49 protein-coding genes and 1 pseudogene (1 of these 50 cut by a window edge) are annotated in these 57,671 nt (G+C 55.4%); 20 read left to right on the top strand and 30 right to left on the bottom strand.

Annotated features, from left to right (window positions below; genetic code table 11):
• Positions 1–421, top strand: partial view of a transcriptional repressor LexA gene (gene lexA / locus ACM6I0_RS21090; protein ID WP_090182100.1) — the 3' portion only. Its footprint begins 188 nt before the window's first position; 421 of the gene's 609 nt are visible here — the last part of the coding sequence; the start codon falls outside the window, past its left edge; the stop codon is at positions 419–421.
• Positions 422–431: 10 nt separating this feature from the next.
• Complete coding sequence (sulA, locus tag ACM6I0_RS21085; protein ID WP_285435758.1) at positions 432–905, top strand: SOS-induced cell division inhibitor SulA; 474 nt, start codon at positions 432–434, stop codon at positions 903–905.
• 90 nt (positions 906–995) lie between these two features.
• On the opposite strand, the gene ACM6I0_RS21080 is transcribed toward sulA, so the two are convergent.
• The 7 genes from ACM6I0_RS21080 to ACM6I0_RS21050 all read right to left on the bottom strand — a co-directional run bounded on the left by ACM6I0_RS21080 (position 996) and on the right by ACM6I0_RS21050 (position 9,447).
• Entirely contained in the window at positions 996–1,229 is a 234-nt protein-coding gene (locus ACM6I0_RS21080) for a hypothetical protein (protein WP_285435759.1), read from the bottom strand.
• A gap of 139 nt (positions 1,230–1,368) precedes the next feature.
• Entirely contained in the window at positions 1,369–1,893 is a 525-nt protein-coding gene (locus tag ACM6I0_RS21075) for a DUF6586 family protein (protein WP_285435760.1), read from the bottom strand.
• Positions 1,894–2,035: 142 nt separating this feature from the next.
• Complete coding sequence (topA, locus tag ACM6I0_RS21070) at positions 2,036–4,663, bottom strand: type I DNA topoisomerase (RefSeq protein WP_285435761.1); 2,628 nt, start codon at positions 4,661–4,663, stop codon at positions 2,036–2,038.
• A 114-nt stretch (positions 4,664–4,777) separates the two neighbouring features.
• Positions 4,778–5,014: a DUF1653 domain-containing protein gene (locus ACM6I0_RS21065; RefSeq protein ID WP_285435762.1), complete on the bottom strand. Its 237-nt coding sequence runs from the start codon at positions 5,012–5,014 to the stop codon at positions 4,778–4,780.
• Positions 5,015–5,114: 100 nt separating this feature from the next.
• Positions 5,115–6,290, bottom strand: a complete 1,176-nt coding sequence (fadA, locus tag ACM6I0_RS21060) for an acetyl-CoA C-acyltransferase FadA (RefSeq protein WP_090182092.1) — start codon at positions 6,288–6,290, stop codon at positions 5,115–5,117.
• Positions 6,291–6,322: 32 nt separating this feature from the next.
• Positions 6,323–8,470: a fatty acid oxidation complex subunit alpha FadB gene (fadB, locus tag ACM6I0_RS21055; protein WP_222585457.1), complete on the bottom strand. Its 2,148-nt coding sequence runs from the start codon at positions 8,468–8,470 to the stop codon at positions 6,323–6,325.
• 539 nt (positions 8,471–9,009) lie between these two features.
• Positions 9,010–9,447, bottom strand: coding sequence for a hypothetical protein (locus ACM6I0_RS21050; protein ID WP_285435763.1), 438 nt, complete (start codon positions 9,445–9,447; stop codon positions 9,010–9,012).
• Between the two features lie 104 nt (positions 9,448–9,551).
• On the opposite strand from ACM6I0_RS21050, the gene ACM6I0_RS21045 reads away from it, so the two are divergent.
• Positions 9,552–9,989, top strand: coding sequence for a universal stress protein (locus ACM6I0_RS21045; RefSeq protein WP_285435764.1), 438 nt, complete (start codon positions 9,552–9,554; stop codon positions 9,987–9,989).
• Positions 9,990–10,088: 99 nt separating this feature from the next.
• On the opposite strand, the gene ACM6I0_RS21040 is transcribed toward ACM6I0_RS21045, so the two are convergent.
• The gene (locus ACM6I0_RS21040; RefSeq protein ID WP_222585455.1) at positions 10,089–12,008 is read right to left on the bottom strand and encodes an ATP-binding cassette domain-containing protein; all 1,920 of its coding nucleotides are present in this window, start codon (positions 12,006–12,008) and stop codon (positions 10,089–10,091) included.
• Positions 12,009–12,222: 214 nt separating this feature from the next.
• Between ACM6I0_RS21040 and ACM6I0_RS21035 the strand changes: the two genes are divergently transcribed.
• The gene (locus ACM6I0_RS21035; RefSeq protein ID WP_285435765.1) at positions 12,223–14,151 is read left to right on the top strand and encodes a transglycosylase SLT domain-containing protein; all 1,929 of its coding nucleotides are present in this window, start codon (positions 12,223–12,225) and stop codon (positions 14,149–14,151) included.
• Between the two features lie 75 nt (positions 14,152–14,226).
• On the opposite strand, the gene ACM6I0_RS21030 is transcribed toward ACM6I0_RS21035, so the two are convergent.
• Positions 14,227–16,032, bottom strand: coding sequence for an ABC transporter transmembrane domain-containing protein (locus ACM6I0_RS21030; RefSeq protein ID WP_414923160.1), 1,806 nt, complete (start codon positions 16,030–16,032; stop codon positions 14,227–14,229).
• 239 nt (positions 16,033–16,271) lie between these two features.
• Here ACM6I0_RS21030 and ACM6I0_RS21025 point away from each other — a divergent pair, with 239 nt between their 5' ends.
• Positions 16,272–16,451, top strand: a complete 180-nt coding sequence (locus tag ACM6I0_RS21025) for a PA1571 family protein (protein WP_414923159.1) — start codon at positions 16,272–16,274, stop codon at positions 16,449–16,451.
• Positions 16,452–16,634: 183 nt separating this feature from the next.
• Here ACM6I0_RS21025 and pdxB read toward each other — a convergent pair whose 3' ends face one another.
• Positions 16,635–17,777 carry a 4-phosphoerythronate dehydrogenase PdxB gene (gene pdxB / locus ACM6I0_RS21020; protein ID WP_414923158.1) on the bottom strand — a complete coding sequence of 381 codons (1,143 nt, stop codon included), beginning with the start codon at positions 17,775–17,777 and terminating at the stop codon, positions 16,635–16,637.
• A 175-nt stretch (positions 17,778–17,952) separates the two neighbouring features.
• On the opposite strand from pdxB, the gene ACM6I0_RS21015 reads away from it, so the two are divergent.
• Positions 17,953–19,362 carry an MATE family efflux transporter gene (locus ACM6I0_RS21015; RefSeq protein ID WP_285435769.1) on the top strand — a complete coding sequence of 470 codons (1,410 nt, stop codon included), beginning with the start codon at positions 17,953–17,955 and terminating at the stop codon, positions 19,360–19,362.
• Here ACM6I0_RS21015 and tusA read toward each other — a convergent pair.
• Both tusA and rlmM read right to left on the bottom strand, forming a co-directional pair.
• Positions 19,359–19,610: a sulfurtransferase TusA gene (gene tusA / locus ACM6I0_RS21010; RefSeq protein ID WP_007945068.1), complete on the bottom strand. Its 252-nt coding sequence runs from the start codon at positions 19,608–19,610 to the stop codon at positions 19,359–19,361. The two genes, ACM6I0_RS21015 and tusA, sit on opposite strands and share 4 nt — an antisense overlap.
• A gap of 209 nt (positions 19,611–19,819) precedes the next feature.
• The gene (rlmM, locus tag ACM6I0_RS21005; protein WP_285435770.1) at positions 19,820–20,893 is read right to left on the bottom strand and encodes a 23S rRNA (cytidine(2498)-2'-O)-methyltransferase RlmM; all 1,074 of its coding nucleotides are present in this window, start codon (positions 20,891–20,893) and stop codon (positions 19,820–19,822) included.
• Between the two features lie 222 nt (positions 20,894–21,115).
• Between rlmM and acnA the strand changes: the two genes are divergently transcribed.
• On the top strand, positions 21,116–23,857 hold the full coding sequence (gene acnA, locus ACM6I0_RS21000) for an aconitate hydratase AcnA (RefSeq protein WP_414923157.1): 2,742 nt from the start codon (positions 21,116–21,118) through the stop codon (positions 23,855–23,857).
• Between the two features lie 115 nt (positions 23,858–23,972).
• Here acnA and ACM6I0_RS20995 read toward each other — a convergent pair whose 3' ends face one another.
• Positions 23,973–25,361 (bottom strand): FAD/NAD(P)-binding protein, encoded by a 1,389-nt coding sequence (locus tag ACM6I0_RS20995; RefSeq protein WP_414923156.1) that lies wholly within the window; start codon positions 25,359–25,361, stop codon positions 23,973–23,975.
• A gap of 741 nt (positions 25,362–26,102) precedes the next feature.
• On the opposite strand from ACM6I0_RS20995, the gene cysD reads away from it, so the two are divergent.
• On the top strand, positions 26,103–27,023 hold the full coding sequence (gene cysD / locus ACM6I0_RS20990; RefSeq protein WP_414923336.1) for a sulfate adenylyltransferase subunit CysD: 921 nt from the start codon (positions 26,103–26,105) through the stop codon (positions 27,021–27,023).
• Positions 27,023–28,915 carry a sulfate adenylyltransferase subunit CysN gene (gene cysN, locus ACM6I0_RS20985; protein WP_414923155.1) on the top strand — a complete coding sequence of 631 codons (1,893 nt, stop codon included), beginning with the start codon at positions 27,023–27,025 and terminating at the stop codon, positions 28,913–28,915. Before cysD ends, cysN begins: the two co-directional genes overlap by 1 nt.
• 144 nt (positions 28,916–29,059) lie before the next feature.
• On the opposite strand, the gene ACM6I0_RS20980 is transcribed toward cysN, so the two are convergent.
• From ACM6I0_RS20980 to ACM6I0_RS20915, 14 genes and pseudogenes are all read right to left on the bottom strand, one after another.
• Positions 29,060–29,503 carry a hypothetical protein gene (locus ACM6I0_RS20980; RefSeq protein ID WP_285435775.1) on the bottom strand — a complete coding sequence of 148 codons (444 nt, stop codon included), beginning with the start codon at positions 29,501–29,503 and terminating at the stop codon, positions 29,060–29,062.
• 26 nt (positions 29,504–29,529) lie between these two features.
• The gene (locus tag ACM6I0_RS20975; protein ID WP_285435776.1) at positions 29,530–30,612 is read right to left on the bottom strand and encodes a glycosyltransferase; all 1,083 of its coding nucleotides are present in this window, start codon (positions 30,610–30,612) and stop codon (positions 29,530–29,532) included.
• The gene (locus ACM6I0_RS20970) at positions 30,612–31,568 is read right to left on the bottom strand and encodes a glycosyltransferase (protein ID WP_285435777.1); all 957 of its coding nucleotides are present in this window, start codon (positions 31,566–31,568) and stop codon (positions 30,612–30,614) included. The genes ACM6I0_RS20975 and ACM6I0_RS20970 overlap by 1 nt, the downstream gene beginning before the upstream one ends.
• Positions 31,568–32,224, bottom strand: a complete 657-nt coding sequence (locus tag ACM6I0_RS20965) for an acetyltransferase (RefSeq protein WP_285435778.1) — start codon at positions 32,222–32,224, stop codon at positions 31,568–31,570. Before ACM6I0_RS20965 ends, ACM6I0_RS20970 begins: the two co-directional genes overlap by 1 nt.
• Positions 32,225–32,340: 116 nt before the next feature.
• On the bottom strand, positions 32,341–33,525 hold the full coding sequence (locus tag ACM6I0_RS20960) for a glycosyltransferase (protein ID WP_285435779.1): 1,185 nt from the start codon (positions 33,523–33,525) through the stop codon (positions 32,341–32,343).
• Positions 33,512–36,241: a glycosyltransferase gene (locus ACM6I0_RS20955; protein WP_414923154.1), complete on the bottom strand. Its 2,730-nt coding sequence runs from the start codon at positions 36,239–36,241 to the stop codon at positions 33,512–33,514. Before ACM6I0_RS20955 ends, ACM6I0_RS20960 begins: the two co-directional genes overlap by 14 nt.
• Complete coding sequence (locus ACM6I0_RS20950; RefSeq protein ID WP_285435781.1) at positions 36,234–37,319, bottom strand: DegT/DnrJ/EryC1/StrS family aminotransferase; 1,086 nt, start codon at positions 37,317–37,319, stop codon at positions 36,234–36,236. Before ACM6I0_RS20950 ends, ACM6I0_RS20955 begins: the two co-directional genes overlap by 8 nt.
• A 30-nt stretch (positions 37,320–37,349) precedes the next feature.
• Positions 37,350–39,485, bottom strand: coding sequence for a sulfotransferase (locus tag ACM6I0_RS20945; protein ID WP_285435782.1), 2,136 nt, complete (start codon positions 39,483–39,485; stop codon positions 37,350–37,352).
• Entirely contained in the window at positions 39,482–40,360 is an 879-nt protein-coding gene (locus ACM6I0_RS20940; RefSeq protein WP_414923153.1) for a sulfotransferase domain-containing protein, read from the bottom strand. Before ACM6I0_RS20940 ends, ACM6I0_RS20945 begins: the two co-directional genes overlap by 4 nt.
• Position 40,361: 1 nt before the next feature.
• On the bottom strand, positions 40,362–41,693 hold the full coding sequence (locus ACM6I0_RS20935) for an ABC transporter ATP-binding protein (RefSeq protein ID WP_414923152.1): 1,332 nt from the start codon (positions 41,691–41,693) through the stop codon (positions 40,362–40,364).
• A complete protein-coding gene (locus tag ACM6I0_RS20930; RefSeq protein ID WP_285435785.1) occupies positions 41,683–42,501 on the bottom strand; it encodes an ABC transporter permease in 819 nt (272 codons plus the stop codon). Before ACM6I0_RS20930 ends, ACM6I0_RS20935 begins: the two co-directional genes overlap by 11 nt.
• On the bottom strand, positions 42,501–43,046 hold the full coding sequence (gene rfbC / locus ACM6I0_RS20925; protein WP_285435787.1) for a dTDP-4-dehydrorhamnose 3,5-epimerase: 546 nt from the start codon (positions 43,044–43,046) through the stop codon (positions 42,501–42,503). The genes ACM6I0_RS20930 and rfbC overlap by 1 nt, the downstream gene beginning before the upstream one ends.
• A pseudogene (locus ACM6I0_RS20920) lies at positions 43,046–43,351 on the bottom strand (sugar phosphate nucleotidyltransferase); the annotation flags it as partial. The pseudogene ACM6I0_RS20920 and the gene rfbC, both read right to left, overlap by 1 nt.
• Positions 43,352–43,418: 67 nt before the next feature.
• Positions 43,419–44,402, bottom strand: coding sequence for a glycosyltransferase family 2 protein (locus tag ACM6I0_RS20915; RefSeq protein WP_414923151.1), 984 nt, complete (start codon positions 44,400–44,402; stop codon positions 43,419–43,421).
• A gap of 391 nt (positions 44,403–44,793) precedes the next feature.
• On the opposite strand from ACM6I0_RS20915, the gene ACM6I0_RS20910 reads away from it, so the two are divergent.
• The 3 genes from ACM6I0_RS20910 (at position 44,794) to ACM6I0_RS20900 (ending at position 47,141) form a co-directional block, all read left to right on the top strand.
• Positions 44,794–46,359 carry a methyl-accepting chemotaxis protein gene (locus ACM6I0_RS20910; RefSeq protein ID WP_285435790.1) on the top strand — a complete coding sequence of 522 codons (1,566 nt, stop codon included), beginning with the start codon at positions 44,794–44,796 and terminating at the stop codon, positions 46,357–46,359.
• An 86-nt stretch (positions 46,360–46,445) separates the two neighbouring features.
• Positions 46,446–46,715 carry a hypothetical protein gene (locus tag ACM6I0_RS20905; protein ID WP_414923150.1) on the top strand — a complete coding sequence of 90 codons (270 nt, stop codon included), beginning with the start codon at positions 46,446–46,448 and terminating at the stop codon, positions 46,713–46,715.
• 6 nt (positions 46,716–46,721) lie between these two features.
• On the top strand, positions 46,722–47,141 hold the full coding sequence (locus ACM6I0_RS20900; protein ID WP_414923149.1) for a type II toxin-antitoxin system YafO family toxin: 420 nt from the start codon (positions 46,722–46,724) through the stop codon (positions 47,139–47,141).
• Between the two features lie 126 nt (positions 47,142–47,267).
• Here the strand turns inward: ACM6I0_RS20900 and ACM6I0_RS20895 are convergent, their stop codons facing one another.
• From ACM6I0_RS20895 to ACM6I0_RS20885, 3 genes are all read right to left on the bottom strand, one after another.
• Entirely contained in the window at positions 47,268–47,627 is a 360-nt protein-coding gene (locus ACM6I0_RS20895) for a DUF6124 family protein (protein WP_285435794.1), read from the bottom strand.
• Between the two features lie 291 nt (positions 47,628–47,918).
• Positions 47,919–48,941 (bottom strand): IS110 family transposase, encoded by a 1,023-nt coding sequence (locus ACM6I0_RS20890; protein ID WP_414923148.1) that lies wholly within the window; start codon positions 48,939–48,941, stop codon positions 47,919–47,921.
• A gap of 1,032 nt (positions 48,942–49,973) precedes the next feature.
• Positions 49,974–50,651 carry an alpha/beta family hydrolase gene (locus ACM6I0_RS20885; protein ID WP_414923147.1) on the bottom strand — a complete coding sequence of 226 codons (678 nt, stop codon included), beginning with the start codon at positions 50,649–50,651 and terminating at the stop codon, positions 49,974–49,976.
• 85 nt (positions 50,652–50,736) lie between these two features.
• Here ACM6I0_RS20885 and ccoN (ACM6I0_RS20880) point away from each other — a divergent pair, with 85 nt between their 5' ends.
• From ccoN (ACM6I0_RS20880) to ccoP (ACM6I0_RS20845), 8 genes are all read left to right on the top strand, one after another.
• Positions 50,737–52,161, top strand: a complete 1,425-nt coding sequence (ccoN, locus tag ACM6I0_RS20880) for a cytochrome-c oxidase, cbb3-type subunit I (RefSeq protein WP_090182066.1) — start codon at positions 50,737–50,739, stop codon at positions 52,159–52,161.
• A gap of 10 nt (positions 52,162–52,171) precedes the next feature.
• Positions 52,172–52,780, top strand: coding sequence for a cytochrome-c oxidase, cbb3-type subunit II (gene ccoO, locus ACM6I0_RS20875; RefSeq protein WP_222585443.1), 609 nt, complete (start codon positions 52,172–52,174; stop codon positions 52,778–52,780).
• 3 nt (positions 52,781–52,783) lie between these two features.
• Positions 52,784–52,984: a cbb3-type cytochrome oxidase subunit 3 gene (locus tag ACM6I0_RS20870; protein ID WP_285432102.1), complete on the top strand. Its 201-nt coding sequence runs from the start codon at positions 52,784–52,786 to the stop codon at positions 52,982–52,984.
• Positions 52,981–53,934, top strand: coding sequence for a cytochrome-c oxidase, cbb3-type subunit III (gene ccoP / locus ACM6I0_RS20865; RefSeq protein ID WP_414923146.1), 954 nt, complete (start codon positions 52,981–52,983; stop codon positions 53,932–53,934). Before ACM6I0_RS20870 ends, ccoP (ACM6I0_RS20865) begins: the two co-directional genes overlap by 4 nt.
• Before the next feature lie 483 nt (positions 53,935–54,417).
• Positions 54,418–55,860 (top strand): cytochrome-c oxidase, cbb3-type subunit I, encoded by a 1,443-nt coding sequence (ccoN, locus tag ACM6I0_RS20860; RefSeq protein ID WP_090182059.1) that lies wholly within the window; start codon positions 54,418–54,420, stop codon positions 55,858–55,860.
• Positions 55,860–56,468 carry a cytochrome-c oxidase, cbb3-type subunit II gene (gene ccoO / locus ACM6I0_RS20855; RefSeq protein ID WP_054054085.1) on the top strand — a complete coding sequence of 203 codons (609 nt, stop codon included), beginning with the start codon at positions 55,860–55,862 and terminating at the stop codon, positions 56,466–56,468. The genes ccoN (ACM6I0_RS20860) and ccoO (ACM6I0_RS20855) overlap by 1 nt, the downstream gene beginning before the upstream one ends.
• A 5-nt stretch (positions 56,469–56,473) precedes the next feature.
• On the top strand, positions 56,474–56,659 hold the full coding sequence (locus ACM6I0_RS20850; RefSeq protein ID WP_003175465.1) for a CcoQ/FixQ family Cbb3-type cytochrome c oxidase assembly chaperone: 186 nt from the start codon (positions 56,474–56,476) through the stop codon (positions 56,657–56,659).
• On the top strand, positions 56,656–57,639 hold the full coding sequence (gene ccoP, locus ACM6I0_RS20845) for a cytochrome-c oxidase, cbb3-type subunit III (RefSeq protein ID WP_222585440.1): 984 nt from the start codon (positions 56,656–56,658) through the stop codon (positions 57,637–57,639). Before ACM6I0_RS20850 ends, ccoP (ACM6I0_RS20845) begins: the two co-directional genes overlap by 4 nt.
• The last annotated feature ends 32 nt before the right edge of the window (positions 57,640–57,671 follow it).

Genomic DNA, 57,671 nt, shown 5'->3' with positions numbered 1-57,671 from the left:
CCGCGGCATTCGCATCCCTGGCTTCGAAGCCAAGGCCGACGAATCCACACTGCCGATCATCGGCCGAGTGGCCGCCGGCGCGCCGATACTGGCCCAGCAGCACATCGAAGAGTCCTGCAACATCAACCCTGCCTTCTTCCATCCGCGTGCCGACTACCTGCTACGCGTTCATGGCATGAGCATGAAAGACGTCGGTATTTTCGACGGCGACTTGCTGGCCGTCCACACCACCCGTGAAGCCCGCAACGGCCAGATCGTCGTGGCACGGATCGGTGATGAAGTGACCGTCAAGCGTTTCAAGCGCGATGGCAGCAAGGTCTGGTTACTTGCCGAAAACCCTGAATTCGCCCCTATCGAAGTGAACCTGAAAGATCAGGAACTGGTGATCGAAGGCTTGAGTGTTGGCGTCATTCGCCGCTAAAGGAGGCTCTATGCAGTTCCCACACACACCACAGCAAGCCCAACTGCCATTGTTCGAGGCATTTATGGCGCAGCCATTGGCACCGATCCTGAAAGACGTGGTCGAGTCGCCTTGGAGCGCAGAACCCGAAGTCTTCAGCGAGCTGTCATTGCGTGGTGCGGCGGGGAACTGCCTGAACCTTCTGGCGCCCATTCTACGGGAGCTGAGTCAGGATCAGGACGCACGCTGGCTGACACTGATTGCTCCGCCCGCCAGCCTGACTCAAGTGTGGCTGCGCGAAGCTGGCCTCAACCGCGAACGTATCCTGCTGCTGCAACCGCGCGGCACTCAGAGTGCCCAGCAGCTGACTTGCGAAGCCTTGCGCCTGGGCCGCAGCCACACGGTTGTCAGCTGGCTCAACCCGCTGAACACAAACTCACGGCAACAACTGATCAGCGCAGCCCGTATCGGGGATGCCCAAAGCCTGAATATTCGATTGGGTTAACGTGTATCAACGCGCCATGCATAGCGCAGGGCTTCTCAACGGACAGAGAAGCCGGACTGGAGCGGTATCAGCAGAAAGCGACGAACGGGATCAATGAAGGACCCGCGAACCCTCATCCGTATTGAATTCACCTTCAACCAGGCGCCCTGCCATCTGCACGCCGACGCTCAACATCGCCTTGGCGACTTCCACGTGCTGACCTTGCAGGAACACTTTGGCATCCTCGGAGAAATCCAAAGTAACCAGAGAACCTTCGTCCTCGGCCCTGCGCAGCTCGATTCGGCCGTCTGGCAACTCGACAATTTCTAGAAAGGACGTTGGCATAAAGGTCTGTTCTCCACGAAAGGCGGGGATTATATAGGCATCGGCCAGGCTTCGCTCAGTAACTTGACCAGATGTCATCGCGAAGCAGAATCTACCAGCGCTCATCCCTGAGCAGACGACCCATCGGGTCATCCTTCCCTTAACACTCGTTCAAACCTTCGCGAAACCGAATCGCCAACCCTTTCAGGTTCTGACGCCAGCTCTCCAGCTCTTCCCGGCTCAGCTCCTCTGGCGCGTCTTCATCATCCAGATTAACGGCCAGGATGAGTGGTTGCGTCACATCACCTTTAGGCTTGTGCGGAGCGCGAGGTGGTTGAAACAACGCTGCGTGAGCCGCCAGCAGTTTGGCCAGCCAGGTTTCAGGGTTTTGCGCCAACTCGACCATCTCGGCCATTTCGGGAATGGCGATGGTGTCCAGCATCTCGCGAGTCAGCAGTAACTCGGCACGAGGCGCGCTGGCCTGAGGCAGGCGATAGAAGCCGGCGATTTCATGGCACAAGCCCAGCAACGCACCGTACAGGTGGAACAACGCCGATTCACGTCCTGCCTGAATCAACGCCAGGGAGTTCATTGCCCGCCCCTCTTCGGCTTTAGCGAGCGCTTCCAGCGACAGGCCGGCGAAATAAATCTTCTGGTTGGTGCGGGTATAGAGTTCGTGGGCCATGACGGCAGTCTCCACAACGAAATAATTGCTTCACGCAGGTCAGACAGTGTCGTGGATGACCTCCGCCTCCCGCAAGTACAAAACAAAAAGGCCGCATGAAAACCCGAAGGTTTGCATGCGGCCTTTTGTGTATCGCGCCTGATTAAGCCTTGGCTGCCGGGCGCTTGTCTTCAACGGTCCACTTGCCGCCGTCGTAATACGCCTTCCAGCCAGTCGGCTTGCCGTCGACTTCAGTCTGCACGTATTGCTCTTTGGTCTTGCGGCTGTAACGGATCACGGCAGGCAGGCCGTCCGGATCCTTTTTAGGTGCTTCGCAGAGGAAATGGTACTTCGGATCGATTTCATCCTTGTGCGGCACAATTTCCATGACCAGCGGAGCACGCGTCTCGCGGTTTTTCGGGAATTGGCTGGCTGCCAGGAACAGACCCGAAGCACCGTCACGCAAGATATAGGTGTCGTTGACCTTCTCGCATTTCAGCTCAGGCATCTTCACCGGGTCCATCTTCGGCGGTGCCGCGTCACCACTTTTCAGCAGTTTGCGGGTGTTCTTGCACGTTGCATTGGTGCACCCGAAGAACTTGCCGAAACGGCCGGTCTTGAGCTGCATCTCACTGCCGCACTTGTCGCATTCCAGGCTCGGACCTTCATAGCCCTTGATGCGGTAGTTACCCTCTTCGATTTCGTAGCCGTCGCAATCAGGGTTGTTACCGCAGATGTGCAGCTTGCGCTTTTCATCCAGAAGGTACGCATCCATCGCCGTGCTGCAAATCGGGCAACGGTGTTTGCCGCGCAGGACCAGCGATTCCGATTCACCCTCGTCATCCGCAGCGATTTCATCGCCCGGCACCAGGTTGACGGTGGCCTTGCAGCGTTCCTTCGGTGGCAGGCTGTAGCCCGAGCAACCCAGGAACACACCAGTGGACGCGGTACGAATCTGCATTGGACGACCGCACAACACGCACGGAATGTCAGTCATTACCGGCTGGTTGGCGCGCATGCCGCCTTCGGCGCTTTCGGCTACTTCGAGCTTCTTCTTGAAGTCGCCATAGAACTCGTCGAGCACGTTTTTCCAGTCCCGTTCGCCTTGGGCCACGTCATCGAGGTTCTCTTCCATGCCGGCGGTGAAGCCGTAGTCCATGAGATTGGAGAAGCTCTCGGCCAGACGTTCAGTGACGATATCGCCCATCTTTTCCGAGTAGAAACGACGGTTGTGCAGCGCGACGTAGCCACGGTCCTGAATGGTCGAAATGATCGCCGCATAGGTCGAAGGACGACCGATGCCGCGTTTTTCCATTTCTTTAACCAGGCTCGCTTCCGAGTAACGCGCCGGCGGCTTGGTGAAGTGCTGGGTCGGATCAAGCTTGATCAGCTTCATCGCGTCGCCCTGGGCCATGTCCGGCAGCACATCGTCATCGCCTGGCTTGGCGATTTGCGGCATGACGCGGGTGTAACCGTCGAACTTCAGGATACGGCCCTTGGCGCGCAGCTCGAAATCACCGGCGCCGACAGTAACAGTGGTCGACAGGTATTGAGCCGGCAGCATCTGGCAAGCGAGGAACTGGCGCCAGATCAGCTCGTAGAGCCGCTCTGCGTCACGTTCCATGCCCGACAGCTTGCTTGGCTCGGTATTGGCGTCGGACGGACGAATCGCTTCGTGAGCCTCTTGTGCGCCTTCCTTGCTGCTGTAGACGTTCGGGGTTTCCGGCAGGTACTTCTTGCCGAACTCGCCTTCGATATAAGTGCGCGCCATCGTCACGGCATCGGCCGAGAGGTTGGTGGAGTCGGTACGCATATAAGTGATGTAGCCCGCTTCGTACAAACGCTGGGCCATCATCATGGTTTTCTTCACACCGAAGCCCAGGCGGTTACTCGCAGCCTGTTGCAGGGTGGACGTGATGAACGGTGCCGACGGCTTGCTGCTGGTCGGTTTGTCTTCGCGCTTGACGATGCTGTAGCTGGAAGCCTTGAGCTTCTCCAGCGCAGCCATGGCCTGGGCTTCGTTGAGCGGCTTGAAGGCCTCGCCTTTCTCGCGGGCCACATCAAAGCGCACGGTCGCGCCCTTGGCGGTGCCCAGGTCAGCGTGAACTTCCCAGTACTCTTCCGGGTTGAACGCGCGAATTTCACGCTCACGCTCAACGACCAGCTTCACCGCCACCGACTGCACACGACCGGCAGACAGGCCACGGGCAACCTTGGCCCACAGCAGCGGAGAAACCATGTAACCCACGACACGATCGAGGAAACGACGTGCTTGCTGTGCGTTTACACGATCAATGTCCAGCTCGCCCGGCTTGGAGAAGGCTTCCTGGATCGCTTTCTTGGTGATTTCGTTGAACACCACGCGCTTGTAGCGGCTGTCGTCACCACCGATGGCTTCGCGCAGGTGCCAGGCAATGGCTTCCCCCTCGCGATCCAAGTCGGTTGCGAGATAGATGGTGTCAGCATCCTTGGCGAGCCGGCGCAGCTCTTCGATGACCTTTTCCTTGCCAGGGAGGATCTCGTACTTGGCTTTCCAGCCATGATCGGGATCGACACCCATGCGCGAGACCAGCTGCTTGCGCGCTTTCTCTTTCGGCGTGAGCACCGGACCTTCACCCGCGGCGGCCTTGCCGCGCTTGGCGGCTGGCTCTTTGCTGGCGCTAGCCGAACCGCTGGTGGGCAGGTCTCGGATATGGCCGATACTCGACTTCACCACGTATTGGTTACCCAGATACTTGTTGATGGTCTTGGCCTTAGCCGGGGATTCCACAATGACCAGCGATTTGCCCATGGATCAGAAAATTCCTGAATTCTAGAAGTGAAAGGCGGTTGGCGCCTGACGCGGCACCGCTATATATAGTGGCTACAAGGTGAGGTCAAGCGCAGGGTTTTGCGCGCACTCAGCTTATGGCGTCGAAAAAAGGCTCGGTTCGGCTTGCACCAAAGCAAAGCGTGGCACCTGTTCGCCGTCAACTTCGACCGACTCCAGGAACATGCTCAAGGGACGCACCCAAAAGCCGTAATCGCCATACAGGGCTTGATAGAAGACCACTTCTTCTTCGGTTTCCGAGTGCCGCGCAATGCTGAATACGCGGTACTGCGGACCTTTGTAATGCTGGTAGAGCCCAGGTTGTATCGGCATGGCTTGGCCCTCACTCAAATCTTTTAAAAATAAAAACAAAAAATAAATTCAGAAAAACAAAAACCGGGGCACTTGGCCCCGGCTTCCGTCAACGGAACGCTTAAACGCGTTCGAAGACGGTGGAGATGCCTTGGCCGAGACCAATGCACATGGTGGCTACCCCGAAGGTGCCGCCATTTTGCTTCATCACGTTCAGCAGAGTGCCGGAGATACGAGCACCGGAGCAACCGAACGGGTGACCCAAGGCGATTGCGCCGCCGTGCAGGTTAACCTTCTCGTTCATCTTGTCGAGTACTTTCAGATCTTTCAGCACTGGCAAGGCCTGTGCGGCGAAAGCTTCATTGAGCTCGAAGAAGTCGATATCGTTAATACCAAGGCCCGCACGCTTCAAGGCTTTTTGGGTGGCCGGTACTGGACCATAGCCCATGATCGCCGGGTCCACACCTGCCACTGCCATCGAGCGGATCACCGCCATAGGCTGGATGCCCAGGTCTTGTGCACGCTGCGCCGACATCACGATCATGCACGAAGCACCGTCGGTGATCTGCGACGAAGTACCCGCTGTCACGGTGCCGCCCTTCGGGTTGAAAGCAGGCTTGAGAGCCGCCAGGCTTTCCAGGGTGGTTTCCGGACGAATGGTTTCGTCGTAGTCGAACAGTTTCAGGAAACCGTTCTCGTCGTAGCCCTGCATCGGGATGATTTCGTCTTTGAACTTGCCTTCCACAGTCGCCTTGTGAGCGAGCTGGTGGGAACGCACGCCGAAAGCATCCTGTTGTTCGCGAGTGATGCCGTGCATTTTACCCAGCATTTCAGCGGTCAGGCCCATCATGCCCGAAGCTTTTGCCGCGTACAGCGACATGTGCGGGTTCGGATCGACACCGTGCATCATGCTCACGTGGCCCATGTGCTCGACGCCACCGACCACGAACACGTCACCGTTGCCGGTCATGATCGCTTGTGCGGCAGTGTGCAGAGCGCTCATCGACGAACCACACAGACGGCTGACGGTCTGGCCGGCGGCAGTGTGCGGGATCTGAGTCATCAGCGACGCCATGCGAGCAATGTTCCAGCCCTGCTCCAGGGTCTGGTTTACGCAGCCCCAGATGACGTCTTCGACTTCATTCGGGTCGACCTTGACGTTGCGCTCCAGTAATTTGCTGATCAGGTGCGCCGACATATCTTCGGCGCGGGTGTTGCGGTGCATGCCGCCCTTGGAGCGGCCCATCGGAGTACGACCGAAGTCGACAATCACGACGTCTCTTGGATTCAAGCTCATAAAATTTCACTCTCGCTCAAAAGTTGGGACGCTTAACCGAAGAACCGTTGGCCGGTTTTGGCCATTTCACGCAGTTTTGCGGTCGGGTGGTACAGCGCGCCCAAATCAGCGTACTGGTCAGCCAGGGCAACGAACTCGGCAACACCGATCGAATCGATGTAGCGCAGCGCACCGCCACGGAATGGAGGGAAACCAATACCGTAGACCAGACCCATGTCGGCTTCGGCAGCAGTTTCGACGATGCCGTCTTCCAGGCAACGCACGGTTTCCAGGCACAGCGGGATCATCATCCAGTTGATGATGTCTTCGTCAGTGACTTCGCGCTGCTCGTAAACGATCGGCTTGAGCACTTCCAGCACCGACGGATCGGCCACCTTCTTCTGCTTGCCTTTCTTGTCGGTCTCGTAGGCGTAGAAGCCTTTGCCATTCTTCTGGCCCAGGCGCTTGGCTTCGTAGAGGACGTCCACAGCCGAGCGGCGGTCGTCTTTCATGCGGTCCGGGAAGCCTTCAGCCATCACGTCACGACCGTGGTGACCGGTGTCGATGCCGACCACGTCCATCAGGTAGGCCGGGCCCATCGGCCAGCCGAATTTTTCCATGACCTTGTCGATACGGACGAAGTCCACACCGGCGCTGACCAGTTTGGCGAAACCGCCGAAGTACGGGAACAGCACGCGGTTGACCAGGAAGCCCGGGCAGTCGTTGACGACGATCGGGTTCTTGCCCATTTTCTTGGCGTAGGCAACGGTGGTGGCAACCGCCAGCTCACTGGACTTCTCGCCACGAATCACTTCAACCAGCGGCATCATGTGCACCGGGTTGAAGAAGTGCATGCCGACGAAGTTTTCCGGACGCTTGAGGGCCTTGGCCAGCAAGGTGATGGAAATGGTCGAGGTGTTGGACGCGAGGATGGTGTCCTCTTTGACCTTGTCTTCGACTTCAGCCAGCACGGCTTGTTTGACCTTTGGATTCTCGACGACCGCTTCGACAACCAGATCCACGTGACCGAAATCACCGTAGGACAGGGTCGGACGAATGCCGTTGAGCACTTCAGCCATTTTCGCCGGGGTCATGCGACCTTTATCAACGCGGCCGACCAACAGCTTGGCGGCTTCTGCCAGACCTTGCTCGATGCCGTGCTCGTTGATGTCTTTCATCAGGATCGGAGTGCCTTTGGACGCCGACTGATAAGCGATACCACCGCCCATGATGCCAGCGCCCAATACGGCAGCCTGCTTCACGTCCTTGGCGATTTCATCATAGGCCTTGGCCTTTTTCTTCAGCTCCTGATCGTTCAGGAACAGACCGATCAAACTCTGCGCGGCAGAGGTCTTGGCCAGTTTGACGAAACCGGCCGCTTCGACTTCCAGCGCCTTGTCGCGACCGAAGTTCGCGGCTTTCTGGATGGTCTTGATCGCTTCAACCGGTGCCGGGTAGTTAGGACCCGCTTGCCCGGCAACGAAACCTTTGGCGGTTTCGAAAGCCATCATTTGTTCGATGGCATTCAGCTTGAGCTTTTCCAGCTTCGGCTGACGCTTGGCCTTGTAGTCGAACTCTCCGGAGATGGCGCGCTTGATCAGCTCAAGGGCCGCTTCCTGAAGCTTCTCAGGTGCAACCACTGCATCGACGGCGCTGACTTTCAGTGCGTCTTCAGGACGGTTTTCCTTGCCGGAGGCAATCCACTCGATGGCGTTGTCGGCACCAATCAGGCGCGGCAGGCGCACGGTGCCGCCAAAGCCAGGGTAGATGCCCAGCTTCACTTCCGGCAGACCGATCTTGGCCTTGGTCGACATGACGCGGTAGTCCGCCGCCAGGCACATTTCCAGACCGCCACCCAAGGCGATACCGTTGATAGCGGCGACAGTCGGGACGTTGAGGTCTTCGAAATCGCTGAAAATCTTGTTGGCTTCCAGATTGCCAGCAACAAGCTCGGCATCAGGCAGCTTGAAGTTCTCGACAAATTCGGTGATGTCGGCGCCGACGATGAAGACGTCCTTGCCACTGCTGACGATCACACCCTTGATCGAAGCATCTGCCTTGATGGTGTCTACGGCCTGACGCAGTTCGTTCAGGGTTAGACGGTTGAACTTGTTGACGGACTCACCCTTGAGGTCGAATTTCAATTCGACGATGCCACTTTCAAGAGCCTTAACCGTGATGGCTTTACCTTCGTAAATCATCAACTGATCTCCACGATATGGAAGCTGAACAGTACACGTCGGACGCAGGCAAATGGCTTGGCAGGACGTTTAACGTCGATGCTACGCCAATCCACCCGGCACACCCGCCAACGCGATAGTCGGGATTCTGTAGGAGCGATCTGTAATACAAACGCTCAATTCATACGCCCGTTTGATTTGGGTACGCCACCTTCACGGAATTTCCGACAATTGTCAATCGCCCAAAATACAGGTTGAAACGCGACTTTGCGGTCACTTCCGTACTGCGAAGATCTTCAACACGCAGATGCATGTGTAGCCATTCATAGAATCAATAGTTAGAAAAGTCGCCCTAATTCGCTGCAGCCTTTGTTTAACAAGCTACGCTTGCAGGAACCTGAGAAAAAAATGTCAACGCTGCTGGCGAATGCCCGGCGTAGATTCAGCGACACAAAGAATTACCGGCCTGCCTGGCCAACCCCGGCCCGATGATGATGTCGGGCTTTTTATTGCCTGTCTGTCGGAGGTTTCGCGCCATTGCAGCGCGAAATGTCCACGGGTCATGCCAGCGCTTTCAGCACCGCATCAATGTCCTGCAATACTGTCGCTTCTCCTTTTTCTCCCCAATACAGCGTAATCATTTGCTTGTCCGCCTCAATCTTGTAGACATTGGCTGGCAATTTTTCGAAATGATTGAGCAGCGCTTGATCCTCGCAGACCTCCTGCCACTGATTCACCCACACACCTGGCGACTTTTGCCAGTAGCTCCAGCACGCGGGCTGGCTGCCACGACGCGGCCGATGGTACTGGGCACACGGGCTCGGCGGCTCCTGACTCAGCCAGTGCGGCCACTCTTGCGGTGCCAGTTGCATGGACAGCCCGATGCGTCGCGCCTCCATCCGTAACGCCATTCGTCCACTCTGCCCGCGAGACGGGCGCAACCATGCAAGTGGGCTCAGTACCACCAGCAGGATTGACACCACTATCCAGACCGTCATATCTGTACTCCCGATTCTTGATGGGCGCTTTGAGTCACTTTGAAACCAATGCGCTTGAAACCAGCCATACTTACCAATATTGCAATCCTCAGGAGGAGCACCTCATGCCCTACACCCACATCCTGGTCGCTGTAGACCTAACCGAAGAGTGCGACCCTGTCATCCACCGTGCTCGCGAGCTATCGGTGAGCAGCGGTGCGAAATTATCCCTGGTACACATCGTCGAACCCATGGCCATGGCCTTTGGCGGCGACGTCCCCATGGACCTGTCACAACTGCAACAACAACAGTTTGATCAGGCCAAGGAGCGACTGGACCGGTTGATCGTGAAATACCCGGAACTCTCCAGGGAATACAGTCACCTGACCTACGGCCAGCCACGCCAGGAGATCCACCACTTGGCCAAGGAACAAACCTGCGACCTGATCGTGGTGGGCAGCCATGGTCGACACGGCCTGGCACTGCTGCTGGGCTCGACCGCCAATGACGTGCTGCACGGTGCGCCGTGCGATGTACTCGCGGTTCGCCTGATCAAGAGCTGACCGCTCCCACAGGGCGCCTACTACAGCCTGTAGATCGCAATCGATACAAAAAGCCCGGCGCTCATCACTGAGCGCCGGGCTTTTTTATCGCAGGGTCAATCAGGCATCCAGCTCAGCCCAACGCTCGACCATCACGTCCAGTTCAGCCTGCAACTGTTCCAGCTGAGCGATCACCGCGGCTGTCTCCGTGGCCGGGCGCTGATAGAAAGCCGTATCAGCCATCTGAGCTTCAACGGTTGCGATCTGCTTTTCCATGACTTCGATCTGACCCGGCAACATTTCCAGCTCACGCTGCAATTTGTAGCTGAGCTTTTTCTTCGCCACCGGCGCTTCGACCGCTGCTGCTACTGGTGCCGCTTCGGCAGTCACGACCGCGGAGGCCAGGTCGGCCTTGCCGGATTTGCTCTCGGTCACGCCCAACAGACGCGGCGAACCGCCCTGACGCAACCAGTCCTGATAACCACCGACGTATTCGCGAACCTTGCCTTCACCTTCGAAAACCAGGGTGCTGGTCACCACGTTATCGAGGAATGCCCGGTCGTGGCTGACCATCAGCACGGTGCCGTTGAAGGTCAGCAAGACCTCTTCCAGCAGTTCGAGGGTTTCCACGTCGAGGTCGTTGGTCGGTTCGTCGAGGACCAGCAGGTTGGCCGGCTTGCTGAACAGTTTCGCCAGCAGCAGGCGCGCACGCTCACCACCCGACAGCGCCTTGACCGGCGTGCGGGCACGCTGCGGGCTGAACAGGAAGTCGCCGAGGTAGCTCAGCACGTGACGGCTCTGACCGTCGATATCGATGAAGTCGCGACCTTCGGCGACGTTGTCGATCACGGTCTTTTCCAGGTCCAGCTGATGGCGCAACTGGTCGAAGTAGGCCACGTCGATGCGCGTCCCTTCTTCCACTGTGCCGCTGGTCGGTTGCAGACCGCTGAGCATCAGCTTGAGCAATGTGGTCTTGCCGGTACCGTTGGCGCCGAGCAGACCGATACGGTCGCCGCGCGTCAGGACCATCGAGAAGTCCTTGATCAGGAACGGGCCGCCCGGGTGAGCGAAGCTCACGTTCTCGAGTACCATCACCTGCTTGCCGGATTTGTCAGCGGTGTCCAACTGAATGTTGGCCTTGCCGGTGCGCTCGCGACGCTCGCTACGCTCGACGCGCAGGGCTTTCAAGGCGCGTACACGGCCTTCGTTACGGGTGCGACGCGCCTTGATACCCTGGCGGATCCAGACTTCTTCCTGGGCCAGCTTCTTGTCGAACAGCGCGTTGGCGGTCTCTTCAGCCGCCAGCGAGGCCTCTTTGTGCACGAGGAAACTGGCGTAGTCGCCGTTCCAGTCGATCAGGCCGCCGCGATCCAGTTCCAGAATGCGGGTGGCGAGGTTCTGCAGGAATGAACGGTCGTGCGTAATGAACAGCACGGCGCCCTGGAAATCCTTCAGCGCTTCTTCGAGCCAGGCAATCGCACCGATGTCCAGGTGGTTGGTCGGTTCGTCGAGCAGCAGCAGGTCCGGTTCGGAAACCAGGGCCTGAGCCAGCAGGACGCGACGACGCCAGCCGCCGGACAATTGAGCGAGGGTTTTGTCAGCCGGCAATTGCAGACGACTCAAGGTGCTGTCGACCAGTTGCTGCAGACGCCACCCATCACGGGCTTCGAGGTCGTGCTGGACATGCATCAGCTTGTCCAGGTCGGCATCGGTGACGATGTTCTGGCTCAGGTGGTGATACTGCGCGAGCAGCTCGCCAACACCGTCCAGGCCTTCGGCAACCACGTCGAACACGGTCCGCTCGTCGGCTACCGGCAATTCTTGCGGCAATTCGCCAATCTTGAGGCCTGGCGCACGCCAAACGGAGCCCTCATCGGGCTTCTGGTCGCCCTTGACGAGCTTCATCATGCTGGACTTGCCAGTGCCGTTGCGGCCGATGATGCACACCCGCTCTCCACGGGCGATCTGCCAGGACACCTTGTCCAACAACGGCATAGCGCCGAAAGCAAGGGACACATCGCTGAATTTGAGCAGGGTCATGAGCTTCTCCAAAAACCGGGCGCGTATTCTACCTGACTTGAGGCTTCAGAAGGCCGGCAATTTCACCTTCGTCTCACTCTGCATGACAATTGTTGCGAACTTGTGCCGCAAGGCCGGCAAAGCTTTCGCCCGTTGCTGGCAAAAGGCTAAGCTACAGATTATCCAGTGCGACTTACGTCAGCACTTGTCATGATTTTCTCTGCCCGGACGTCTCATGCGCAGTCGCCTTTTTAGTTTTTTATCTTGTTTGATTCTCTCTGCCGCTGCCGTTCAAACCGCCCAGGCGGTGGACCTGTCTACCCAACGTCAATATTACGATGAGGCCAAGCGTGCCCTGGCCAAGGGCGATACAGGCCCTTATTTCCGTTACAGCCAGGCCCTCAGCGATTATCCGCTGGAGCCGTACCTGGCTTACGATGAACTGACCGCTCGGCTGAAAACCGCCAGCAATGCCGAGATCGAAAAATTCCTTGCCGAACACGGTGACCTGCCGCAAGCCAACTGGATGAAACTGCGCTGGTTGCGCTGGCTGGCCGAGCGCGGTGACTGGGCGACCTTCGTCAAGTATTACGATCCCAAGCTCAATTTCACGGAGCTGGACTGCCTGAACGCGCAGTATCAGATCGGTCACAACCAGAAAACCGAAGGCTACGCCAACGCGAATAAACTCTGGCTGACCGGCAAATCCCAACCTGCCGCGTGCGATGCACTGTTCGGGCAATGGGCCGCCGAAGGCCAACTGACCGAACAGAAACGCTGGGAGCGCACCAAACTCGCCGCCCAGGCACGCAACTATCCGCTGGCCAACAGCCTGATCAGCGGACTGACCACCCTGGCCCCTCGAGGACGCTTGCTGGTTGATGTCGCGCAAAAACCCGAGCTGCTCAACCAGCCTTCGCGCTTCACCCCGGCCGATGAGCCGATGTCCGACGTGGTCAGCCTCGGCTTGCGCCGCCTGGCTCGCGAGGATCCCGACAAGGCCATGAACTTGCTGGATGGCTATGCCAGCAGCATGCATTTCTCCCGTGATGAGAAAGTGGCCATCGCCCGTGAAATCGGCTTGACCCTCGCCCGCCGCTTCGACCCTCGCGCGCTGGACGTCATGACCAAATATGACCCCGAGCTGCGCGACAACACTGTGTCGGAATGGCGCCTGCGCCTATTGCTGCGTCTGGCCCGCTGGGACGATGCCTATCAGTTGACCCGCCGCCTGCCGCAGGATCTGGCGACCACCAATCGCTGGCGCTACTGGCAGGCTCGCAGCCTTGAACTGGCGCAGCCGCAGAACCCGGAAGCGCAAACGCTCTACAAGAATCTCGCCCGTGAGCGCGATTTCTACGGCTTCCTCGCCGCCGACCGTTCGCAGTCTCCCTATTCGCTGGCGAACAAGCCGTTGGTGCTGAGCCAGGCGTTAATGAACAAGGTACGCAACACGCCGGGCATTCGTCGCGCCCTGGAGTTCCACGCTCGCGGGCAGATCGTCGATGGACGCCGTGAGTGGTACCACGTCAGCCGACACTTCAATCGGGATGAAATGGTCGCCCAGGCAAAACTGGCCTACGACCTGAAATGGTATTTCCCGGCGATCCGCACCATCAGTCAGGCGCAATACTGGGACGATCTGGACATCCGCTTCCCGATGGCCCACCGCGAAACCATGGTGCGTGAAGCCAAGGTCCGTGGCCTGCATTCGAGCTGGGTGTTTGCCATCACTCGTCAGGAAAGCGCCTTCATGGACGACGCCCGCTCCGGCGTCGGCGCCAGCGGCCTGATGCAGCTGATGCCGGGCACTGCCAAGGAAACCGCACGTAAATTCAGCATCCCCTTGGCTTCGCCGCAACAAGTGCTCGACCCGGACAAAAACATCCAGCTCGGCGCCGCCTACCTGAGCCAGGTTCACAGTCAGTTCAACGGCAACCGCGTCCTCGCCTCCGCCGCCTACAACGCCGGCCCTGGCCGTGTTCGCCAGTGGTTGCGCGGCGCCGATCACCTGAGCTTCGACGTGTGGGTGGAGAGCATCCCGTTCGACGAAACCCGCCAGTACGTGCAAAACGTACTGTCGTACTCAGTGATCTACGGCCAGAAACTCAACTCGCCACAACCACTGGTTGATTGGCATGAACGGTATTTTGACGATCAGTGAGGAGGGTTTGACCTCCTGAACAAAAATGCCCGCATCGATTGATGCGGGCATTTTTTTTGCGATCTGCTTGGCCGGTTACTCTGTTACCGGGTCAGTCAGAGCGGTGTACCCATCACTGAACTGCAACGCCGCCAGCCGCGCATACAGCGCATTGCTCGCAATCAGCTCCTGATGCGTTCCCACCGCCACCAGTTTTCCTTGATCCATCACCGCGATCCGGTCGGCGTTTTTCACCGTAGCCAAACGATGGGCGATGACCAGTGTGGTGCGGTTCTTCATCAGGCTCGGCAGGGCTTGCTGGATCAGGTGCTCGCTCTGCGCGTCGAGGGCGCTGGTGGCTTCGTCCAGCAGCAGGATCGGTGCATCCACCAGCAGCGCCCGAGCGATGGCCAGACGTTGACGCTGACCGCCGGACAATCCGAGACCGCCGTCACCCAAGTGAGTCTGGTAACCATTGGGCATTTGCTCGATGAACTCATGGGCGTAGGCGATTTTTGCGGCCTCCTGGACCTGGGCCAAAGTCGCCGTCGGATTGCCGTAGCGGATGTTCTCTTCGATGCTGCCAAAGAACAGTGCCGGGGTTTGCGAGACCAGGGCGAAACAGCGGCGCAGGTCGAGGGGATCGAGCTGGGTCAGCGGCACGCCATCCAAAAGAATCTGCCCTGAGGCCGGATCGTAGAAACGCAGCAGCAGGTCATACACCGTTGACTTGCCGGCACCGGACGGACCGACCAACGCGAGGGTTTCCCCGGCATTGATGGTCAGGCTCAAGCCATCGACGGCATAACTCTCCGGGCGTGAAGGATAGGAAAAACGCACGTCTTGCAGCGCCAGATTGCCTTTTACCCGATCAGGCAGGGTCACCAGGCCAGTGGTTGGGGGCTGGATGATGTTTTCCGAACGCAGCAACTCGGCAATACGTTCCGCCGCCCCTGCCGCACGCTGCAGTTCGCCGATCACTTCGCTCAACGTGCCGAAGGCGCTGCCGACAATCAGGCTGTAGAAGACAAATGCCGCCAGTTCACCCGCCGAGATGCGCCCGGCGATCACGTCCATGCCGCCGACCCAGAGCATCACGCCGACGGCGCCCAGCACCAGCACGATCACCAGGGTAATCAGCCAGGCCCTCTGGAAGATGCGCTTGCGAGCGGTGTTGAACGCTTCTTCAACGGTCACGGCAAAACGTTGCTCGTCCTGGACCTGGTGGTTGTAGGCTTGCACGGTTTTGATCTGACCAAGGGTTTCGGAAACATAGCTGCCAATGTCGGCAATCCGGTCCTGACTGAGGCGCGACAAGCTGCGCACTCGGCGGCCGAAGATCAGGATCGGCGCAATCACCAGGGGCAGCGCCACCACCACAATGCTGGTGAGTTTGGGGTTGGTGATGAACAGCAAGACGATCCCGCCGATCACCATCAGCAAATTGCGCAGAAACAGCGACAACGAAGAACCGATCACCGATTGCAGCAACGTCGTGTCGGCGGTCAGGCGCGACTGAATTTCGGAGCTGCGATTGTCTTCGTAGAAACCCGGATGCAGATAAACCAGGTGATTGAACACTTGCCGGCGGATGTCCGCGACAACGCGCTCGCCGATCCAGGACACCAGATAAAAGCGCGCAAAGGTGCCGATTGCCAGCCCCACCACCAACACCATGAACAGGCCGATGGATTGGTTGAGCAGGTGTGGCGATTGAGTCATGAACCCCTGATCCACCAACAGCCGAATCCCCTGCCCCATGGACAAGGTGATGCCGGCGGTGACGATCAACGCGAGCAAAGCGCCGAAGGCTTGCCAGCGATAGGGCGCAAGAAATCGCAGGGTAAGGCGGATCGCACGGCGGTGACGGGCAGAGAGCATCGAGGTTTTCCAGGTACGCATTGGATGGGCTCAGCCTACACCGCTCAACGTGGGCTGAAACGTTGTAAATCACAATGAGTCACTTTAATTATGACCGCAGAGACTAGGCGCTAGACGCTATCGGTCTAAAGTGCGGGTGGCAACGTTCGGGAATTTCTGGTGGAGTGGGGTTGCCGATCTGGAAAGACCGTAGGGAGTTGTCATAGCCCGGTCACCTGGCGGTTTTAAAGTAGGCGCACAATCTGAAGAGGAGACAGGCCATGTCCTTGCAACACAGCAGCGATGACAAGATTCAAGTGATCCGCACACAGCCCGACCAGTCTCTGGGTTGCTCGATTATTGATAAGGATGGGCGCGAAGTACCGATCACTGAAAACATGATCCAGCAAGCCTGCAGCGAACTGGAAAAGCGATTGGTCAAGCCTGCCGAACAAAAGTGATATAGCCACCGTCTTCTTGACCCGGCCCTGATGGCCGGGTTTTTTATGGGTGCTTTTCTGGAAATCGTGGCGCGTCCATCGCGGGCAAGCCACGCTCCCACACATTTAGGGCGTTAGCCAATTAGCTGAACGACGCAAAACCTGTGGGAGCGTGGCTTGCCCGCGATAGGGCCGACTCGGTTCCTAGACCGCGGTCGCACCCAAAGCCGACACAATCTTCAGCAACTCAGGCGAATCCCCATCGATCCGTACCTTGAGCCCATCGATCTCGCGTCGCTGCGGGTAATGCTTGCGCAACGCATCAAACGCCGCACGCTGCTCACTCACATTGCCGACAAGGCTACGACGAAAATCCGCATCGTCGCGACGCGGGTCGTACACACCGCGGCACAGCATCGCCAACGCCCAGGCCGGATCGCTTTCGGCGCTCAGGGTAACCTGCGACAACCACGGTGCCGGCAGCAAATCGCTCAAGCTGACCTGCGGCGCTTGCCCGATAAATTCGCAATACGCCTGGTAGATCTGCGCCGTCCCGCGCTGTTTGCCGTCAAGGCTGTAACCGGCAATGTGCGGTGTCGCCAACACGCAGAGCTCGGCCAGCGCCACGTCGACTTCAGGTTCGCCTTCCCAAACGTCGAGCACCGCTTGCAGGTCTTCACGCTGCATCAACACCTGGCGCAGGGCGGCGTTGTCCACCACCGGGCCTCGACTGGCGTTGATCAACCAGGCGCCGTGCTTGAGCTGGTTCAAGCGGTTTCGCTCGAACAGATGCCAGGTCGACTGGGCGCCGTGTTTCTTCAAAGGGGTGTGCAGGCTGATGACGTCGCACTGTTCAATGATCTGTTCGAGACTGACGTAATCGCCGCCTTCAGCGGCTTGCCTTGGCGGATCGCACACCAGCACGTTCCAGCCCAGGCCACGCAGAACCTTGACCAGGCGGCCACCGACTTCACCGGCACCGATCACGCCGTAAGTGCGTTGGTTCAGGTCGACGCCCTCGATCTCGGCAAGGGTCAACAGACTGCCGAGCACGTAGTCGACCACGCCCCGGGCATTGCAGCCGGGGGCGCTGGACCAGGTGATGCCGGCCTGCTGAAAGTAGTCCAGGTCCAGGTGGTCGGTGCCAATGGTGCAGGTGCCGACAAAACGCACCTTGCTGCCTTCGAGCAGCGCGCGGTTGACGTTGGTCACCGAACGCACCAGCAGCACATCGGCCTGCTCGACAGTGGCGCGGTCGATGGAGCGCCCCGGCACCCGGCGGATTTCACCGAAACGTTCGAAGAAGGCATCGAGCAGCGGGATATTTTCGTCGGCAACAATCAGCATGGCAGGCTCCTTTGGGGGATCGGCAGTTTAGGCGTAGATGAAGGTGATGGGCCACCCGGGATGCATAAAGATCCGCAAACCGCTTACAAATCCCTAACACAGGACTTTTCCTGACCGCTGCGTCAACGCGTAGAATGCGCCGCCTCGCGCCTCAAAATCTTTGGACGTTTCGCCCTTGAATTCCGTGACCGACCGCCCCGCCGCTACTTCCCTAACCCGCCCGGCCCGGGTTCGCCTGGAGCTCAAAACCCTGCTTGCGCTCGCGCTGCCGATCATGATCGCGCAGCTGGCAACCACCGCCATGGGCTTCGTCGATGCGGTGATGGCCGGTCGGGTCGGACCGCGCGACCTGGCGGCGGTGGCGCTCGGCAACTCGATCTGGGTGCCGGTGTTCCTGTTGATGACCGGCACCCTGCTGGCCACCACCCCGAAAGTCGCCCAGCGTTTCGGCGCTGGTACCCACAGCGAGATCGGTCCGATCGTGCGTCAGGCGCTGTGGCTGGCATTGGTCGTGGGCCTGATCGCGACGGCCATGCTGTTCAGCGCCGAACCGATCCTGCACAAAATGAAGGTCGATCCCGAGCTGATCGGCCCGTGCATGCAGTACCTGCACGGCATCGCCAGCGGCCTGCCCGCCGTTGCCATCTACCATGTGTTGCGCTGCTTCAGTGACGGCCTGGGCCGCACACGCCCGGCGATGGTCCTTGGCCTGTGCGGCCTGGCGCTGAACATTCCGTTGAACTACGTCTTCATCTACGGCCACTTCGGTGTGCCCGCCATGGGCGGTGTCGGCTGTGGCTGGGCCACGGCGATCGTGATGTGGGTGATGGCGCTGGGGATGGCCGGCTGGGAGCGCTGGGCACCGGCTTACCAGTCGAGTCAGTTGTTCAGCCGTTTCGACTGGCCACAATGGTCGGTGATCAAACGCCTGCTGGGCATCGGCCTGCCCATCGGCATTGCGGTGTTCGCCGAGTCGAGCATTTTCGCGGTGATCGCCCTGCTGATTGGCAGCCTCGGCGCCACAGTGGTTGCCGGACATCAGATCGCGCTGAACTTCAGCTCGCTGGTGTTCATGATCCCCTACTCCCTGGGCATGGCGGTGACGGTTCGGGTCGGCCAGGCGCTCGGGCGCCAGGAACCGCGAGAGGCTCGCTTCGCTGCCGGGGTCGGCATGGGCACGGCGCTGGCTTACGCCTGTATTTCGGCGAGCATGATGCTGTTGCTGCGCGAACACATCGCAACGATCTATACGGCTGATCCTACGGTGATTCGCGTGGCGTCGATGCTGATTGTGTATTCGGCGCTGTTCCAGTTTTCCGATGCGATCCAGGTGACCGCGGCCGGCGCGTTGCGCGGTTATCAGGACACGCGGGTGACGATGATCCTGACGCTGTTCGCCTATTGGGGGATCGGTTTGCCGGTGGGTTACGCGTTGGGGCTGACCGACTGGTTTGGCACGCCGAGCGGCCCAAGCGGGCTGTGGCAGGGTTTGATCGTGGGCTTGAGCTGCGCGGCGCTGATGCTGTCGATCCGTCTCACGCGCAGTGCACGCAAACGGATCCGCATCAGCCAATCGGCGGGTTAAGCGAGTTTCTTGCGGATCCAGTACAGGTAGGTGCCAGCCTCTTCGTGCTGCGCGACCAGTTCGTGATCGAGAAACACGCAGAATTTGGGAATGTCGCGACGGGTCGAGGGATCGGTCGCGATCACCTTGAGCAGGCCGCCAGGCACCAGGTCACGGATGTGCTGGTGCAGCATCATCACCGGTTCCGGGCAGTTCAGGCCGGTGGCGTCGAGGGTGCCGTCTACCGGCGTATCAAGCATTTCACTCATGATTAACTCCTGAAACTGGCCGGCATTGTCGCGCATTGCCGGGTGTTCGGTCATCTATTGCGTTACGCGTTGATCGTTCCCACGCTCCGCGTGGGAATGCCGCCGGGGACGCTCTGCGTTCCGCCTTTGGATGTGACGCAGAGCGTCACGGGATGCATTCCCACGCGGACGGTTCGACGCCTCGACGTGGGAACGATCAGTGCACAACTTCAGCGGGATTTTGGTTTCTTTGTGTCAAGCCGACGCAGGTGGCAGGTCACTTCTTCGCGGTCGTGATAGAGCTGCTTGCAGCCAATCTCGACCCGAATGCCACGGGCCTTGAAGCCCTCGGCAATCCGCTCCAGCAAACGCTTCACTTCGGCGTAACGCTGTTTCATTGGCAACTTGAGATTGACCACCGCTTCGCGGCAATGCCCCTCGCCAATCCACTCTTCGAGCATCGCAGCGTTACGCGCCGGTTTCTCGACGATGTCGCAGACCATCCAGTCCACCGGCTGCTTGGGCTTGAAGGTGAAACCGTCGGCCATCAAGTGTTGCACCAGGCCGGTGTCCATAAGGCTTTCGGCCATCGGTCCGTTGTCGATGGCGGTTACCAGCATGCCACGATTGACCAGTTGCCAGGTCCAGCCACCGGGTGCGGCGCCGAGGTCGACGCCGGTCATGTCGCTGTGCAAGCGCTCATCCCACTGGTCGCGGGGGATGAAGTGGTGCCAGGCCTCCTCCAGTTTCAGCGTCGAACGGCTCGGCGCTTCACGCGGAAACTTCAGGCGTGGAATGCCCATCGGCCACATCGCCGAGTTGTTCGACTCGGCCAGCCCCATGAATACTTCGCGACCACTTTTGAACGTCAGCAGCAGACGCGGCTTGTGGGCGTCTTCGACCAACTTGCCCGCCGCCATCAGCGCCTTGCGCAGGTGACCTTCGAATTTTTTGCAGAAGTTCGAAAGCTCTTTGCCATCATTGGTGTCGACCATTTCCAGCCACAGGCTGCCGCACAGCGGGAAGTCGGCCATGTGCGCAAGGATCACGCTGATGCGGTCGGTTTCCGGCAGGTCGATGAAGATCCCGCGAGCCCATTGGCGCGGAAAAATCAGCTCGGCGAAACGCTGGCCGCGCATCAAGCGCTCGGCGCCGTCTTCTTCGGTGCAGATGAACTCGGCGCAGGCGCTGGCGGCCTTGGCCTTGGCATAACCGGCCACGTTCAGCCGCGCGGCGTGTTCGGATATCTCGGAACAGACTTCGCCTTCGAAGCCCGGCCGGCAATGCATAAAGAGGGTGTTCATTCTTACTCCTGGGCAGATGGCGAGAAATTCAGCCACTGCGCGATGCCCAGACTTGCGGTGAAGCAAAGCCTGTCACGAAAACCGGCGCATGATAGCCGAGATCGGAACCTTGGACTTATCCATAGAGTCCAGTTATTAGCTTTAACGCTCAAACAGGGCTAGGTTGAATGCTCTGTCCGTCCCCTCAGTCCGTAGCCGTGCGGACTCAAAGGAGTGATCGCAATGCCGTCCCTCGATAGCCTTAAATCCCTTAAAACCCTGCAAGTCGACGACAAGACCTACCATTATTTCAGTCTGCCCGACGCTGCCAAGAGCCTCGGTGATCTCGACAAATTACCGATGTCGTTGAAAGTGCTGTTGGAAAACCTGCTGCGCTGGGAGGACGAAAAAACCGTCACCGGCGCCGACCTGCGAGCGATTGCCGCCTGGCTCAAGGAGCGACGCTCCGATCGCGAAATCCAGTACCGCCCCGCGCGGGTATTGATGCAAGACTTTACCGGCGTGCCCGCCGTGGTCGACCTGGCCGCCATGCGCGCTGCCATGGCCAAGGCCGGCGGCGATCCGCAGCGGATCAACCCGTTGTCGCCAGTGGACCTGGTGATCGACCACTCGGTGATGGTCGACAAGTTCGCCAGCGCCAGCGCCTTCGAGCAGAACGTCGACATCGAAATGCAGCGCAACGGCGAGCGTTACGCCTTCCTGCGCTGGGGCCAGAGCGCCTTCGACAACTTCAGCGTGGTGCCGCCGGGCACCGGCATTTGCCACCAGGTGAACCTTGAATACCTGGGCCGCACCGTCTGGACCAAGGATGAGGGCGGCCGCACCTATGCCTTCCCCGACACCCTGGTCGGCACCGATTCCCACACCACCATGATCAACGGCCTCGGCGTGCTCGGCTGGGGCGTCGGCGGGATTGAAGCGGAAGCGGCGATGCTAGGGCAACCGGTGTCGATGCTGATTCCGGAAGTGATCGGCTTCAAACTCACCGGCAAGCTCAAGGAAGGCATCACCGCCACCGACCTGGTGCTGACCGTCACGCAGATGCTGCGCAAGAAAGGCGTGGTCGGCAAGTTCGTCGAGTTCTACGGCGATGGCCTCGCCGACCTGCCGCTGGCCGACCGCGCGACCATCGCCAACATGGCTCCGGAATACGGCGCCACCTGCGGCTTCTTCCCGGTGGACGACATCACCCTCGAATACTTGCGCCTGTCGGGTCGCCCGCTGGAAACCGTGAAACTGGTCGAGGCCTACAGCAAAGCCCAGGGCCTGTGGCGTTTGCCGGGCCAGGAACCGGTGTTCACCGACACCCTGGCGCTGGACATGGCCAGCGTCGAAGCCAGTCTCGCCGGGCCAAAACGCCCGCAAGACCGCGTCTCGCTGCCGAATGTCGCGCAAGCGTTCAGTGATTTCATCGACCTGCAATTCAAACCCACCAGCAAGGAAGTCGGTCGCCTCGAAAGTGAAGGCGGCGGTGGCGTTGCGGTGGGCAACGCCGATCTGGCCGGTGAAGCCGACTACGAATACGACGGCCAGGTCTACCGGTTGAAAAACGGCGCGGTGGTGATCGCGGCGATCACCTCGTGCACCAACACCTCCAACCCGAGCGTGATGATGGCCGCAGGCCTTGTGGCCAAGAAAGCTGTGGAGAAAGGCCTCAAGCGCAAACCGTGGGTCAAGAGTTCGCTGGCCCCTGGCTCCAAAGTGGTCACCGACTACTACAAGGCTGCAGGCCTGACTCAGTACCTGGATGAGCTGGGTTTTGCCCTGGTCGGCTACGGCTGCACCACCTGCATCGGCAACTCCGGGCCGTTGCCGGAGCCGATTGAAAAAGCCATTCAGGCTGCCGACCTGACCGTCGCCTCGGTGCTGTCGGGCAATCGTAACTTCGAAGGGCGCGTGCACCCGCTGGTGAAAACCAACTGGCTGGCCTCCCCTCCGCTGGTCGTTGCCTACGCTCTGGCGGGCACAGTACGCATCGACATCAGCAGCGAGCCTTTGGGCACCGACAAGGATGGCAACCTGGTTTACCTGCGGGACATCTGGCCGAGCACCAAGGAAATCGCCGATGCGGTGAATCAGGTCAACACCGCCATGTTCCACAAGGAATACGCTGAAGTGTTTGCCGGTGACGAGCAGTGGCAGGCCATTGAAGTGCCGCAAGCGGCGACTTATGTCTGGCAGGACGATTCAACCTACATCCAGCACCCACCGTTCTTCGATGACATCGGCGGGCCACCGCCGGCGGTCAAGGATGTCGCTGCGGCGAGGATTCTCGCGCTGCTCGGCGATTCGGTGACCACCGACCACATCTCGCCCGCCGGCAACATCAAGGCTGACAGTCCCGCCGGCCATTACCTGCGCGAAAAAGGCGTGGAGCCGCGGGACTTCAACTCCTACGGCTCGCGTCGCGGCAACCATGAAGTGATGATGCGCGGCACCTTCGCCAACATCCGTATACGCAACGAAATGCTCGGCGGTGAAGAAGGCGGAAACACGATCTACATCCCCACCGGAGAACGGATGCCGATTTACGACGCCGCCATGCGCTATCAAGCGTCGGGCACGCCGCTGGTGGTGATTGCCGGTCAGGAATACGGCACGGGTTCAAGCCGCGACTGGGCGGCCAAGGGCACCAATCTGCTGGGTGTGAAAGCGGTCATTGCCGAAAGCTTCGAGCGCATCCACCGTTCCAACCTGGTGGGCATGGGCGTGCTGCCGTTGCAGTTCAAGCTGGATCAGAACCGCAAGAGCCTGAACCTCACCGGTAAGGAAACCCTGGATATCCTCGGTTTGACCGGCGTCGAGCTGACGCCGCGAATGAACCTGACCCTGGTGATCACCCGCGAAGATGGCCAGCGCGAGAAAGTCGAGGTGTTGTGCCGGATCGACACGCTCAATGAAGTGGAGTACTTCAAGTCGGGGGGGATTTTGCATTATGTATTGCGACAGTTGATTGCGTCGTGATCCACCGCTGACAAAAACACCGCCTTCGGGCGGTGTTTTTGTTGGTGGCAATCCAGTCAACTCGCTGCCTGACGGGATTTTCAACGCCGGACGAAGTTTCAGACAAGCCTCTTGGTCAGGACTGGGTTGCCAGTCTCCGGCCAAGCTGTTGTGCATGGATGCGAAGTTCTGGAACTGCAATTGCCTCCCAAAAACTCGCCTTGAGCATCGGACCGATGTAATGCAGTCCTTGCAACGAATCACCCTGCGCAGTAATGAGCTGATAGTGCTCATCCACCTCAAGCCCGATTTTTTGCTTATCCTGTTTGATCAGGCCATCACATAGCAACTGATTGAGAATAGGCTGATCCACAGCAGTGATGTCATAGCTGGGGCCGGTTCCATTGATCAGAGCGCCGACCTGGATACTACTCAACCCTTTGAGACCTCTGAGCGCTACCTCGATCTGCACACCTGAACAGGCATGCTCTACCCTCGTTACCTTGCCGGCCAGTCGAACAACCTGCCCCGATTCAATCAGTTGCCTGATGCGGCGTTCGGAAGCGGGTGCCAGGCGGTGGCGGTGGATATCCCAATACGGCAGGACCCTTTGCAGGAATTTCCGCCGCTGCGAGTCTGAAAAGCTTTTCCATATCGTAGCGGTGTGAGGGCGAAGCTCATTGAGCATGTCCCGCCAGTTGCCTCCGTGCGCCTCACGAGCCTTTGCTTCCTCCCGCGCAGCACGGGTATACGCGCGTATGGTCACGGGAATGGACGCTAGCCAGGACGGGAATCCGCTAGTCCGCGGCGGCTGGGGATTGAAGCGATGACCAAAAGGCAAAAGACCCCGCCGCGAAATCATATAGACCTTGCGGTCCGGGTTACAGCTGGTCAGCCTGAACACCGCATCGATAGCGGTATGGCCCATACCGAGGACCGCTACTGGAGCATTTCGGTCAAGGGCGTCGATAGCGGCGAAGTCCAAGGCATTGACGACCTGACTGCTCACTGTGAGCTGGATTCCTGCTGGCAGTTTTGGTGCAAAGTGACCTAGCGCCAATACAACCTTGTCAGCCATTACATCTTCTGCGCCTTCCAGTTGAAGCCTGTAAGACTTGCAGTCAGTTGACCGCTGCACAGCATTCACTTGCGCATTCACAATTGAAATGACACCCGGGTACTGGTCCATGGCGTCCTTTAACTTCTGCTCCAGATACTCCCCATACAACCGACGCGAAATAAATGACTTGGTGTTGAACGCTGGATCCAGTTCCTCACAAAACGCGACGAAGTCGTTGGGCTCATCTGCGAGAGCACTCATATTGCCTGCGGGAACATTGAGCAGCAGATTATCGTCATCGTATCGATAGGCAAGACCACGACAAGTCTGCCTGGTTTTCTCGATGAGCAGAATACGCAGCCCCTCTGCCGAGTTGGCCTTGAGCGTGTTGATTGCTGTGAGGGTCCCACTGAATCCAGCGCCGATAATCGCGATGCAGCGTGCAGGAGGGGGAAAAGCGGTCATAAGTATTGGGACATCCAAGTGGGCGAAACCAGCAGAGGGGACCGCCAGCGTGCGGGCTTCCTCAATCATCCTGACGTAAAGCTGTCACGTGGAAGCTTTCCGAAGAAACCATGTCGCAGATTGTGATTTAATACAAAAAATAATCAAGCCAAATGATCAAGACAGTGTTTTTTCATATAAACCAGCATAAATTGCGTATTGCGACAAAAGGAGCTGTCCGTGTTAAACCCTGATTTTCTTGGATTGGACGCGCCATTGGTTTGGGATACGCAGCTGGCGTTTCTCCACCTGAGCCAACGTAATCAAGCCGATACCAAGCGCACAGCCGAACGGCGACTTCACGAACTGGGACTGCTTCCTCCCGAGCTGACCGCACAAAACCTGAATGATGAGACAGGACGACAGCCGACACCCCTGGTCCTCGCTTCGGACATGGAAAGGGCACGCACCAAACGTAAACTGGTGCTGTTCGCCCAGTTGCACCGCCCCTCTGACGGTGCTGATTTTTTGCACGCCAACGACGCCCGGGGCGCTCGCTACTGGGTGCCACTTGGCACTCATCCCGTTGACGCACAACAGCTCTCTGATGCGCTGCAACGCCTGCAAGCGCATATCGCCAAGCCCATTACCCTCTTCCCAAGCGGTCGACTGGTTGCCGTGTGCAGACACACCCGTGCACCCGAGAACGTTGAACTGGGACTATTAAGTTATCCGGCTGCTCAGTCCGAAAGCGATTGCTGCATGCCTGTCGATTCGTTGAAGGTGCGTACCCCACACCTCAAGCGTCTTGAAGCTGAAAGCCTGCAGATTATTCGCGAGGCTGTCGCTGAAGCCGAGAACCCAGTCATGCTCTATTCCATGGGCAAGGACAGTGCGGTGATGTTGCATCTGGCCCGCAAAGCGTTCTACCCGTCGCCGCCGCCCTTCCCGCTCCTGCATGTCGACACGCGCTGGAAGTTTCAAGAGATGTACAGGTTTCGCGATTGCATCGCTCAGAAAAGCGGTATGGATCTGCTCGTACACGTAAACCCGGACGCCATCAGCAAAGACATCAACCCTTTCGATCATGGCTCGGCACTACATACCGATATCACCAAGACCAAAGGGCTCAAGCAAGCGCTGGATCATTACAAGTTTGACGTCGTGTTTGGTGGCGCGCGCCGAGATGAAGAAAAATCCCGGGCAAAGGAACGCATTTTTTCGTTCCGCACCCAAAGCCATCAATGGGATCCGAAACAACAACGGCCCGAACTGTGGAATATCTACAACACACGCAAAAACCAGGGCGAGAACATTCGTGTCTTCCCACTCTCCAATTGGACAGAAGTCGATATCTGGCAATACATCTACCAGGAAAACATCCCGGTGGTGCCCCTGTACTTCGCCAAGGAGAGACCCGTTGTCGTGCGCAACGGCATGACAATCATGGTCGACGATGAACGCATGCCCTTACTGCCTGGAGAAAAGATTGAAGCCAGACACGTGCGCTTTCGTACCCTTGGCTGCTATCCCCTGACTGGAGCCGTGGAATCGAATGCCACCACTGTCGCCGAGATTCTGCTGGAGCTGCTCGGTTCCGGCAGCTCCGAGCGACAGGGGCGAACCATAGACAGTGATACTTCGGCGAGCATGGAAAAGAAAAAAAAAGAGGGTTATTTCTGATGGCACTTAAAGCGCAAACAACAGCCACCGACATGCCCTTGTCCATTGAGACTTACCTTGAACAGCAACAAGACCAGGACCTGCTGCGTTTTATAACTTGCGGCAGCGTGGACGATGGTAAAAGCACGCTGATCGGACGCCTGCTATGGGACGCCCAGCACCTGACCGACGATCAACTGGCAGTCCTCAAAAACGAATCAAAAAAATTCGGCACCCAAGGATCCGAAATCGACTTCGCCTTGCTGGTCGACGGTCTGTCAGCGGAACGCGAACAGGGCATCACCATCGACGTGGCTTATCGATATTTCGCCACCGCCAAGCGCAGGTTCATCGTTGCCGACACCCCGGGCCACGAGCAATACACGCGCAATATGGTGACCGGCGCTTCAACTGCCGACATGGCCATCATCTTGATCGACGCCACGCAAGGTGTTCTGACCCAGACTCGACGGCACGCTTACCTGGCATCGCTGATGGGCATTCGCCAAGTGGTGCTTGCGGTAAACAAAATGGATCTGGTCGGCTATGACCCCAGCACCTTTCAACACGCTGTCGACACATTCCAAAAGTTCGCACACACACTGGGCTTTGATCGAATCACCTCAATACCGGTCAGCGCGCTCAAGGGCGACAACATCACGCAGCGCTCGGCCAACACACCTTGGTACTCCGGGCCGACGCTAATGGGCTTGCTGGAAACAATCGAGATCAACACTCCCGAATCCGAGCGCCTGGTGTTTCCGGTGCAGTGGGTCAATCGACCTGATGCTTCGTTTCGTGGATTCAGTGGCTATGTCGGTGAGGGAAAGGTCAGTGTTGGCGACGAAATACGCGTCACCCTCTCCGGCCACACGGCAACCGTAACTGAAATTGTCAGCATGAACGGCCCGATGCAGGAAGCTGTATTTGGCGATGCGGTAACCTTGAAACTCAGCAAGGAAATTGACGTCTCCCGGGGCGACATTATTTCCCTGAGCCAACGCCCGTTGGAAACGACCGATCAGTTCGAAGCAACGTTGGTGTGGATGAATGAAGAGGCTGGCCTGCACGGTCGTAACTACGACATCAAACTGGCCACGCAATGGGCCTCCGCGTCGATCACCAACATCAAGTATCGGGTAGACATCAATACCCTCGCCCATGAAGCCTGCACCCGGCTGTCGCTCAACGATATCAGCGTGTGCACGCTGGCGATCAGCAAACCATTGGTTTACGACAACTTCCAGCACTCGAAGACACTCGGCAGCTTCATCCTCGTTGATCGCATCAGCAATGCCACTGTAGCTGCGGGGATGATTACCCACAGCTTGCGACGTGCACAAAACGTACATACACAAGTGCTGTCGATTTCGCGAGAGAACCGCGAAAAACTCAATGGCCACAAGGGCAAGGTCATCTGGTTTACCGGCTTGTCCGGCTCCGGAAAATCGACACTCGCCAACGCATTGGAAGTCGAGTTGCACGCCAGTGGCTATCGAACCTATCTCCTGGACGGTGACAACGTTCGCCAAGGACTGAACAAGGATCTCGGTTTCACTGATGCAGACCGCGTGGAGAATATTCGGCGCATCGCCGAAGTGGCCAAACTGATGATGGATGCCGGGCTGATTGTCATGACGGCGTTTATTTCACCGTTCCGTCGGGAAAGGCAAATGGCGCGAGAGCTGATAGGGGAAGAGAACTTTGTCGAGGTGTTTGTCAGCACGCCGCTGGAGGTGTGCGAGCAGCGCGATGTGAAAGGGCTTTACAAGAAGGCGAGATCAGGGCTATTGCCTAATCTGTCGGGAGTGGGGAGTCCTTATGAAGCGCCGGAGGCCGCTGACTTTGAAATCAATGCAGGACAGACGGAACTTGATAAGGCGATTGCTCAATTGATGCGGAGCATTACATAGTAATTGAACAACCAGACATCAAACAAACACCCCGAACACCGGGGTGTTTGTTTCTGGGTAGGAGGACGCGGAAACCCCATCCCCCCTCAAATCAATCCACCCAGCAATGCCGCGATTCGCACGCCAGCGCTCAAGCGTTATTAATCAACCCTTGGATTTAATATCAAACTTCGATGGACTGGTGCACGCAAAACGGCTGATGCCTTCTTGCTGGATAATCTTCACGGTGTAAACGCCGGACTTCAAAGCACTAATGTCTACGACACCGTTAAACCCGGCCATTTCCAAGTCTGGCTTGGCAAAGGCTTTGACTACATCCGGACGCGAAGAGCGAGTCAAAGGCGCAGTTATCGCCACATCGCCACCTGAGGATATGATCTGGATAGAAACGTCTTTAGGCACTGTACCCGCCGCCACATTATAAGCCCAACCCCACACTTCAAATGGCGCAGCTGCCGATAGTTTGGCTTCATTAGCCGGACTGTCCAAAGAACAGAAATTGTTGGCTACGATATCTTTCGGCTTGCCTGAATCGCAGGCAGCAAGAAGACCGAACACAGCAATCGCCGGCAAGTACAAATAGCGCATAACACTTCCTTTATGTATTTTCATTTTCAATAATCACCACGCCTTAAAAGTCTTTTCAAGGCGTGCCTGGCACCTAGTGTTTTGTCGCTAATCACGGCCAAAAATTTCGGACGCAATACATCAATTTCGCCCATTTTAGCCTGAAACCATTGCCCATCTACTCCATATGCCTCGTCAAGAACCCCTCGGTACTCAGGGCGATCGAGCAAATGATGGAGCTTGATGATCCCAATCATCCGATAGGCCTTCCCAATAGCAGGATTTGGACTAAAAAACAGCAAAACCTTTTCAATGTCAAGGTGAATCGAGCTGGGTATTTCAGGATACCTCAACAACTCGGAAAATCCATCCTTGAGAAGTTGCGCTTCAACATCCTGAAAAAATGTCTCGGCTATCAGATAATGTTCATTCATCGTACGAATGGAATTCGTCACCGACAACGAACTAACACTCTCGCCCGGCACCACCCGAAAGTTAATTAACTCGCGCTCTGAAACATGGATGGGGTAGCGTTTTACCAGCCTGATCCACATATCATAATCGGGCAGTTGTCGGAGACTATTGCTATACCCACCCAGCTCTTCATAACACTTACGCCGGATCAACATTGTTGGATGGCAAATACAATTACCATGATCCAGAAAGTAACGCAGCCATCCACCTTGAGTTCGATTCCCTTGATCAAACACCGAACCGAATGGCAAACTTTTCTTGTTGACGTCATTTCCATGTTTGTCAACAAAACGGGCCCGACCAAAACTCGCACCCAAACGAGGGTCCGCGCGAAGAATGTCGAGTTGATAAGCCAACTTGTCCTCGCCCACCCAGTAGTCATCAGAATTGATGAGTGCCACAAATTCACCGGTGGCACGCTCAATCAATTCATTTGTGACAACACTCGCTCCTCGATTAATCGGATGTGGAAAAAAACGAATCCTGGCGTCTTTAAACGATTCGATAACGTCCCGAGTAGCATCGCTTGACCCGTCATCGGCTATCAGAAACTCAAAGGAGACACCGCGCTGCGCCAATACGCTGGCGATAGCTTGAGCGACGTAAGCGGCATGGTTATAGCTCGCCATCACCACGCTGATTACCGGTGGCATCATTACGTTCGCCCTCGACGGGCAATCTTCATGAGCAACCGGATGATCACCGGGGGCATGAGTGCCCGTACGACGGTGATAATAATAGGCGGTAAGAAGTCATGCAGCCTCGCCAACAGCGAGAGCGCCGGCCGCAACTGTTTTCCGGCCAGTCGCTCGCCACGCGCCAACATGATGACTGCACGCAAATTCTGCTCCAGACGGGTGAATTCTGCGTGGTACTTTTGCTGGGTGAGCCTGTCGTAATCTGGAATCAAGTCCAGTTGCAGCTGTAGCTTTTCTACATGTGCGAAATTGGACCACGCGCCGTCTGCATGAATGCGATAGACAGACATTGGCTCTTCGATAAACCCGATCAGACTGCTGCTGGCCACGCAGATATTAACAATCCAGTCGTAAGACTTGAGTTCGAACAGCTCGGCTGGCAAACGATCCAGAGCGGTCTTTCTATACAGGCATGTAGAAAAATTGCCCACCAGATTATCCGCGATAAGATCGCGAGCAGCCAACAATCGATGTCCAGTACCAATTGTTGTTCGCTCAGTGAAGGTCGAACTTTCTTCATAGAACACAAGATAGTTGACGGAGCAAAGATCGCACTCCCAGTGCTCATTCAAAAACTCGACTTGCCGTGAAAGTTTTCTTGGGCTTATCCAGTAATCGTCTCCCTCCAACACAGCAACATACTGCCCGGTGCAGGCGGTGAAACCACGCTGGTAATTTCTGGTGATGCCTAAGTTGTTGCCTGACAGATATTTAAACGTAAACCGTGAATCGACGCCATCGTAAGCGCGGATACGTCTCAACGTATCATCCGTCGAAGCATCATCTGCGACCACCAGCTCAATAGGACCTGAATAGTTCTGCTTGAACAGCGACTCCAATGCCCGATCAATGTAAGACTCATGATTATAAGTCACGAGCAGGACCGACAAACCGAAGTCTGGATAAACTGACATTACTTCACCATTGGCCTGGCAGGGTTGCCCACCACTGTTGTGTAAGGTTCAACGTCTTTAGTAACAACGGCCCCCATTCCGACAACCGCCCCCTCTCCGATCAGCAGAGGTTTACCGTGTCGTCCTTGCTTGATCAACGCGCCGGCCCCAATGTAAGCGTGATCACCGATAGAGACGTTACCGTTGCACTTGACGCCAGGTGCGAAGGTTACATAGTGCCCGATCACACAATCGTGGGAAATATTGCACTGGTTATTAGCCTGAAAGAAACGACCAATCCGGACGTTTGACGTAATGATCGTTTGCTCCGAAATCATGCAGCCTTCGCCGATTTCGTTGTCATCCAGCATCGTCACACTGTTTGCGACCAGCGAAAAAGGCTCGATTTTCTGAGCGATGCAGACCTCAGCAATCCTCTGACGAACTTTTGAATCACCAATTGCCACGTTAAAGCGCTTGGTTCCCTCCAGCTTGAAAAAAGATTTCAGGCTAATCGTCCGATACCCGTTTATCTCGGTTTCTTGCTCCAGGTTCTCTACGACGAACAGTAATTGGGCATTCAATCCGGCTATCTTGCCCTGGAGCATCGAACGCAACATTGGCATTACTTCCCTGCCATGGCCACCAGCACCAATCAAGCCAAAATAGGTATTCATAAAATTCTGCATTCCATTCTCAATGGATAGGGTGCGGGGACGAAAGCATTCGCTGGAAACCGCTTAACCATACGCCCTCGCCCCTCTAGACCCAACCGCCATCAGTTCCGCGCGTGTTAATTCTGACGCACTGCATTAACCAACCGGCGGGCAATTCGCTTGAGATAGCGAAGTGAGCGAAACAGCAAGGTCGGCAAGTTATCGCCCTGTCCACCTAATCCGACACTAGGGCCCGCGACTGGGGCAGGTGCGCTGAGGGCATGCATCATATAGTGACCGAACCCCGCCTGCCCGGTCAGCCGGTAGAAATCGAACACGTTGAACATGTACTCATCGCGCAGTACCCGCTCAAACTCTGGATCGGTGAGGTTCTTTATGCATAAAGACAGACCAGCAGCCCTGCCGGCGGCGTGGGCGAAGGTACTATCGAGTAGCAGAAACAACCTTTCGCACTGCAGCCTTGCCGGTGTGGGTGGCACTCCCTTGAGACGAAACTCTTTACCGAACCCCTCGATAAAAATTTCATCCGAAACGCCATCGAAGAACGAGCCAAATATTTCAACCAGCTCTGTCAAATTACGTGCTGAGTTCTCAGGCGAGACGGCGCTGGTATTATTTCCATCCCGAAGATGCGCGACAAGGTTCTCTTCAACGATATGAATCGGGTATTTTTTTACCAGTCGAATCCACATGTCGAAATCAGGCAGCTGTCTCAACCCCGGATTATAGAAGCCCAGCTCATCGTAGATTTCCTTGCGCGCCAGCATGCTTGGGTGACATATACAGTTGCCATTAAAAAAGAAATGCCGCAACCATTCACCCTGGCTACGGTTTGGCTGTCTAAAGACATCATTCCATATGGCCTCGGCTCCAGATATCTCTCGCCCCTGATCATCAACCAGGTCCGCCCAAGTAAAACTGGCCCCCAATTGTGGCTGAGCTTCCAGGATTGCTACCTGTTTGCCGAGCTTTGATGGATACCAGGCGTCGTCCGAATTTAACAACGCAATATACTTTCCGCGCGCCTGCTTAATCAGGAATACCAGATTACCGACTGGACCCAGATTTTTTTCCTGCTTGAAGGAACGTATGCGCGGATCATCAAAACCGGAAATCACATCCCAACTATTATCCTGAGACATGTCATCTGAGATCAGGAGCTCAAAATCAGCAAAGCCCTGCCGCAAGATGCTGTCCACCGCTTTGCTGATGTACTTTGCATGATTGTAGGATGGCACCACAACGCTAACTAATGGCACCGGGCCCACATTAACCGAAGTATCACTTTCAATTGGAAGCATAGTTGCCTTTCCACATACGGTATAATTTTTTAATCGGGCCTGGGCAAATTTTTCGCAATACATTCCAAAGGAGTGAAGTGGTTTGCACAGGAGCCTCCGCCAACACTTCAGGGCTCTCTAAAATATCAGCAGGTACTGTTTCGTCGTTAACAGACAGCTTACTATTTAACGTATTAAATGGAAAGCGTTCCGCGAGTGGAGTCTCTTCAAGCTGGATGATGACCTGTTGTAATAACTCGATCCGAGGAGTCATTTGAGCATCTAGACTATAGAGTTCACGAATTTTTTGAGCACCACGCTCGCCAAGTTCTCTCAACGCGTCAGGTTCGGAATAGTAGCTCTCAACTTTGTCAACAATCGCCATTAGATCGTATCTAATGAGCACAATATCTTCACCGTCGGTAAAGCGTCCACTGGCAGAGTTGAACTCATCAATTGCAAAGATCGCAATACCGCGTAAACCAGCTTCGGTACAACTGGCCGTAGGAAATCCATCAAAAGAGCCAGGAAAAATCTTTCCGCTGATATTGGGTGACATAATAATATCCATGTCACTGAAGAAAGCATCAAACTGATCCGGATTCAAAGAACCGTGAAAAGTTATACGATCGCTGAACGTACTGACGTCAATCACACGCCTATCAAAAGGACCGACCACATGAAAGTAAATATCGTCATGGCGCTGACGCAGTATGCTTGCCACATTTACAAAAACGTCATAGCCCTTATCCTCGCCATACGCCGTGTACTTGTGCGCCATGAAGCAGATATCTAAACGAGATTTACCCAACCCCCACCGACTCTTGCCCTGAAAACTCTGCTCGACACGATTCTCGGGCATCACAACGCCAAAGATCATCTGAACTTTTTCGGCTGGGCACAGATTACGATGAACTATGTAATCGTAGGTGACCTGCTGGGTCACTATAACTTTTTGGAAACAAGGCGAATCAAAGACCTGCTTGAGCTTCCGGTCACAGTCTGGATTGTTTAGGACAAACCCGGCGCCTGGGTAAAGTGTAAATACAAAAGGCACTCTTTCTGCTTCTACATAGGGCAGTAGTGCATATGCATTCGTCAGAAAATTCACATAAAGCAGTTTTCCGAGACGGAGCGGAAACTGTTTATTATAAATCATTACCTGGCTGCCCAACTCTGGATATTGTCGCTGGTAGCTACGAACGACGTCCTTAATCGGAGTATCTTCCAAAACGGGCAACGAGGCTCCGGAAGTCAAGACCAACGACTTCTCAAACGCACGCAAATAGGAAGTGAATTCTGTATAACGAAAGCCGCTTCTTGTCGAGGGAAAAACATCATCAAAAACGACGAGATCCAATTTATTCGACGTATCTGAATATTTTTCATCTAGCAGGCAATACAACTTATTACTGTATTCCTGAAACCCCTCATCATAACTAAAGTCTAGGAAGGCGTTGTAATCGGAAATATGCTCAAGCAACGTTGTAATCTTATCTACGTCACGACGAGCACTCCATTCACCACCGCCATGCTGACGATAAATGGAGAGTGGCTTCTTCAGATGCGCAAGTGTTCCGAACTGTGCACAATAAAGATTGAAGAACCAATCAACTGTGTAAAACTGAAACAGTTCACGCGGAATGACGCTAATAAGCGCACCATGATAGAAACAGGCGCTAAAATTACCGATAAGATTATTTTCAGCCAGTTGAACGCCATCTATACCGTCGGCGACCAAATTTTCATGATCAGCAAAAACCTTACGGGACAAACCATCAGCCGCACATAGCTCAATCGTGTTAAACGACATAACAGCTTTAGGCCGAGCACTCAGGAAGTCTATGTGTTCCTGAACGCGGTTTTCCGAACTCCAGAAGTCATCGCCCTCGCAGAAGGTCAGATAGTCACAGCCTTCAGCAAGTCGCAGCGCCGTCGCCAAGTTGGCGACAACTCCAACATTCTGTTGATTTGCGTGAAACGCTATATCCAGATGCTCATATTGTTTATCTGAAATAAAGGCGTTTACGATCTGTGCAGTTCCATCGGGAGACGCGTCGTCGATGATGACAACTCGCAAACGGAAACGTCCTTTTTGATGCAATACCGACTGCAGACACTCAGCAATAAAGCTTTCGTGTTTAAAGGTCAAAACAATGACCGTCACAAGCGGCAGATCAATGTCGACCGAAAGAGCCAACTGGCGCTTTCGATCGAAAGACAACTTCCTGCGAAACAAATCAACTTGATATCGCATACTGCGAATTGGTCGATCTCCGTCTACCTGAGCAAATATCAGGAAATCTGGAGTTTCCAGTACGGCCTTAAATTTACCGGCAAGGAGTCGATCAACTTCGACCGAACTACTACCAGCTTCAATGCAAATGACTCCTTTTCGCGACAGGAGGTCAAAAAGTTTAGTGATGACTGACGAACTGGCAACCTGTAAAGCTTGCGCATCAAGATAGAAGAGATCGATCTTTTTATTTTGCCGAGAGAACTGTTCAAGCAGGAACTGTGCCTCGACTCCAGAGCCAGTCCCCTTCAAAACCAGGGGCTGCTGAAGTGCGAACTCGCGCATGAGAAAATTCAGCAAAGCAAGCTTGTCATCTTCATTCAAGTGTTCATCTTTGAACGAGTCAATGAAAAACTTATCACTCATGGTGCTGTATGTAATGGTGTCGCCACTCATTACCGCAGGTTCGTAAATTCCATTTTCCATGCTTACTTTATCCATAACTCAGTTCCTGGGTAACAAATCTACAAATCATATCCACTTCTTCAACAGAAAGTGTGTGATAAAGTGGGAAACAAAGAACTCTTTTAGAAATATCCTCCGCAATAGGCGCACTTTGCCCGCTTACGTAAGGGAGATTGGTCAACGATGGATAAAAATAACGACGCGGGAAAATATTATTGAGATTGAGTAACTCGACCAACTTTAGAAGTTTTTCTTCGCTTTCGAGTACGACCGGAAAATAGGCATGATTATATTCCGTCTTCGCGATAATCTGCTGAAACTTGACAGGCAACCCTTCAAGATTCTGCATGTATCGCTCTGATAATTTACGACGTACTGCCAGCACCTCGTGAGTATATTTGAGATTACATAACCCCATGGCAGCATGAAATTCGGAGTTCTTCCCATTGATCCCCACACTGCCGAACTCAGTGGCTGAAGAGTGCCCAAAGTTCCTCATCATCGACATTTTTTTATGGACAACAGGGTCGGTGGTTGTAACAGCACCGCCTTCGACAGTATGGAAAAGTTTAGTCGAATGAAAGCTGCAGGTCGAAACATCACCGTAGGAAAGAAGTGACTTCCCCTTATACTTGGTTCCGAATGCATGAGCCGCATCATAGATCACTTTCAGGTTATGCTTTTTTGCAATAGCGCCAATAGCTTCTACGTCACACGGATTACCAAAAACATGAGTCGCCAAAATGGCTGTCGTCTTACTGGTAATTGCCTGCTCAATTTTCGACGCATCAATATTCAACGTATCTGGACAGATATCCACCATCACTGGCTGACAGCGCTCCCAAACGATACTGGAAGTCGTCGCCACATAACTGAAGGGAGTGGTGATAATTTCACCCTCCAGTTCAAGTGCCTGAATAGCAATTTGAATCGCAATGGTGCCATTCGTCAGAAACAATAGATGATCGACATCTAGATGCTCTTTCAGCTTGATTTCTAACTCATTCAGCAATGGACCATTGTTGGTCAACCATTCCCGAGCCCAAATCCCAGCTAAATATTCCTGAAACTCCGTGTAAGGAGGCATAAACGGCTTGGTAACGGTTATATTCATAAATAAACTAAAACTCAGAACATTGAAATTTTACTTATTCAGCAAACTCTTTAGCTTTCCACACCAAGAGTTCCTAAGCCCGGTAAGCTCTACTTCTAACTTCCCTATATTGCTTCTTGCATTTTCAACTTCCTCTTTGAGCACAGCGTTATCAATCGTCTGTGCTTCAATATTTTTCGAGAGCTGCTCGACCAAATTTCTACATGCAGCCAGGTCCTGCTCTACGAGCTGAACGTGCCTGGACCGCATGCTAAGTTCCTGTTCTAGTAAGATACCTTGATTGGTCTGGACATCAAGATTATTCGAGAGTTGAGTAATCAAGTCTCCCCGGGCTGCCCAATCACGCTCCACTAGCTGTATTTGCTCAACCTGATCAACCAGCTGCTGCTGCAGTTGCACGTTATGGTTAACCTGCGCCTCCAACGTCGCCGAGAGTTGACCGATCAAGTCCCCACGAGCCTCCCAGTCACGCTCTAGCGAGTGAATTTGTTCCGCCTGTTTGGCCCAATCCTGCTCCAGTTGTGCGTTATGACTGACCTGCTTCTCCAGCGAATTCGAGAGCTCGCCGATCAGATCTCCGCGAGCTGCCCAATCTTGCTCTACATGCCGTATGTGCTCTATCTGATTAACCAGCTCCCGCTGCAGTTGCGCATTATGATTGACCTGCGCCTCCAACGTACCAGAGAGTTGGCCAATCAATTCCCCACGGGCCGTCCAATCTTGCTCTACATGCCGTATGTGCTCTGCCTGATTAACCAGTTCCTGCTGCAGTTGCGCATTATGATTGACCTGCGCCTCCAACGTACCAGAGAGTTGGCCAATCAATTCCCCACGGGCCGTCCAATCACGCTCTATTGACTGGATATGCTCGGCCTGCGTTACCAATTCCTGCTCAAGTTGACCGATATGACTGACCTGCGTCTCTAGCGTATTAGAGAGCTCACCGATCAAATCTCCGCGGGCCACCCAATCTTGCTCTATCAACTGGTTTTGCTTAACTTGCGTTGCCAGCTCTTCATGGAGTTGAGCGTTTTGGTTCGCCTGCGCCGCCAATCTATCGGAATGCTGCTCGATCAAATCTCCGCGCGCGGCCCAATCCAGCTCTACAAGATGGATATGCTTGGTCTGCCTGGCCAATTCATCTTCAATAACGGATATATGAGCAACCTGACACTCATTAGCGTCCAAAAGACGGGCATTCGTCTCCGCGCGCGTAGCCAGGTCCCGCTCCAGAGCATTGAAGCTATATTCCTGATGATATTGAAATATGTCAGTTTCGGCCCCATCCACTTGCTCCACTTCGTACTCGTAATGAGTAAGCCAGCTTGCAATTTGTGGAGGCAACGGAGCATGAAACAAATCCTCCGACCGCCGCCAGGCTCCGACGTTCTCCGAAAAACTGGTGGAGTCTTTCCGAAGTCGCCAATCGGTGTAGAACTGAGATGAGACCGTTTTCATATCAAACTTGCAGAACTGATCGTAATCAATCAGATTTTTCGGATCCAACATCACCGGATCAAAGTTGACACCCAAAAACTCGCAAATACGGCGCATTTCAAATTCGGTATTCGTCACCAAACTCTCGTATTTAACCTCTAAGTAAGTATCAGCACTTAAATAAAAGGCCGCATCCAGGGCAATCTTCTTGATTTCTCTTTGCCATCTGGCCAAGTTAATTCGTGGCGATACATGCCACCAAGGTGTCCTGGAAAACGATAGTGCAACGTCTCGCCCATCTCGAATCATATGAACGAATTTGGCTTTGGGAAAAAACCTGGAAACCAGATCCAGCCGCTGTCCATACCACGGCGTTTGCTCAATCAGCCATTTTTTCCCATAAGACTGGGCAATCGCAGAATAGAATGCTGATAAAAAATTCACCGCTGAATTCTTGGGCGTATCTTCTCTTAGGCAAAACTCACGATAATCGAAGAACAAATCGAGGTTGTGCGGGCATCCTTGTTCAATGATGGAAGCCAACAACTCACCATCAGGCTCGGACTCCCCTGCCAATGAAAACTCTTCGAACAGGCGATTACCGTTGCCCGAATACTCAAATAGCAACTGAATCTCTGGAGGCACACAAATATCGGCATGGCTGTTTAGCATTTGCCCCAGCCAGGATGTGCCGCACCGTCCGGTACCGATTATAAATGCATTATTCATAGGGAGAGCCAAGAAGGATTCCAGGGATACTCCTTACCAATGAGCGAAAATAATTTCTGATTTGGCTCACGGTATAAGTCGTACAATTTCAAAAACACTTGGGAGTGCGTATCAACTGCAACATCCTCATAGTCACCTTTATTACTAATTTTTTGCGCAATCCCGGAATCAAGATCAGATTCAATTTCAAGAAAATCACAAATTCGGCTTATGCTCCCGGCAACATCCCTACCAAACTCCTCCTGCTCTAAAAACAAAAAATCCTCAAGACTGTAAAATTCCAAAAAACGCAAAATTTGTTCGTAATAAAACCCACGACGAACAAAACTTGGCTCTTCATTCGATGAACACTGCTGCCGCCTTGTCAAATCATCATTGACACACTGTTCAAAGCTCGGAAATTCTTCGGCATATAGCAAATCACGAAGCGCCTCCATCGAGCCGGCATTGGTATTTTTTATAAAAGTATCGTAGATATAATCTGCAGTCTGCCTATTACCATTAAAACTTCTAAACATATTCCAAGCAGAAAAGCAGCGTTTCACCGGATCCCGGAGCATCACGATAAACTTCATCGATCCGAAATTATTATATATCCGCCCAGGCACTTCTCGCATATATATATACGAAGGGGTCGCCTCAAATTTCTTGGCACCGACCTTTGCATTGAAGAAATTCAAATACCACTCATTGCCTTTTTGATAGTTAAAGTCATTATCAAAAAAATGAAGCTCTTTTGACGACGAGCCCGCAAACCCCTCCAAACTATCTAACACATCAAACAACGCGGTTGTTGCCGATTTTTGAACGCCCAAAATCAAAAAATCCGGGCGATTTGGCGTAGTCAAACAACTTAGGGGCGGCATGCCGTGCATCTTACACCTCAAACTCGTGTAGCTTCAATTCGGAAAAAGCATGCACTTTCGACCAAACTCTGGACTTCTGCCAGCGCCCAACCTTAAATACTATGGCATCACTGACAAAGTCCACAAACTCAGCAGACTCGTTCTCCACAATGGGGGACGATATATTGATCCGAATAGAGTAATTACCTTCTTGCAAAGGTAGCTTCAACGAATACTCCGCCAAATATTTAGCATTATTACGTGTCACCAAGTAGGGCTTATCCGCATGGGGAAAACCACAACCAACAATATTATTTTTCTTCTCGTCGAAGACACTGAAATTCACTGAAATGGTTTTTTCTGCATAGGCTTCGAAATAAACTTTTACTTTCACATCCTGGTTAAACTCAACAAATGTCAGCTCTTTACCCTCAGCGTCCAACAACTCAACCAGCGCTACCTTAACTTCACCAGTACCATAGCGAAACTGCGCGACCCTAGTATCAAAGTCTAGCGATCGCTTAAAGCCAGGCTCATCAACGCTGTCAAGCGTTTCAACGGGGAGCGCTGGCTTTTCGCCGAAAGCAGCCGAAACTCGTGAAAATTTCTTGTGTTCCTCATTCATTTCCTCCCGCATAGTCCGGATATAACGCTCCGCAACTTCTGCTGCTGGTCCGGCCGCGACCAGCTGACCTCGCTCAAGATAGACACCACGCGAGCACAAACTTTTGACCGAGCCGATGTCATGGCTGACGAACAATATAGTTGCACCATTATCCTGGATACGAGTCAATGCAGTCATGCACTTGGCTTGAAAGTTCATATCGCCAACCGACAGCGCCTCGTCGACGATCATAATTTCAGGTCTTGACATAATGTTCGACGCGAATGCCAAACGTACAAACATACCACTCGAATAAGTTTTAACCGGTTGCTCGATGAAGTTACCGATATCAGCAAAAGATGCGATTTCCTCGAAGCGAGAATCGACTTGATCTTGAGTCAAACCGAGAATTGCACCGTTCATGTACACATTTTCCCGACCAGTAAACTCGGGATTAAAACCGGCACCAAGTTCCAGTAATGCAGCAATACGGCCGTACGTCTGCACACTTCCACTCGTAGGATTAAGCGTGCCGCAAATCATTTGCAGTAACGTCGATTTTCCACTGCCGTTACGACCTATGATGCCGATTGTCTCACCTTTCTTAACTTCAAAGGAAACATCGCGCAGAGCCCAAAACTCTTGGAAATATTGCCGTTTCCCACGCATCAACATTTGTTTCAGTCGATCATGTGGTTTGTCATAGATGTGATAACACTTATTAAGGTTTTCAACTTTGATGGCGATATCAGAGGACATCTGCAAACCCCTTGCGTGTCTTTTGGAACCAAGCGAAACCCAGCCACGCAAAAAAAGCAGAGCCAATTAAGTAGACTGACAAGAACCCCATATCGGGCAATTTACCCCAAAACAAAACATCTCTCACACCTTCAATTACAGGTGTCAGTGGATTAAGCATAAGCAAATGACTGTATTCAGGTGGCAATGCGCTAGAGGGGTAGAAAATTGGCGACAAAAACATCATTACCGTTGTAAAAATCCCGATAAACTGACTAACGTCGCGCAAATAAACGCCCAGTGAAGCCAACCCCCAAGACAACCCTAATACAAGAAAGAGCAATGGAAGTATCACAATCGGCAATAATAACGCTGTCGCATGCGGTACGCCGAAGAATATGATAAATGCAATCATCCATACACTAAGGCTTACCAGCCAATGAAACATCGCTGAGCCGAGGTTAACCCAAGGAAAAATCTCCAAAGGAAACACGACTTTTTTTACGTAGTTGGCGTTAGCCAAGATAACGCCAGGCGCCCGATTCACGCACTCGGAAAACAGGTTAAAAACCATCAATCCGGCGAACAAAACCAATGCAAACTCTGTTTTAGAGTCGCCGCCGCCATTCCAGCGTGCTTTGAATACAACACTGAAGACGAACGTATACACGGCCAACATCAGAACGGGATTAAAAAAAGACCAGAAAATCCCAAGAAAAGAGCCTTTATATCGCCCAACAACTTCACGCGCAGCCATCGCTTTGATCAGACTACGATTAGACCAAAGACTTTTGACTAGTTCTTTGGGAGAAATGGAGTGTGCTTGCATCAGGCGAACACCTCAGCATCATGTAATTGCGATCCGCGCTGATCTTTTACAGAAAGGTCAGGGACTCCGTCACAAGGCCAGTCGATACTCAAGGCCGGGTCATCCCACGCGATGCAGCGCTCATGGGCGGGAGCATAGTAATCAGTTGTCTTGTAAAGAAACTCGGCAGCCTCCGACAAAACATAAAAACCATGGGCAAACCCTTCAGGCACCCACAATTGCCTTTTGTTTTCGGCGGACAGGATTTCCCCCACCCATTGGCCAAAGGTTGGCGAAGATTTGCGTATATCCACGACTACGTCGAAGACTTCACCAGACACCACTCGCACCAGTTTCCCTTGTGCCTGCTCAACCTGGTAATGCAGCCCACGCAACACGTTTTTCAGTGAGCGCGAATGATTGTCTTGCACGAACTTAACTTCCTTCCCAATGGCCGCCGAAAATTGCGCCTCATTGAAGCTTTCAAAGAAAAAGCCACGTTCATCGCCGAATACCCTGGGCTCAAACAGCACGACGTCCGATATGGCTAATGGGGTGAACTTCATCAGAAAATTGTCTCATGCAGGCTGCGTTTGAGGTATTGGCCGTAGCCATTTTTGGAGAAAGGTGCTGCAAGCGTCTCAAGCCGTTTGGCTGATATCCATTTTTGCCCGGAGGAAATTTTCTCGGGACAAGTGACTTTGAGACCCTGACGATGTTCCGGCGTGACGATGAAATGGCTGGCTTCAAGCAACGAGTCGTGGGTACCGGTATCCAGCCAGGCGTAGCCGCGCACCATGATTTCCACCGGCAAGCTACCATGCTCCAGATAGACGCGGTTAAGATCAGCAATTTCCACATCCGACTGCGCCAGCCAATCCAGTACAAATTTCGCCCCAATAAAGCCCGCGCCGCCGGTTACTAAGTTGGTCATTGATTTAGATCTTTTTTAGTAAAATTGCGAGGATCAATCCCAGATTTCCAAACAAGGTCTGCCTGTATATGCCAGCACGCAGGAAACCTACGATCCTCGGAAACAACCTTTGCTCACGCGCCCCCTTGAATCGGGCGAGCTTCACTTGATTTTCTTGGCTCAAGCGATGGCGCATTGTCTCAAGCGCATGGATGTTTTGAGTATTCCACACGTAAAAGCGCCCTTGGAAGGCCATCCGCAAACGCTTGATCCGTGAGAACCAACTGGAGTTGGTGCCAACCAGGTTTTCGTCATGCTGGCGGTAAAGCACCGTAGGTATGGGATCGTAATGGACAACCCCTCCAGCCCCGGAGATAAGCTGATATGCCCACCAATCGTGAGAAGGGACAATCAAGCTATAACCCGCCTCTTGCAGGAGCTCACGCGCTGCCTGGTTAAACACCATGGTGTTACCACCACCAATATTTTGAACCAGAGCATTGGAGAAATGCGGGGCAAGCCTGAACTTGGGCGAATACCCAAAGGAAACGCCTGACTCGTCAATCAGCTCGGTGCGGCCACAGTAAAGCGCGGGGATGTGCCCGGGGATAGTCTTCAGCCAGGCTAAGGCCCTTTGGAGCTTATCCTCCTTCCAAACGTCATCCTGATCGGCCCATGCATAAAAGTCTGCTTTTATGTCAGCCCGACAGGTCAACGAGAGAAAGTTGGCAACGAAGCCCCGCCGAGGCCCCTCGACGATTTGGAGACGGTCCTGCCCCCACTGAGCATTTGACGCATGCAGAAGGGCCAACGTCTCGTCTTGCGAGCCATCGTCTGAGGCATAGACCGTCCAGTTACAATGAATTTGCCGATGAAATGAGGCCAACTGCTCAGCCAGGAACAATTCACCGTTGTACGTACACATCAGTATTGCGACTGTTGCGGTGTGGCAATCACCCTTCTCGGCACTGATGGAACCAAGAGGAGAATCAGAGCCCAAAATACACACCAAACCCCTTCCCTACTGCGGACGATACGCAAAAACGATGACTGCTTTCTGTCAATAAACTCGAGAGTTTCAACCCGTAAAAACAACCTACAAAATTACATTAGCTGTAACATATTATAGCTACTGCACTTTCCAGACAATCGACTCCAGCAATGTGTTGAAATCCAATTTCAGCAAGTCGGCCTATAAATGAGGCCGCGATAGTGATCACGCCGAATCACGAGCGCTCTCCTAGACCATTCAGCCGCTGCGACGCGCGGAGCTTCAAGTGTTACCAACAAAGCATTTTTGTGACGCAGCCCCCAATAATTGAAAAAACATCCTCAATAAATTCCTCCCACTGCCGACAAACCGACAAAGCCTTGCAAAGTCTTGCGGATTAAAAAATACCATGCGTAATAACCAGCCCATCACACAGCGCGAACGGACTTTCCCGGCTCAGCAACGGTTGATTTCCACCACCGATGCCAAGGGCGTGATCACCTACTGCAACGACGCCTTTGTCGAAATCAGCGGGTTTTCTCGTGAAGAGCTGATCCGTGCGCCGCACAATCAGGTCCGTCACCCCGACGTCCCGGCGGCGGTGTTCGCGCACATGTGGGGCACACTCAAACAAGGCTTGCCATGGATGGGCATTGTCAAGAATCGCTGCAAAAGCGGGGATCACTACTGGGTTAACGCCTACGTGACGCCTGTGTTTGAAGGCAATCAGGTGATCGGTTACGAGTCGGTGCGGATCAAACCCACCGCTGAACAGATCCGCCGTGCCGAAGCGCTCTACGAACGCATCAACCAGGGCAAATCGCCGATTCCTTCAAGGGACAAATGGCTGCCGGTGCTTCAGGACTGGCTGCCGTTCATTCTGGTCAGCCAGCTGAGCTTCATGATCGGCGCCACGCTGACATCCCAATGGGGCTTTGCCCTGGCCGCCGGCCTCTCCGTGCCGTTGGGGCTGATGGGCTTGAGCTGGCAACAGCGCGGCCTCAAGCGCCTGCTGGTCCTGGCCGGACAAACCACTTCCGATCCGCTGATCGCGCAGATGTACACCGACAGCCGCGGTGCTCAAGCACGCCTGGAGATGTCGATCCTCAGCCAGGAAGCACGCCTGAAAACCTGCCTGACCCGTCTGCAGGACACCGCCGAACACCTCACCGAGCAAGCGAAGCAGTCCGACGCCCTGGCGCACAACAGCTCCACTGGCCTGGAACGTCAACGCGTTGAAACCGAGCAAGTGGCCACTGCCGTCAACCAGATGGCCGCCACCACTCAAGAAGTTGCCAGCCATGTGCAGCGCACCGCTGATGCGACTCAGGAAGCCAATCGCCTGACCGGTCGCGGTCGCGACATCGCAGGCGAAACCCGCGATGCCATTCAGCGCTTGTCGGTGGTGGTCGGCGAAACCGGCCTGACCGTGACCCAACTGGCCAAAGACAGCGACGAAATCGGCGGCGTGGTCGATGTAATCAAAGGCATCGCCGACCAGACCAACCTGCTGGCCTTGAACGCCGCCATCGAAGCGGCCCGTGCCGGCGAGATGGGCCGTGGTTTTGCGGTGGTGGCCGACGAAGTGCGCCAACTGGCGCAACGCACCAGCGAATCCACCGGGCAGATCCACGCCCTGATCGCCAAGCTGCAACAGACCGCCAGCACCGCAGTGCAAACCATGGAAGCCGGGCATCGCCAGGCTGAAGAAGGCGTGGCGCGGGTACTGGAAGCGGATCAGGCACTCGTGGGAATCAGCGAAGCGGTGGCCAACATCACCGACATGACCACGCAGATTGCCGCAGCGACCGAAGAGCAAAGTGCGGTGGCCGAAGAGATCAGCCGCAACATCAGCAACATCTCGCACCTAGCGGACCAGACCTCGGAACAGGCGCAGAACTCGGCGTTGTTGAGTGAAGAGCTGACCAAAACCGCGAATACCCAGTATTCGTTGGTGGAGCGATTTAACCGCTAATTGTTCTGGCAATACAAAAAACCCGGATAGCGCGAGCTTCCGGGTTTTTTATTGTCGCTCACCGCGTGACTACACATAGGGGCGCCATGCCCTACAACCACGCCAGAATCCGCCGACTGGTGCACTTTTTGGGTCGGCTCTATCGTTTGCCGGTAGAAACCCAATCCCTTAAGCTGGTCGGCATGGATACATCTCCTTTGGAGGCTCCGATGGCCACCACCAGAAAGATCGACAAGCCGGTCAAAAAAGTCGTTAGCGATGAACTGACTTTTCTTGATGTCAGGCAAGCCGCGCGTGATGGGCAGAAAGCGTTCGATAAATATGTGATCACTGGCAAGCTACCCATAACAAAGTAGCCATAGATGCCAGCCGTCAAAATCTCTGCGCTTTTTGAACAAATCAGCAACTGGAAAGACTTCGCCGCTCATTTTTATAACTACAAAGTGTGCGGTGAACTGCCCGCAATTTTCGGGCGAGACGAACGACTCGACCTCACCGACATGCACCACATCCACTTGGCCAGCACTCAAGCGATCCAGGCAAGATGGGCAAAAATAGACCGCCAGTATTATCGAACCGCCCTGGTTGATGATCCTGACAACGACTTCTGGCTTATCTACGCCTATGACGCTTTCCGGGATGAATACCTTTTGCTGACGATCACTGGTCCGGATGCCCATAACCGGAGTGAGTGGGGTTGTTTCCTGCGCACGGTGCATTGCGAGGTTGTTGAGCCATGGGTCGTGGGAAAAACCATCTATCCCGACCTCGATAACTTTTGATCAACTGGCTGGCCAGCTCTAGGAACATGCATTGAATGGGTGATAACAAATAACCGGATAGTGGAAGCCATCCGGTTATTTTTTTCTTATTTGGCGCTATTCACGGCTATCCGCGGCTATCCGCGGCTATTTCGGCAAACGAAGCCTGTCCAGCAATCGATTGACCAGCAGCTCGTTCAACATGATCAGCTGTTGCAACGCCAGCAGCGGTTTGCGCTCCGGGCCTCTCACCGAGTTGGCGATATTGCCGGCCATGGCATTGGCCGATGACAGTGATTCACTGGCTTCGACCAGCAGCGTTTCGTCATCCAGCGTGGGGTCGACCTGGTAGATGGGGCGGGTCTTGGGTGGGAAGTACTTCGGGATTTCGGGGCAGAGGTAATAGTCGAGTGCGCGGTCGGCGGCATCTTTTGTCTTTTGAGACTCGAGCTCGGGATCGTTGGAGGTTGGATCGGTTTCTGGTGGGTTGGGTGTAGCTTTGAACATAGGTGTAACTCCGGTTTCGATTTTAGGAGCCATCACCCTCGCTACCAAACGAATGTATGGTCAGCCCACCTCCTGCAACCACGAGTGATGAGCGGTAAAGCATGCTTGCGCTAATGTATCCGGGCTCATGGTCGGCAGTGTTGCCGCCTGGCCCTTGATGAGTAGTCGCTCCTGCCTGTCCTTGAAAAGGGTGCCAGCTTCGAAAGCTGATTCGTTTGCCAGGTTTTCAAGCAGGAGTTGAGCTGTTTATCGTCATCATCTGTCGTCGCAAAAGCCGGTAGTGAATTTCGATCAAGCCATGGATTGTGCGTTGTAGCTAACTCCGCGAGCTAAAACAGCCCATACGATCCTTGCCAATTTATTGGCCAAAGCGCAGGCGACTTTATTCGGGTGCTTTCGTATCAGCAGGTCTCTGCACCAAGTTCCCAAAGCATCGGTACGTTTATCTATGTGCACCAGAACTGCACGCGAGCCTTGAATCATAAGCTTTCGAAGGTATTTATCACCGCGCTTGCTGATGTTCAAAAGGACGGTTTTGTCGCCTGTTGAATATTGCCTTGGCACCAGTCCCAGCGAAGCGGCGAAGTCTCGCGATGAGTGAAAATTGGAAGCGTCGCCGACGTCGGCCAGCAGCGCGCTAGCGATGATCGGGCCGATGCCGGGGATGCTCATCAGGCGTGTTCCCGCATCATCAGTGCCCACTTGCTCTTTGATACTCCGGTCAATCGCCTTAATCTCGTCGTTGAGCCATATCATCTCTTCCAGTAGATGTTCAATAAAGGACTTCAGCTGTTGCGGTAACTCGGCAGCAGGGTCGTCCAGAATTTGGTGAACCTGATCCATAGCCGCTTTCGTTGCAGGCAATTCGATCCCGAACTCAAGCAAGAACCCGTGAATGCGATTTATCGTTTGAGTACGGTGGCCTACCAACGCCTCCCGAAGACGGTGCTGCGTTGATAGCACCTGCGGTTCAACGGTTTTGATGGCGACGTAACGTGTTTTAGGACGGGATGCGGCTTCGCAGATTGCCTCAGCGTCGATGTAGTCGTTTTTGTTGCCGGTGACGTAAGGTTTCACATGCTGCGGCGCGATCAATTTCACTTGATGACCGAAAGACAAGAGCTTCCTGGCAAGCCAGTGTGAACCGCCACAAGACTCCATCGCTATGGTGCAGGGCTTCAGCCTTGCGGCGAACTCAAGCAAGCGGTTGCGATTGAATTTCTTGCGCAATACTTCCTTGCCTTTGGCGTCGTGCCCTATGAGATGAAAGGTGCTTTTTCCAATATCCAGGCCGAGCAAGTCCAAGATGTCCATGAGAGGTCTCCGCAAGTCAGTGAGAACCCCGATAAGTTTAGATTTAGCGGGGTTCCCATACTGGGCTGACCATCTCATTAGGGTGGTGGCCATACGCGGGTTGGTAGACCGGTCGAAACGGGAAACCCGGCGCTCACAAAGGAGCCCCACGCATGCCCACCATAAATATCTGAGCCCCAAATAAAGGACTGCATACGGTGACGCCATACGACGGTTTCGAAGCGGGCTACCAAACCCGATCACTGTTTTTCAGTGACAGGGAAACGATATAGCCCACCCCATAGCCGCGTAAGCCGGCGGATTCTGGCGTACGCGTAGGCAACGACGCAAGGTGTTGTAGCCCTTATGGCGTAACGGTTCGTGTACTTTAAACGCGCTTTCTGGATTAGGTTTACGCGCAAAAAGCGGCCGGGTATTTCCCTGCTCTTTTGATGTGCTCTGGAAGACCGCTTTCGCGAGCAAGCTCGCTCCCACATTTGGTCCGATTACATCTGGCAGAAACTGGCCGGCCAGTAGGCCGCCATCGCTGCGATGCGGCGACCCGACAGGCCAGCTCCCACAGTTTTGATTGAGTGCATTCAGTTAAAGAATGGTCGGCTGTCAGGCCGCCTTCGCGAGCAAGCTCGCTCCCACAGAAGAGCAAGAGCAGAACGCGTACCGCTTCTGCTTCTGCTTCTGCTTCTGCTCCTCACCACTCAACAGGATGAGCGTTAGCTCGGCTGCAGCTCTTGATCTTGATCCACGGGCGACATCGGAAGGCTGAGTGGAGGGATTCATCCGGGGGTGGGAGCGCAGCGACCGTTCGACGAAGTCGAACACATCGAGAGGAGGTGCAGCGAAGCAAACCGGAGGCGATGCCCCCGGATGGATCCCGGAGCGAAGGAACCCCGAGCCTCAGCGAGCGGGCCGAACGTAGGAGCAAGCGTTTTTTTGCTTACTTTTTTTAGGCGCTTGTAAAAAAAGTGAGTCGCCGTCAGGGCGAAACCCTAAGTAGCCGTTACCGCAGCAACGAATATACCCCCGCAAAAAATCTCACCGAAGAAACTCGGCCACTTTCTGCACGGCGCAGGCCAAATGCTGCTCATGCGTAAACCCGGAAACCTTGAGCGGCTTCAAATCATGATCCCCCGCCCCCAACCAAAACACCTCAATCCCCGTCGATAACGAATACCCCTCAACCGCCTCCCGATTACCCAGAGCATCCCGCTCCCCCTGCACAATCAACGTCCGAGTCCGCAAAGAAGCCAGATGCTCGACCCGAGGCTTCTCCGGCTTCCCCACCGCATAAAACGGATAACCCAGGCAAACCAAGGCATCCACACCCAATTCATCAGCCAACAGACTGGCCATCCGCCCGCCCATGGACTTGCCGCCAATGGCCAGACGCCCAGTGACATGGCGTCGCACCACGGCATACACCTCACGCCAGCATTCCAGCAGTTTTGGCGCCGGATTCGGAGGACGCTTGCCGCCATCGACACGCCTTTGCGCCATGTATGGAAACTCGAAGCGCAATACATTAACGCCTTGAGCTGCAAGGCGCGCAGCCACATCGTCCATCCAGGCACTGTCCATCGGCGCACCGGCACCGTGGGCGAGAATCAGCGTCGCCGATGCTGGCACTGACGCGGCATTCCACAACCATCCATGATCCCGCACACATTGCGCCCATTGATCCCCGTCAATACTGGCCTTGTGCTCTTTGTCCATGCTTGCCTCGCTTTTAGTCTGCCTATAACTCCAGGCGAAGCGGCGCCGCTGGCGCTCACTTCGGCTGAACCGTGGATGGGGAACCATGAACACTTCTATCAGTACCGCCTACAACTACAAGGTGGTCCGCCAATTCGCCATTATGACGGTGGTGTGGGGCATCGTCGGCATGGGCCTCGGGGTTTTTCTCGCGGCCCAATTGGTCTGGCCCGAACTCAACTTCAATTTGCCGTGGACCAGTTTCGGGCGGTTGCGCCCGCTGCACACCAACGCGGTGATCTTCGCCTTTGGCGGTTGCGCCCTGTTCGCCAGTTCGTTCTATTCGGTGCAACGCACCTGCCAGACCCAATTGTTCGCGCCGAAAATCGCCGCGTTCTGCTTCTGGGGCTGGCAACTGGTCATTCTGCTGGCGGCTATCAGCCTGCCGCTGGGTTACACCAGTTCCAAGGAATACGCCGAGCTGGAATGGCCGATCGATATCCTGATCACCATCGTCTGGGTCGCCTACGCCATCGTCTTCTTTGGCACGCTGGCCAAGCGCAAGACCAAACACATCTACGTCGGCAACTGGTTCTTCGGTGCATTCATCATCACCGTGGCGATCCTGCACATCGTCAACAACCTTGAATTGCCAGTGAGTTTCACCAAGTCCTACTCGGTGTACGCCGGTGCGACCGATGCAATGGTCCAGTGGTGGTACGGGCACAACGCCGTGGGCTTTTTCCTCACTGCTGGTTTCCTGGGGATGATGTATTACTTCGTGCCGAAGCAGGCCGAGCGCCCGGTGTATTCCTATCGCTTGTCCATCGTGCACTTCTGGGCGCTGATCACCCTGTACATCTGGGCCGGTCCGCACCACTTGCACTACACCGCGCTGCCGGACTGGGCGCAGTCGCTGGGCATGGTGATGTCGCTGATCCTGCTGGCGCCAAGCTGGGGCGGGATGATCAACGGCATGATGACGCTCTCGGGCGCCTGGCATAAGTTGCGCAGCGACCCGATTCTGCGCTTCCTCGTGGTGTCCCTGGCCTTCTACGGCATGTCGACCTTCGAAGGGCCGATGATGGCGATCAAGACGGTCAATGCCCTCTCCCACTACACCGACTGGACCATCGGCCACGTTCACGCTGGTGCGCTCGGCTGGGTGGCGATGATTTCCATCGGTGCGCTGTATCACATGATCCCGAAAATCTTCGGTCGCGCGCAGATGCACAGCATCGGCCTGATCAACGCGCACTTCTGGCTCGCGACCATCGGCACCGTGCTGTACATCGCCTCGATGTGGGTCAACGGCATCGCCCAGGGCCTGATGTGGCGCGCCGTCAACGAGGACGGCACGCTGACCTACTCCTTCGTCGAAACCCTGGTGGCCAGCCACCCAGGCTTCGTCGTGCGACTGGTGGGCGGTGCGATCTTCCTCAGCGGCATGTTCCTGATGGCTTACAACACCTGGCGCACCGTGCGGGCCTCGCAGCCTGCCGAAGTCGCCGCTGCCGCGCAGATGGCCTGAGGAGTCCGCCATGAAACACGAAACAATCGAGAAAAACGTCGGCCTGCTGATGCTGCTGATGGTGCTTGCCGTGAGCATCGGCGGCCTGACCCAGATCGTCCCGCTGTTCTTTCAGGACGTGACCAATAAACCAGTGGAAGGCATGAAGCCCTACACCGCGCTGCAACTGGAAGGACGGGACATCTACATCCGCGAAGGCTGCGTCGGCTGCCACTCGCAGATGATCCGTCCGTTCCGCGCCGAAACCGAACGCTACGGCCACTATTCGGTCGCCGGCGAGAGCGTTTGGGATCACCCGTTCCTGTGGGGTTCCAAACGCACCGGGCCGGACCTTGCACGAGTCGGCGGTCGTTACTCCGAAGACTGGCACCGGGCGCACTTGTACAACCCGCGCAACGTTGTGCCGGAATCGAAGATGCCGGCCTATCCGTGGCTGGTGGCCAATCCGCTCGACAGCAGCCACACCGAAACCAAGATCAAGACCATGCGCACCCTGGGCGTGCCCTACACCGACGACGACATCGCCGGTGCAACGGCCTCGCTCAAGGGCAAGACTGAAATGGACGCCCTGGTCGCCTATCTGCAAGTGCTTGGCACTGCCATCAAGAGCAAGAGGTGAGCCATGGTCGTTGAGTTAAGCAGTGGAATGATCCGGGGCCTGGGCACGGTCGTGGTGTTCGTGGCCTTCGTCGGCCTGACGTTGTGGGTGTTCAACAGCAAGCGCAACCCGGAATTCGCCGAAGCGCGCCTGCTGCCGTTCGCCGATGAACCACAACCCGATAGCCCCCAAGAACCCGCAACAACAAGGAGTACCCGGCCATGACCACCTTCTGGAGTACGTGGATCTGCGTACTGACCATCGGCAGCCTGATCGGCCTGACCTGGCTGCTGATCGGCACCCGCAAGGGCGAAACCAAGGGCAGCGTCGACCAGACCATGGGCCATAGCTTCGACGGCATCGAGGAGTATGACAATCCGCTGCCACAGTGGTGGTTCATGCTGTTCGCCGGCACGCTGGTGTTTGCCGTGGGCTATCTGATCCTTTATCCCGGCCTGGGCAACTGGAAAGGCGTCCTGCCGGGTTACAAGGACGGCTGGACCGGCGTCCACGAATGGGAAAAGGAAATGAACAAGGCTGACGCGAAGTTTGGGCCGATCTTCGCCAAATTCGCCGCCATGCCGCTGGAAGAAGTGGCCAAGGACCCGCAAGCGCTGAAAATGGGCGGTCGTCTGTTCGCCTCCAACTGCTCGGTCTGCCACGGCTCGGATGCCAAGGGCGCCTTCGGCTTCCCGAACCTGACCGACGCCGACTGGCGCTGGGGCGGTGCTGCCGACACCATCAAGACCACCATCATGGGCGGTCGCATGGCGGCAATGCCGGCCTGGGGTGAAATCCTCGGCGAAACCGGTGTGAAAAACGTTGCCGCGTATGTACGTCACGAACTGGCGGGACTGCCATTGCCAGCCGACAGCGGTGCCGATGTGCAAGCCGGACAGCAACTGTTCAGCACCACCTGCGTGGCCTGTCATGGGGCAAACGGCCAGGGCACTGAAGCCATGGGAGCGCCGAATCTGACGCACCCGGCCGGATTTATCTACGGTTCAAGCCTGGCGCAACTGCAACAAACGATACGTCATGGCCGCCAGGGCCACATGCCGGCGCAGAACGAATTGCTCGGCAACGACAAAGTACAACTGCTGGCTGCGTATGTTTACAGCCTGTCTCACGGTCTGAGCACCGAGCGCTTGCAAGCCGAAGGCAAACGCGAATAAATCTCGACCGCTCTACTGCCGCATTCTCCCGGATGCGGCAGTTCCCTGCTTTTTTGCGACCAAGTGTCGCACCCCTCCTTGGGTCGCTCCTTTCGGTTCACCAGATTCGGGTCTAAGCTTCTGCGATGCGGACTGGCATGAGCCGGTTCCAGGTCGACCCAACCCGATGCGTTCGACGAATTCGCTCGATGACAGGCCGCAAAGGCTGGTAGATACCGGCTGTCGTGCCAATCGCCGTCTGTCACCCGATCGTTGTGTTTGAACACACCCCGTTACAACTGACCTGACCCCCTCACACTTTTCGTTCGCTGCGACATTTTGTCCGGGGGCAATTTTGTCCTTACGCGGCGCATGGAAAGGCCGCAGAATCAGCTTTTGAAAGCATTGATCCAGGTCATGGCGCGTTGCAATGACCCCCTGCTTTCTCCATACTTGCGACCGATTTTTACTCCTAATAAAACACCCAAACCGTGGAACCTTAGAATGAGCACAGCAATCAGTCCGACTGCTTATAACTATAAGGTAGTCCGCCAGTTCGCCATCATGACGGTGGTCTGGGGGATCCTTGGCATGGGGCTTGGTGTCTTCATCGCCTCACAGCTCGTATGGCCGGAATTGAACTTCGGTCTGCCGTGGACGACTTTTGGACGCTTACGCCCGTTGCACACCAACCTGGTGATTTTCGCCTTCGGTGGTTGTGCACTGTTTGCCACTTCTTATTACGTCGTGCAGCGAACCTGCCAAACGCGACTGATTTCCGACAGTCTCGCCGCCTTCCACTTCTGGGGATGGCAAGCGGTGATCATCGGCGCCATCGTTACCTTGCCGCTGGGTTACACCACCACCAAGGAATACGCTGAGCTGGAATGGCCCCTGGCTATTTTGCTGGCCATCGTCTGGGTTGTTTACGGTCTGGTGTTCTTCGGCACCATCGTCAAGCGCAAGACCAAGCACATCTACGTCGGCAACTGGTTCTACGGTGCCTTCATCGTCGTGACGGCGATGCTGCACATCGTCAACCACATGTCGCTGCCGGTCAGCCTGTTCAAGTCCTACTCCGCCTATGCGGGTGCAACGGACGCGATGATCCAGTGGTGGTACGGCCATAACGCGGTCGGTTTCTTCCTGACCACCGGCTTCCTGGGGATGATGTACTACTTCGTTCCGAAGCAGGCCGAGCGTCCGATCTACTCCTATCGCCTGTCGATCGTGCACTTCTGGGCGCTGATCACCCTGTACATCTGGGCCGGTCCGCACCACCTGCACTACACCGCACTGCCGGACTGGGCTCAGTCCCTGGGCATGGCGATGTCGATCATTCTGCTGGCTCCAAGCTGGGGCGGCATGATCAACGGCATGATGACCCTGTCGGGCGCCTGGCATAAGCTGCGCACCGACCCGATCCTGCGCTTCCTGGTGGTATCGCTGGCGTTCTACGGCATGTCGACCTTCGAAGGCCCGATGATGGCCATCAAGACCGTGAACTCGCTGTCGCACTACACCGACTGGACCATCGGCCACGTACACGCCGGTGCTCTTGGCTGGGTAGCGATGATCTCGATCGGCGCCATCTACCACATGATCCCGAAACTGTTCGGTCGCGCGCAGATGCACAGCATCGGCCTGATCAACACACACTTCTGGCTCGCAACCATCGGTACCGTTCTGTACATCGCCTCGATGTGGGTCAACGGCATCACCCAGGGCCTGATGTGGCGTGCAATCAACGACGACGGCACCCTCACCTACTCGTTCGTCGAAGCCCTGCAAGCCAGCCACCCTGGCTACATCGTTCGCGCCCTGGGCGGTGCGTTCTTCGCCAGCGGCATGCTGTTCATGGCTTACAACGTATGGCGTACCGTACGTGCCTCGAACCCGGCAGAAGCCAAAGCCGCTGAACAGATTGCTGTAGTTGGAGCTCACTGATGAAGCATGAAGCAGTCGAGAAGAACATTGGCCTGCTGGCCTTCTTCATGGTTATCGCCGTCAGCATCGGCGGCCTGACCCAGATCGTTCCGCTGTTTTTCCAGGACGTCACCAACAAGCCGGTCGAAGGCATGAAGCCTCGCCCTGCGCTTGAAGTCGAAGGACGCGACGTGTTCATCGCCAACGGTTGTGTCGGCTGCCACTCGCAGATGATCCGCCCGTTCCGTGCTGAAACCGAACGTTACGGCCACTACTCGGTCGCCGGTGAAAGCGTCTGGGACCACCCGTTCCTGTGGGGTTCCAAGCGTACCGGTCCGGACCTGGCCCGCGTCGGCGGTCGTTACTCCGATGACTGGCAGCGTGCGCACTTGTACAACCCGCGCAACGTAGTGCCTGAGTCGAAAATGCCGGCCTACCCGTTCCTCGTGGAAAACAAGCTCGACGGCAAAGACACCGCCAAGAAACTGGAAGTCTTGCGCACGCTCGGCGTCCCTTACACCGACGAAGACATCGCCGGCGCCAAGGATGCTGTGAAGGGCAAAACCGAAATGGACGCGCTGGTGGCCTATCTGCAAGGCCTGGGCACCATCATCAAAAGCAAACGGTGATTTAGATGGATATCGGGATGATTCGTGGCCTGGGCACCGTTGTTGTGATGGTGGCCTTCATCGGTCTGGCGTTGTGGGTATTCAGCCCCAAGCGCAAGTCGGAGTTTGAAGACGCGACCTTGCTGCCTTTCGCGGATGATCCCGAAGCCATCAAGCACGTCGAGCAAGCTTCTAGGAGTAACAAAGAATGACTACGTTCTGGAGTCTGTACGTCACAGTCCTCAGTCTCGGCACCATCTTCGCCCTGACCTGGCTGCTGCTGTCCACCCGCAAGGGCCAGCGCAGCGAAGCCACCGAAGAAACGGTTGGCCACTCCTTCGACGGGATCGAGGAGTACGACAACCCACTGCCAAAATGGTGGTTCATGCTGTTCGTGGGCACCATCATCTTCGCCCTGGGCTACCTGGTGCTGTACCCGGGCCTGGGCAACTGGAAAGGCCTGCTGCCAGGTTACAACTACCTGGATAACGAGAAGCAGACCGCGTTCGCCAACGGCCAGTCCGGCTGGACCGGCGTTCACGAGTGGGAAAAGGAAATGGCCAAGTCGGACGCCAGGTTCGGTCCGATCTTCGCCAAGTTCGCTTCCATGCCAATCGAAGAAGTGGCCAAGGACCCGCAAGCCCTGAAGATGGGTGGCCGTCTGTTCGCCTCCAACTGCTCGGTCTGCCACGGTTCCGACGCCAAGGGCGCCTATGGCTTCCCGAACCTGACCGACGCCGACTGGCGCTGGGGCGGCGAGCCGCAAACCATCAAGACCACCATCATGGGCGGCCGTCATGCGGTCATGCCAGCGTGGGCTGACGTGATCGGCGAGCAAGGCGTTGCGGACGTTGCTTCGTTCGTACTGACCAACCTCGATGGCCGCAAGCTGCCGGAAGGCACCAAGGCTGACCCGGTTGCCGGCCAGAAGCTGTTCGCCGCCAACTGCGTGGCTTGCCACGGTCCGGAAGGCAAAGGTACGCCAGCGATGGGCGCACCTAACCTGACCCACCCGGCAGCGTTCATCTACGGTTCGAGCTTCGCTCAACTGCAGCAGACCATCCGTTACGGCCGTCAGGGCCAGATGCCTGCGCAAGAACTGCTGCAAGGCAACGACAAGGTTCACCTGCTGGCCGCTTACGTCTACAGCCTTTCTCACGGTGAGAAGGCTCCGGCGGCAGATGCTCAGTAAGGCTAATGCTTGATGCAATAAAAAGGGCCCCG

Origin of the sequence: Pseudomonas sp. IT-P294, assembly GCF_949767865.1 — a bacterium.
Taxonomy (GTDB): domain Bacteria; phylum Pseudomonadota; class Gammaproteobacteria; order Pseudomonadales; family Pseudomonadaceae; genus Aquipseudomonas.
This window is presented reverse-complemented; position numbering and strand designations above follow the sequence as displayed.

What these genes read in the sequence shown, in the direction of transcription:
- sulA (WP_285435758.1), top strand. Translation starts at nt 432, where the DNA reads ATGCAGTTCCCACACACACCACAGCAAGCCCAACTGCCATTGTTCGAG.
- ACM6I0_RS21080 (WP_285435759.1), bottom strand. Translation starts at nt 1,229, where the DNA reads ATGCCAACGTCCTTTCTAGAAATTGTCGAGTTGCCAGACGGCCGAATC.
- ACM6I0_RS21075 (WP_285435760.1), bottom strand. Translation starts at nt 1,893, where the DNA reads ATGGCCCACGAACTCTATACCCGCACCAACCAGAAGATTTATTTCGCC.
- topA (WP_285435761.1), bottom strand. Translation starts at nt 4,663, where the DNA reads ATGGGCAAATCGCTGGTCATTGTGGAATCCCCGGCTAAGGCCAAGACC.
- ACM6I0_RS21065 (WP_285435762.1), bottom strand. Translation starts at nt 5,014, where the DNA reads ATGCCGATACAACCTGGGCTCTACCAGCATTACAAAGGTCCGCAGTAC.
- fadA (WP_090182092.1), bottom strand. Translation starts at nt 6,290, where the DNA reads ATGAGCTTGAATCCAAGAGACGTCGTGATTGTCGACTTCGGTCGTACT.
- fadB (WP_222585457.1), bottom strand. Translation starts at nt 8,470, where the DNA reads ATGATTTACGAAGGTAAAGCCATCACGGTTAAGGCTCTTGAAAGTGGC.
- ACM6I0_RS21050 (WP_285435763.1), bottom strand. Translation starts at nt 9,447, where the DNA reads ATGACGGTCTGGATAGTGGTGTCAATCCTGCTGGTGGTACTGAGCCCA.
- ACM6I0_RS21045 (WP_285435764.1), top strand. Translation starts at nt 9,552, where the DNA reads ATGCCCTACACCCACATCCTGGTCGCTGTAGACCTAACCGAAGAGTGC.
- ACM6I0_RS21040 (WP_222585455.1), bottom strand. Translation starts at nt 12,008, where the DNA reads ATGACCCTGCTCAAATTCAGCGATGTGTCCCTTGCTTTCGGCGCTATG.
- ACM6I0_RS21035 (WP_285435765.1), top strand. Translation starts at nt 12,223, where the DNA reads ATGCGCAGTCGCCTTTTTAGTTTTTTATCTTGTTTGATTCTCTCTGCC.
- ACM6I0_RS21030 (WP_414923160.1), bottom strand. Translation starts at nt 16,032, where the DNA reads ATGCGTACCTGGAAAACCTCGATGCTCTCTGCCCGTCACCGCCGTGCG.
- ACM6I0_RS21025 (WP_414923159.1), top strand. Translation starts at nt 16,272, where the DNA reads ATGTCCTTGCAACACAGCAGCGATGACAAGATTCAAGTGATCCGCACA.
- pdxB (WP_414923158.1), bottom strand. Translation starts at nt 17,777, where the DNA reads ATGCTGATTGTTGCCGACGAAAATATCCCGCTGCTCGATGCCTTCTTC.
- tusA (WP_007945068.1), bottom strand. Translation starts at nt 19,610, where the DNA reads ATGAGTGAAATGCTTGATACGCCGGTAGACGGCACCCTCGACGCCACC.
- rlmM (WP_285435770.1), bottom strand. Translation starts at nt 20,893, where the DNA reads ATGAACACCCTCTTTATGCATTGCCGGCCGGGCTTCGAAGGCGAAGTC.
- acnA (WP_414923157.1), top strand. Translation starts at nt 21,116, where the DNA reads ATGCCGTCCCTCGATAGCCTTAAATCCCTTAAAACCCTGCAAGTCGAC.
- ACM6I0_RS20995 (WP_414923156.1), bottom strand. Translation starts at nt 25,361, where the DNA reads ATGACCGCTTTTCCCCCTCCTGCACGCTGCATCGCGATTATCGGCGCT.
- cysD (WP_414923336.1), top strand. Translation starts at nt 26,103, where the DNA reads ATGCCTGTCGATTCGTTGAAGGTGCGTACCCCACACCTCAAGCGTCTT.
- cysN (WP_414923155.1), top strand. Translation starts at nt 27,023, where the DNA reads ATGGCACTTAAAGCGCAAACAACAGCCACCGACATGCCCTTGTCCATT.
- ACM6I0_RS20980 (WP_285435775.1), bottom strand. Translation starts at nt 29,503, where the DNA reads ATGCGCTATTTGTACTTGCCGGCGATTGCTGTGTTCGGTCTTCTTGCT.
- ACM6I0_RS20975 (WP_285435776.1), bottom strand. Translation starts at nt 30,612, where the DNA reads ATGATGCCACCGGTAATCAGCGTGGTGATGGCGAGCTATAACCATGCC.
- ACM6I0_RS20970 (WP_285435777.1), bottom strand. Translation starts at nt 31,568, where the DNA reads ATGTCAGTTTATCCAGACTTCGGTTTGTCGGTCCTGCTCGTGACTTAT.
- ACM6I0_RS20965 (WP_285435778.1), bottom strand. Translation starts at nt 32,224, where the DNA reads ATGAATACCTATTTTGGCTTGATTGGTGCTGGTGGCCATGGCAGGGAA.
- ACM6I0_RS20960 (WP_285435779.1), bottom strand. Translation starts at nt 33,525, where the DNA reads ATGCTTCCAATTGAAAGTGATACTTCGGTTAATGTGGGCCCGGTGCCA.
- ACM6I0_RS20955 (WP_414923154.1), bottom strand. Translation starts at nt 36,241, where the DNA reads ATGGATAAAGTAAGCATGGAAAATGGAATTTACGAACCTGCGGTAATG.
- ACM6I0_RS20950 (WP_285435781.1), bottom strand. Translation starts at nt 37,319, where the DNA reads ATGAATATAACCGTTACCAAGCCGTTTATGCCTCCTTACACGGAGTTT.
- ACM6I0_RS20945 (WP_285435782.1), bottom strand. Translation starts at nt 39,485, where the DNA reads ATGAATAATGCATTTATAATCGGTACCGGACGGTGCGGCACATCCTGG.
- ACM6I0_RS20940 (WP_414923153.1), bottom strand. Translation starts at nt 40,360, where the DNA reads ATGCACGGCATGCCGCCCCTAAGTTGTTTGACTACGCCAAATCGCCCG.
- ACM6I0_RS20935 (WP_414923152.1), bottom strand. Translation starts at nt 41,693, where the DNA reads ATGTCCTCTGATATCGCCATCAAAGTTGAAAACCTTAATAAGTGTTAT.
- ACM6I0_RS20930 (WP_285435785.1), bottom strand. Translation starts at nt 42,501, where the DNA reads ATGCAAGCACACTCCATTTCTCCCAAAGAACTAGTCAAAAGTCTTTGG.
- rfbC (WP_285435787.1), bottom strand. Translation starts at nt 43,046, where the DNA reads ATGAAGTTCACCCCATTAGCCATATCGGACGTCGTGCTGTTTGAGCCC.
- ACM6I0_RS20910 (WP_285435790.1), top strand. Translation starts at nt 44,794, where the DNA reads ATGCGTAATAACCAGCCCATCACACAGCGCGAACGGACTTTCCCGGCT.
- ACM6I0_RS20905 (WP_414923150.1), top strand. Translation starts at nt 46,446, where the DNA reads ATGCCCTACAACCACGCCAGAATCCGCCGACTGGTGCACTTTTTGGGT.
- ACM6I0_RS20900 (WP_414923149.1), top strand. Translation starts at nt 46,722, where the DNA reads ATGCCAGCCGTCAAAATCTCTGCGCTTTTTGAACAAATCAGCAACTGG.
- ACM6I0_RS20895 (WP_285435794.1), bottom strand. Translation starts at nt 47,627, where the DNA reads ATGTTCAAAGCTACACCCAACCCACCAGAAACCGATCCAACCTCCAAC.
- ACM6I0_RS20890 (WP_414923148.1), bottom strand. Translation starts at nt 48,941, where the DNA reads ATGGACATCTTGGACTTGCTCGGCCTGGATATTGGAAAAAGCACCTTT.
- ACM6I0_RS20885 (WP_414923147.1), bottom strand. Translation starts at nt 50,651, where the DNA reads ATGGACAAAGAGCACAAGGCCAGTATTGACGGGGATCAATGGGCGCAA.
- ccoN (WP_090182066.1), top strand. Translation starts at nt 50,737, where the DNA reads ATGAACACTTCTATCAGTACCGCCTACAACTACAAGGTGGTCCGCCAA.
- ccoO (WP_222585443.1), top strand. Translation starts at nt 52,172, where the DNA reads ATGAAACACGAAACAATCGAGAAAAACGTCGGCCTGCTGATGCTGCTG.
- ACM6I0_RS20870 (WP_285432102.1), top strand. Translation starts at nt 52,784, where the DNA reads ATGGTCGTTGAGTTAAGCAGTGGAATGATCCGGGGCCTGGGCACGGTC.
- ccoP (WP_414923146.1), top strand. Translation starts at nt 52,981, where the DNA reads ATGACCACCTTCTGGAGTACGTGGATCTGCGTACTGACCATCGGCAGC.
- ccoN (WP_090182059.1), top strand. Translation starts at nt 54,418, where the DNA reads ATGAGCACAGCAATCAGTCCGACTGCTTATAACTATAAGGTAGTCCGC.
- ccoO (WP_054054085.1), top strand. Translation starts at nt 55,860, where the DNA reads ATGAAGCATGAAGCAGTCGAGAAGAACATTGGCCTGCTGGCCTTCTTC.
- ACM6I0_RS20850 (WP_003175465.1), top strand. Translation starts at nt 56,474, where the DNA reads ATGGATATCGGGATGATTCGTGGCCTGGGCACCGTTGTTGTGATGGTG.
- ccoP (WP_222585440.1), top strand. Translation starts at nt 56,656, where the DNA reads ATGACTACGTTCTGGAGTCTGTACGTCACAGTCCTCAGTCTCGGCACC.